The following is a 57,671-nucleotide window of genomic DNA, read 5'->3' as shown; positions in this document are numbered from 1 at the left end:
ATTATAGTTCTAACGCAAATACAACATATTTGTTAGATAAGCTTGGAATAGAAAGAGTAAATGAAAGTATAAAAGAGTTAGAGCTTACTAGTCATGATAAGTTCTCTTCGTATACAGCTTCACTATATATGAGAGGGTATGTAGAAAAAGAGCTTCATAAGCCAGAAAATCAATCATTAGAAATGATACGTAACATGTCAAAGGATGAGTATAATAAACATGTGTTACAAATTCATGAATGGATGAAAGATGAAGAAGAATGGAAAAAACGTGAAATTCCATTAAAGGTAGATATGGAATTTCAGCGAATTTGGTCAGATCGATTAGTGGGTGCAAACGCTAAAGATTATATGAGTATAATGGGAAAAATAAATAGTAGAAATTATTTTCCTAAATTAATGCAAGAAGAAATCGAGAATATTTTCAAAGGAACAGTTAATAATAGTAAGTTAGAATTTGCGGGGCAAAAAGGTGGTTCTACCGCATTCGTATTGACAAAAAGCTTGTATACTACAGATAAGAAAGGGAATAAAGTAGAAGTTGTAATTATGTTTAACGATATAGAAGATCAAGTTGTATATCAAAAGCTGAGAAATAATATAAATTATTTTATTCAAGATGCTATAACAGATGAAGAGTTTAGAAATAAATTATAATAAAATAATTTTATTATGTAAACAACATGCTATTAAAGGTAGGTATTGAGATGAGGTTGAATGAGTATATGCTTGAAACGTTTCCGAATTTAGAACTTAGACCACCTCTATTTTATAATTGGGATATTGGTATTCGTTTTAGATTAGGTGTGGACTATGATTGTAATAACATTTATGAAAATTGTCTATATTTAGAAGGCGTTTATAAAAGGACGATTACTTTATTTCAGTCTTTACATTCAACAAAAGATGATATTTATATTGTAGTGGATGTAAATGACTATGCAAATGGTGAAATTTTCAAACAGAAATTGAATATCTTTTCTAAGTATGTCAAAGAGAAGTCCGATTTGTTTAAGTTACAGAAAAATACAATCCCTTATGTTTTTCTAGAAGAAGATGAAGCATATAAAACACATAGATATACTTTGAAATGTAAAATCTCTGACTTTACATACATTCCTATGCTAAAAGCAATTTGTAATCAAGATATGGGAATAAAACCGAGTATTTTTCATAGGGTGTATTTTATAAATGTTAACAAGAATACTATATTTCACGTTTATGATGATAGAGGTTGTGATGTATTAGCTACCTCTCCTGATACAATTAGGGATATTTATAATACATATAATGATTGGATATTAGAATACGATAGAAATAAAATTGATAAAGTATTTAATTGAATGTAGTCTATTTTAAATGAGGGAAACACCATATGGGGTGTTTCCCTTTTATTAATATGAAAATCAACATTTAAATTTGAAAGCACTTATTATAAAGGTAAAGGGATTTGATGGTAATGTATTGAATTTGGGTAGAAACGGAAAAAAGGAGATGAATAAATGACAACAATCTATTTCGTTCGCCATGCCCATTCTACCTATACAAAAGAAGAACGGGAGCGATCTTTATCTGAAAAAGGGTACTTAGATGCAGAGAATGTAACACGCTTATTAAAAGATAAACATATTGATGTTGTGATTTCTAGCCCGTATAAAAGAGCAATCCAAACTGTACAAGGAATTGCGCATACATATAAATTATCAATACTAACAGAAGAAGATTTGCGTGAAAGATTATTGAGTACAGAGCCGGTATCAAATTTTAATGATGCTATGCAGAATGTGTGGGAAGATTGGAGTTTTGCATACGAAGGCGGAGAATCGAATGATGTCGCACAAAGGCGCGCTGTAATATGTATGCAAAATATATTAAAACAATATGAAGGTAAGAATATTGTAATAGGTACGCATGGAAATATTATGGTATTACTCATGAATTATTTTAATTCGAAATATGATTTAGAGTTTTGGAAAACACTTCATATGCCTGATGTGTATCAATTAAATTTTGATAAAAATCGTTTCATTTCTGCTGAAAGAATAGAGAAAACAGGTCATCGGTTAAATATTTTGTAAAAGTTTATCAAAAAAAGAGGAAAGAGAGAAGTTATTGTAGAAGTATGACTTTGTAACATAAAAAATATATGTTAAAGGAGGCTGTTTACATGTTTGAGAAAGAGAAAGAAGGGCTTATTGAAGTTCAAAACGTATATGAAATTGCACCAGAAGATGGAACAATTATTGGTATGGCAACGGAAGAAGAAATGGAAATTGCTGCTGAACTAGAGTTACAGTACTATGCCCATTCTCGTTTGTTAGAAGCAAATATTCAGTTAGACGGTTCCTCCTACAAAGAGTTACTTCAGGAGTTCCAGGAGTACGAAAGAAAATCAATGAGCTTTTGGCGAGCGATACATAAACGTTTAGCTGTGCCATGGGCGTGGGTACTACGTATTGATGTTGCGAATGGCCCTATATATGTAAGTAATGGAAGTTCATATTACGAAGAAATCGATGATGAAGAAGATTATGAATAGATAAGTAAGGAAGCAGCTTTAGTTGCTTCCTTTTTTTATTTGTAAGAAATGAATCGCCTCAATAATAATATCTGGTCGATCATTTTCTATACCGTGACTAGCATGTTCGGCAAGAATATATTGGTTGTTAGTTGAGAGGTGTAATTGTTCGTGAATTAGTTCTTGCCACATTGCTTCAAGTTGTATTGCTTCCTCTTTTGGCATGCCGCCATTAGTCAATTGAGTAATAGAATATTGAGGATCTCTACCGATAACGATTAATGGTATTTCTAATGTTTTACATAGCTCTTTTAGTGAGAGAGCACAGTTTTTCCACTCCGATAGTTCAGAAGCTGTCGCTTTATATAATGAAGACGAGGTAGAGAATTCAATTTGCTGTTTTGATTGATCGGTGAGCATAGGTTTTAGTTCATTATAAAGTGTGTCTACATCCATTTTGGAATATATATTATATTTTTGAAACCAAACATCATCAGAATCAGTTTGATCAGAAATTGGTAAATGAAGTTCATCTAAACGGTGTAAGTTCATCGAAGTAGAATCAACTAAAATAAGTGCTTGCAGCTTATCTTCATGTAACATCGCAAAATGTTGTGCACATAATCCTCCATAGGAATGACCGATTAGAATAAATGGTTCTTGAATAGCTAGTTTGTTTAGTAACATATGTAGCTCTTTTGTAACTTGCCTTATTGTACGCGGCTGATTGCCTAAATCACTTTTTCCGTAACCTGGGCGATGGTATGAAACAACTGTAAAGTGCTCTGAAAGCTTTTCTATAATAGGAAACCAATCATAAAATGAGCAAGTCATTCCAGTTTGAATGACTACAGTTTGTTTACCATCTCCTTTTATATGTACTTCTATATTTTGCCCCATTATTTCTACAAATTTATGAATGTTAATTCCTCCTAAGCTTGAAATAATTTTTGACAAGCAAAAACGATACACCAAACACCTATACCAAGTAGGACAGATGTACTAAGTGTAAATGAATTTTTTAAACCAATATAGACAATAAATAATAGTAGTGCTGATGCGGGGAATCCATATAATACCCCTAAAGCAAATTGACTCAATTCTTGTTTATTTCCGCCTTCGAATGAAATCCAAAATAAACTAAGTAAACTCACGAGAGGAAGGGCAGCAATAAAGCCACCTATCGTACTGTAATGTTTAGCGACTTCAGTGATAACGCCGATAATAAGTGCCGAAACGATTACTTTAACGAGGAAATGCATATTTTGCCTCCTTCGCTAATAACGAAAATGCTTTTTCAATTAATTGTTGTTCTTCTTTTGATAACTGTAATTCTAATATTTTTATCTTTTCTTTATCTAGTAAAGTATGTTTTTCTAATACTTCAATTCCTTCAATTGTTAATGTAAGGTTTACCACTCTTTCATCTTTTTTATTTCTCTCTTTAACGATGAAACCCTTTTGAATAAGGCGTTTTATATGTTCAGACGCTGTGTTATGAGAAAGACTAAGTTCAGTAGCGACTTTTCCAATTGTTATATCTTTCTCACGAGAAACGATTTGTAAAATACGAATTGCTTGGTGGGAAAGGTTGTCCTCGTATTCGTATCGTAAGTGATAATAAATGCTCTCCCAATGTTGATTAATGTTGTTCATAATAATAAATCTCCTTTTTTATATCGTATAGTAAGATATATTCGTTGTTTTAGAAATAAAATCCTTTTATTTGGATAAAAAATGTTGAAAAAGTTTATTTTTATTGAAATATAAGGTAATCTATGTGTAAAGGTATACATTTAGCAAGAGAGAGGATGATAGCTGTGAATACATTCAAATGGATTAGTCATGAACAGATGTATGTAGATGAAATACATGTTGAAAAATGTGGTCCTCTTTCAGTCGGCGTATATGGGGGAAATCAAGAGAGTGATGCATATGAACGAGGAGATGCGGTGCTGGCTTGGTGGGATCCTGAATTACAATTTGAATTTGTTATGATTTTTGATACACATCACAAAACAAAAAATATAGATTATATAATAGAAGCGATTTCGGAAAGAAAAGAAAAACTAAAAGAGTTATTCTCATATCCAATACATTTAGCTTTCCATCATACACATATGTACTTATTAGCGTTATTTACAGATGAGTTATTTATTAAAAAGTGTGATCAAGATGATGAGGAACTCGCTTGCTTAATTTGTTTACGAAAAGGGGAATTTTTATATTGGTTATCAGTTGGTGATTGTTTCGCGTATTTATTCCATTCTGAGAAAACGAAAAATGGAAAAGGACGATTAAATAAACGGAAGAATTACGAATATATTGGCAGGAAAAATATTTTTGCAGCAAATACACCTTGCTTTACGTCAGGTGTAAGAGGATTAGAAAAAGGAATGAATCACATTGTAATGGCAACGGACGGTATTTTAGAGTGTGACAAACGAAGGTTTGATGATGATCAATCTTTAGTAGAAATATTGCACGACGGAAATAGCTTGCAGATTGAGCCCGTATTAACAAATGTACTGCAGTGGAAAGGTAGAGACTGTGCCACGATTATTGGATGGTCTATTGATACTGATAATAAACAATGTGCTAATTAATATAAAAGGAGTTCAAGGTTTTTATCCTTGAACTCCTTTTTGTTAAGCAATATGGATGTGATATGTTTTCAACCATTCATTTACTTGTAGCATATACTCCATGGCACTTCTTGCCTCAAAATTGTTAATCTCTTTATTACTTTGATCAGCAATTGAAAGTAAGACGGAATGGTTAATAAGTGAGAAAATAGGATTGTTTTTATTGTTACACATATCAAGTGTTAAATTACGGATTGTTTGTAAGTAGAGTGGATCTTGTGAAGTTGGATAAGCGCTTTTTCTTCTATTGCGTACATCGTCAGGTAAAGCTGGTTGTAGTGCTCTACGTAAAATGCCTTTTTCAATATTATCAATACTTTTTATGTTGAAAGGAACATTCCATAAATATTCAACTAATCTATAATCACAAAACGGTACACGAACTTCAAATCCAACAGCCATACTCATGCGATCTTTACGGTCAAGTAAGAAAGGAAGGAATCGTGTTAAAAATAAATAAAACATTTGACGTTGTTTCGCGGATTTTTTACTTTCGCCTTCAAGAGTAGGTACTTCAAGTATCGCCTCTTGGAATCGTGTATCAATATAGTCTTCTAGATTACATTGGTTACTTACTTCATTTAGTAGAAGAGGAGATGTATTTTTCCAATTTGTTAGCCAAGGAAACTTATCTACATATAGTAGTTCTTCTTGATGAAACCAAGGATATCCACCGAATACTTCATCAGCCGATTCGCCGGATAAAGCTACGGTCGCATCTTTTTTCATTTCGCAAAATAGTAAATATAGTGAAGTTTCCATTTCACCAGCACTCGGTAAATCTTTTGCATGAAGGGGAACGAATAATTGATTTGCTAATTCTTCAGCATTCACAATAATATCATGATGCGCTGTCCCGACATGTTCAGAAACGCGTTTTACCCAAGGTGCATCTAAACCAGTGCGAGCAAATGTCAGTTCGAAGTCTTTTGCGCTATTTACAAAGTCAACAGAATACGTATGAAGTGTTTTATTTTCAGCAGCAAATTCTTTACCCGCAAGTGCAGTAATACCGCTAGAGTCTAATCCGCCTGATAACATACAAACGAGAGGAACATCGGCAATTAATTGTCTTTTTACTGTATCTTGTAAAATAGATAAAATATGCGAAGATGTATCTTCTATAGAGTCTGTATGGAACTTACTTTCTAAATTCCAATACTTCGTAACTACTTTTTTATGACGTGTAAATGTTATAGAATGTCCAGCACGTACTTCTTGAATATTTTTAAAGACGCCACATCCTGGAGTGCGAAATAAGCCTAATCCAAATATTTCATTAATTCCATCCGCATCAATTTCAGCAGGGACAGATGGATGCGCTAATAATGCTTTAATTTCAGAGCCGAAAATAATACTGCCATTTCTTTCTGTAAAAAAGAGTGGTTTTACACCTAAATGATCTCGTGCTAAAAACAATTGTTGCTTCTGATCATCCCATAAGGCAAAAGCGAAAATTCCGTTTAAATGTCGTACGCAGTCTTCTTTCCATTCTAAATAAGCATGTAGTAATACTTCTGTATCTGAATGGGTTTCAAATGCATGCCCACATTTTTGAAGCTGCTCTCTAAGTTCACGGAAATTATAAATTTCTCCATTATAAGTAAGAGCATAAGTATAATCACCAGCACGAAATGTTTTTGGCTGCGTTCCTCCTTTAGGATCTATTACGATTAATCGGCGGTGTGCAAAAGCTGCGCGAGGTGAAAACCAAAATCCTTCAGCATCCGGACCACGATGCTGAATACTATTTGCCATCTTTTTTAAAATAACATGTTGATTTGAAAGGTCTTCTTTCCAATCTACCCAACCTGTAATTCCACACATACATATCTCATCTCCTAATTTAAAATAGTAGATTAACGAAATAAAATGTACACTAAGTTAAAGAATGACTATATAAATAGTGTACTACATGAACCAAATTGTAGACTTGAGAAAATTTTCTTTGAACGCATAGTTATGTGAGACAATGGCTAAGGAAAAGTATTCCATTACATACAAAAAATAAAAAAGATGAGAGAAAAAATTTTCTCAGACGTTATATAGGGTGTAAAAGCTTTTACAAAACAATAAGGGGAATCGCTACATGAAATCAAATGAGAAAAATTTTATAAAAAGATTACAGCGGCAAAAAGAAGACGCGTTAGAATTTGTTGTCGATACATACTTACCACTCATAAAGGGGATCACGCATAAAGTTCTACTTCCAATTCAAAATGATGGACTCATAGAGGAATGTATAAACGATATATTTCTTTCCATTTGGAATAACGCAAATAAATTTCATGGAGAGCCGAGCGATTTTAAAAAGTGGATTGCAGCGATTGCGAAGTTTAAAGCAATTGATTATTACCGGAAATCGACTAAAACAGTAGAAATCATTTCAGATGAGTTTCATATCAGTACAGAAAAATCAGCAGAAGACGAATTAATCGTTATGGAAGATAGGGAAGAATTATTGAAGCTCATTAATCAATTAGAGCCGCTAGATCAAAAGGTGTTCATTATGAAATATTTACTTGGTATGAAGACAGAGGAAATAGGTGACAAGTTAGGATTAACTCGGGCAGCAATTGATAATCGAGTGTACCGGGGGAAAAAGAAACTACAACAAAATGCTACGAATATTAGTTTTGGAGGTAGTGCGATATGAAAGACATTTATGAACTATTAAATGATATTGATATAGACGAAAAAGAACTAGAAGAAATTGAGGCTTCTGAAATTGAAAAGGAAAAAGTAAAACGAAATGTAAAACAATCGATACGTACGAAGAAAAAGATGAAAAGTTGGAAAAAAGGTGTCGCTGCTGCATCTATTTTAGTAGGGTTATCGGTTGCAACTCTTGGTATCGGTTTTCCTACATATGCAGGGGGATTGCCAATTGTAGGTGACATATTCCGATTTTTAGATAATGGTAGAACGGGGTTATATGAAAATTATAAAGAGTTTTCGACCGAGTTGAATATGACGAGGGAGAGTAATGGAGTTAAGGTTACAATTAATGATGTAATTTCTGATGGCAGAACATTATCTATAACGTATTCACTGGAAAGTGAGCAGGACTTAGGGGAGGATCCTATCATATTAGGTGGATTGGATATAATGGACGCTCATGGTAGTTCAGGCAGTGGTAAAATGACTAAAGTTAATGAAAAAAAGTATGTAGGTATGGTAACAACGACGCATCATGATAGCAATAAAAAGGACAAAGTAAACTTTAGATGGAATATAGAGAGAATAGAGATGCCAGATAGGAAAAAATCAATACAAGGTAATTGGAATTTCGCCTTAACTGTAAAATCAGTGGATAGTAAAGAGAGAACAATTGGTGGGAGTTCGGAAAAAGAAGGTATAAAAGCAAATATGGAAAAGGTCGCAATATCGCCAGTTTCATTTATTCTTTATTACAATCAAGAGGTTTCTAAGGGCGCGAGGAAAGAATGGGATAGTGTAGATGTTGAATTGACGGTTAAGGATGATTTAGGGAATATTTATTCGGGTGAAGGAAATGGGGGAAGTGGCAACGATCCTTACAATATCCATTGGAGTGCCACCTTCCAAAAACTAAACGAAAATGCAACAAAGCTTATCGTTACACCTCGCGTGCACTTGCGAGTACATACACCTGAAAATCATGGTGGAGTAGAGTATGTGAATGGGAAAGAGAAGAAAATAGAAGTGCCGAAAAAAGAAGCGAAGAGTAAAGATATTGTGTTAGATGATATTGTCATTGATTTAAAGAAATAAAAGAGAGACTGCCTAAAACCATTTAGGCAGTCTTTTTTTCGTTAAGAACTAGTAACGAGCAATGCATGCGGATGCTGCGTTTTATATTCATCTTTCCACGGAATATTTAGTTGTTCCCACGATTCGCCGCTATCATTGGATTGAAAGACGCCATTGTTATTTAACGTGTAAAACGTATGTGGTTCAGCCTTGTTTGTCGCAAACATCGAAATGACTGTACCGATTGCAGATGGTAGTCCTTGTTGTACTTGCTGGAAAGGAGTATCTTTCGTTTTTCGATAAATATAAGACTCATAAGGGATACGATGATGAGCCAGATCAGCACTTGGCGCGGCAGAAACTAGAATCGTATTACAATCAGCTGGATCAATTGCCATGCTGTATAAATAATGATGTTCAAGTCCTTCACTACATGAGATCCAGCTGTTTCCATTGTTATAACTTTCAAGATAAGCACGATCAGGTCCGCCCATAAATCCGTCACCACATGATGCATAAAGGCGATTTGGTGCTTCAGGGTGCATAAGTAATTGATGAGCATCGATAGGAGCACCGAATTTTTTATCAATCCATGTATGCCCTTTATCGTTACTTTGAATAACAGCACCAGCTTCGATTGAAACGTGTATTGTATTAGGGTTGTTTGGATCAACTGTAATCCAGCGTACGTGATGGGTAAAAGGTCTAGGCGGGAAAGCCCACGTATAAGAAGATAATAATGATTTCATATTTTTAAGTTCAGTCCACGTTTCACCACCATTTTCAGAGCGAAATAAAGCGCTCGGTTCTGTGCCGACATAAACGACCCCATATCCGTTCACTTGTTCATTTGAGCTTATTGTTATGGAAGTGATAGAGGAGTGTAAAATACCATCTTCTTTAGGGAAATCAAAGTAACGATAAGAATCTCCAATTGGTCTCCATGAATCCCCGCTATCGTCACTTAACCATAGACCTCGTCCAAATGTTCCGCAATATACACGGTTTGGGTGGAACGGATCAACAGCGATACAGGTAGGTTGCATATTTTGTAAGTGGTAAGTCGTTTCATAGTTATCATATTGTTCTTTCACTACAACAAGTTCACGTTCCATACAGAGAAATAAACGTTTCATTTAAGTAACCTCCTTAAAATTCTTTCATTAGTAAACAATATGAAAATAAAAAAGAAGTAGTCTTGTTTTATTTGAGAAAAAGGGATTGTCTAAAAAATAGCGAAGTGTGTATACAGAGGAAGCGGGCGTTTACAATCAGTCGATTCGGGATAAAGATGGGGAGTTTGTTTCATACTAACATACAGATATTGTACTTAAAGGAGTATAAGTATGGGACATTCGCATGATCATGGTCATTCAAAAAATAAAAAGGCGTTACTAATTGCCTTCCTACTAACAACAAGTTTTATGATTGCAGAAGTTATTGGTGGATTTGTAACAAATAGCTTAGCACTACTATCTGACGCGGGGCATATGCTAAGTGATGCAGTATCTTTAGCTTTAAGTTTACTTGCGTTTAAGCTCGGAGAAAAAACAGCAACAACTGTGAAAACATATGGATATAAGCGAGTCGAAATGTTAGCAGCATTATGTAACGGTGTCGTTCTTATTGTCATTTCGGTATACATTTTTATTGAAGCAATCCGTCGTTTTAAAGAACCAGTTGAGATTGCTAGTAATGGGATGCTCATTATTGCAGTCCTTGGTCTGCTTATTAATATTTTATCAGCTTGGATATTAATGAGAGGCGGAGATGTGAAAGGTAATTTGAATTTAAGAAGTGCTTTCTTACACGTACTAGGCGATCTATTGGGTTCCGTCGGAGCGATCATTGCTGCGTTACTTATTAAATTTTTCGGATGGACTGCTGCAGATGCGATTGCTAGTATTCTTGTGTCTATTTTAGTCATTATTAGTGGATGGCGTGTAACACGTGATACGGTTCATATATTAATGGAAGGTGCACCACAGCACATAAATGTTGAAGAGGTAAAAAGTACGTTATTAAATATTCCGATTGTCAAAGAAGTTCATGATTTGCACATATGGTCTGTCACATCGGATTTTCAAGTATTAACTTGCCACTTGATTATTAAAGGTAATGAAACGCAAAGTGTTTTAAAAGAGGCTACGGATGTATTAAAGGAGAAGTTTCATGTAGAACATGTCACCATTCAAGTAGAAATAGATGGTGAATTTCACCATGATGAGACAACTTGCAAAGTATGAAAGAAAAAGGATAAGAAAAAGTGTCATAACATTTTTCGCACGGCATACATATATATAATGTGGCCACAAATACTTTGCAAGGTAAATATTTCATGAAATTACTTTACTTATAAAGAGTCATCTTTTATAATCAAAAGTGGTAATTGATAGAGATTATCATTTTCAATGATTGTAGAAAGGAGTTTTTTAAAAGATGAGTAGTCAACTCCGTTTTGCTGTTGAAAATCGTAAGAGGCATTTAATTGATGAGTTAATTGGAGCAGGTGTGTTTAAGATTCGCGACCGACAATTATACGAGCTGTCTTTAGAGGAATTGGAAAAAGAGTACGAAGATATGGAAGATTATGCGAATATTCAGGCGTAGCTATATAGATTAGTAAAAGGAGAGCTGGTTACGATTTTGTGTAACCAGCTCTTTTTTTACTTCGTAGAAATTATTTTTTGTATTTCTTTCATGGGACGGAGCCAGTTTTGGGTCATTATTTGTTCCATTTGTTTTTCGTCCTGCTTCTGTAATGCTTGAATGATAGAGTGATGTTCTTCAATAGATTGACTTGCTGGAACAAAGTTTTGGAAAAACAAATATTCAAGACGTAAAACGTGAAGTTGCATATTTTCTAGAAAGGGTTCAATATATTGATTTTTAGCAATAGAAGAAATTGTATTGTGGAATTGTATATCTAATTCTAAAGCTTGTTTTGTGTTTTTTTTCTCTATAGAGTGCTGAAAATGATCATTTATTTCAGAAAGTAGTTGAATATCAGCGTCTGTAATGTTTTGAAGAGCTTGCTTTCCTATAATAGAGTGAAGACCAGCCATCGTTTCATAAATGATAGATACGTCGTCTAACTTAATAGGAGCAATTTTCGTTTTTTGCCCTGGTACCATTTCCACTAATCCAGAAAGCTCTAATATTTGAAGTGCTTCCCTTACAGGTGTTCTGCTTACTCCTAGTGCCTCAGCCAATTCCCCATCATTAATTTTTTCATTGGGCTTCAGTACACCTTCAATAATCCAATTTTGTAGTTGATTTAAAACGAGTGATTTTGCTGAAATTCTTCCTGGTTTTTTATAATTTTGAGGGACAGGCATAGTGAATTCAATCCTTTCATTGTATATTTTCCTTTTTTGCATGAACAAGCTTTAATTTTTGTTTCCCTTCATCCGGTTTTTGGCTTAAGATGAGCACCATTACAATGACACAAAAAGCGCCTAATAACTGAAAAGATTGAAATGGCACGTGCAATATAAGTACAGAAGAAATAATAGCTGCGAGTGGTTCTGTGCAACCAAATAATGTTGTTTCTTTCGGAGTCAGGTATCGTATGCTGTCTAAGTATAAATAAAAGGCAATAAGTGTCCCGAAAATGACGACAAATGTGATGAGCGGTAGGGTACTTAGTTTTACATATTTCATAGTTGATAATAAAATGAATTCGTTTGTAGAAATAAAGTGTACAATCGTTACACCAATACCCCCAATAATCATGCCCCATCCAACGATAACGGAGGAAGACCATTTTTCTAACAATTCCTTTGAATATAAACTATAAAAAGCGAGAGATAATCCAGATAAAATACCCCAAATAATAGCTGGTGTAGAAACAGCCAAGTTATGAACAGACCCGTTTGTTAGTAAGAGAAAAGTGCCTACTAATGAAAGGGTAATTGAAATGAAATCAATTTTTGATGGACGAACGTTCCATTTGAAAAGTAAGTATACAGTGATGAATATAGGAGCTAAATATTGTAATAATGTTGCCACGGCAGCATTTCCTTCTTTAATTGAAGCGAAATACGTATACTGTACAGCAAGCATACCGAATAGACCAAACAAAATCATTTTAATAGCATCAGATTTTTGTTTCCAAATGCCAAATATCTCTTTTTTTCTCGTTCCGAATGAGGAAATAATGAGCAAAATAATTCCAGATATAAGTAAACGGATCGTAACTAACCATTCGGTTGAAACATTGTCATATTGAAAAAGTTGTTGTGCAGCTGTACCAGACAAGCCCCATAAACAAGCGCCGATTATGACCATTATAATTCCTTTTAATCGATTTGAATCCATATGATCTAAAATTCTCCTTTCTAAAAATATAAATTGAATACAATATGCAATATATCACAGAATGACTCATTAATAAACTGAAATTTCTAATTTGTTTTTTGTGTATAGTAAAATATTGTAGAGGAGGGGGAGTATATGTTAGCTGGATTTTTAGTTTGTTTATTTGTTGGGTTACTTATCATTTTTTTAGTGTATCAAATACATGTGAAAAAGAGGTTGTTTTTGTTAGCAGGATATCAAGAAGAAACGTTTGTTGGAGATAAAAATAAATTAGCGAAGCTTTCAGGAGCATTTTCTTATATAGTCGGAGTTGCTACTATAATATTACCGCTTGGCTTAGAAAAAATAGGTAATGTAGTTGGTATCGTATATGCTATATTAATTGTTTTAGGTACAATTGTATTTATAATTAAAGCAAACCTATTAAGTAAGAGTGCTATAAAGTAAAAAGGCTTCATTCTACTGAAGCCTTTTATTAATTATTATGAAGTATAAGTAAAAGCCGGTATAGGATCAATAAATGTATTCCAATCTTGTCTCATTTCTTTTTCTGTTAATAGACAACTATCTAATGATTGTTCAATTAAAGAACAGTTCATATCAATTCCGATAAATACGAGTTCGGTTATTCGATCTCCATATTGTTTATCCCAGTTTTTCAATACTTCTGGTTCTTCTGTAATCATTTGATTTCTTTCAGTTTCAGGTAATGCCGCTATCCACTCACCGGCTCCTTGAATTGTAATAGAGGAACCTGCTTGAGATAGAAGCCCTATCATATTATTACGAGATGCCAGCCAGAAGAATCCTTTCGCTCTTACAACATCTAAAGGCCATTTTTCTAACCAATTCATAAGGCGCTTGGGATGGAAAGGATATTTGCGGCGGTAAACAAAGGACTTGATACCGTATTCTTCCGTTTCAGGTGTATGATGATCACTATTTAATTCTTGTATCCAGCCGGCCGATTGACTGGCTTCTTCATAATTGAATAGATTTGTGTTTAAAATTTCTTGTAATGGTACTTTGCTAAACGAAGATTCAAGAACTTTTGCCTTAGGATTTAATTTTTTTAGTAAATGATGAAGCTCTATCACATCTTCTTTTTCTAGCAAATCTATCTTATTAAGAATAATTACGTTTGCAAACTCAATTTGATCTATTAATAAATCAATAACTTCCCGGGTATCATTCTCATCGATTGCTTGTTTTCGGTCTAATAAACTTTCCCCGTCTGCAAAATCATCCCAAAATCTATTTGCATCTACAACTGTAACCATCGTATCGAGGCGGCAATTTTTCGTTAAATCAATGTTAAGAACTTCGTCTGTATAAGTAAACGTTTGAGCAACTGGAATAGGCTCACTTATACCAGAAGATTCAATAATAATATAGTCAATATCACCATTTTCAACAAGACGATTCACTTCTATCATTAAATCTTCCCGTAGTGTACAACAAATACAGCCATTTTGAATTTCTACTAGTTTTTCCTCCGTACGTGAAAAACCACCCTTTTTTATAAGAGATGCATCAATGTTTACTTCGCTCATATCATTAACGATAACAGCTACTTTTAAGTTATTCTTATTAGTCAAAATGTGATGTAGTAAGGTAGTTTTTCCAGATCCTAAAAAACCACTTAATACAGTGATAGGTACTTTTTTCATGAAACGATCTCTCCTTTAAATCGTAATGATTACGTTTTATATTAAACGATAGGAAAAGAAAAATCAATAATAAATCATAATGATTACGATTTAAGAATAGAAATAGACTATAAAATTTGTGCTGTAGTATGAAGCATTTGGACAAGCACATGTTTACATGTAAATAAAATGGAGGCGAGAAGCTTGGTCTTTAATAGAGTTTCAAAAGAATTAGCAGGCATAGCTCTTATCGCTATGTTTCTCTTTTTATTATTTTTTGTAGATTTTACAAGTCTAGTAAATTTGCACAAAAATATGCCACAGGAATGGTTGAATGTGAATACAGTATTTTTAAGTATCATTTTTGAAGCAATACCCTTTATTTTATTAGGGGTAATTGTTTCTTCATGTATTCAAGTGTTTGTGACGGAAGATATGATTCAAAAAGTAATGCCGAAATCTCCGATTGTTGCAATGATTCCGGCAGTATTTGTGGGAGTTCTTTTTCCAATGTGTGAATGTGTCATTATACCAATTGTAAGAAGGCTCATTCAAAAGGGGTTACCACTTCATGTAGGCATTGTTATTTTACTGAGTGCACCCATTATGAATCCAGTTGTTCTTTTATCTACTGTATATGCGTTTCAAAAAAATGATTACGTTGTATATGCACGCTTTGGGATAACAATTTTAGTTGCTCTATTCATAGGTCTAATTGTGTATTATTGCTATCGCGAAAGAAATGTTTTAAAAGACGTAGAGGTTTCAGTTCAAACAAGCAATAAAAAGAGTTGGAAAGATGTTATGAATCATATTGTAGATGAGTTTTTTGATACTGGTAAGTATTTATTGATTGGTGCTTTTTTAGCAAGTGTATTTCAAACGTTTTTTGATCGGAATGTACTGGATGCAATAGCACATAACGAAGTAATTGCCCCCTTTATTATGATGGGATTTGGTTATGTTTTATCAATTTGCTCTGCAGCCGATGCTTTTATAGCGGCATCTTTTGGACATGTTTTCTCGGTAAAGGCACTTCTCGCATTTCTTGTATTTGGGCCTATGCTTGATATGAAAAATACGTTAATGCTATTTGCATATTTTCAAAAGAGATTTGTATTCTTTTTGATAGGAATTGTCATTGCATCTGTGTATACCATCCTGCAAATCATAATGTTATAGGAGGTGAGAAAGAATGGAGAAAGAGGAGCAGAAGGCATATCATCGCTATATTCGTGGCATTATTTTAATTGGTTTAGCAATGCTCTTATTTAAACTACTTGTAACAGGTAATATTTATAATTTTATCGCTCCAAAAATGATCAAATTTACGTATATAGCTTTTGTAGTAATTTTAATTTTTGGTACTGTACAAGTTTGGGGAGATGGAAGAGAGAAACAGCATGATTGTAATTGTTGTAAACATCATACAACATCAAAATCAGGGATAAAAAGTTTCTTTGTATATGTTTTATTTGTCGTTCCGATAGTTAGTGCTTTTCTCTTTGGAAGTGTAACAATTGATGGAAGTTTAGCAGGAAAAAGGGGTATGAATCAAAGTGTACAGTCGAGAAGTCTGGAAAGGAATGAAAAAGAGGGGGAACAGGTTAATTTTGATGGGCGAGAAGTATCCGTTGATCCAGAAGAAACATCAAATTTATCAACGACTTATAAAACGGAAGAGCAAGTAGTAAAAAGTATGTTAGGACAGCGTAAACTACAAGTAAAGGATAAGGACTATGTTCAAACAATGAATGTAATTGGTCAAAATGTTAATTGGTTTAAAGGGAAAGAAATTACATTCTTAGGTTTTATATATAAGGATAAAGATGTGACGGGTAATAAAACAGTAGTGGCTCGATATGGTATAACTTGTTGTATTGCGGATGCATCAGTCTGGGGGATGATTGTTACCGGGAAAAATATTGAAAAAACTCCAGAAGAAACATGGGTGAAAATAACAGGATTATTAGATGAAACGACATATAAAGGAACAGTCTTTCCACTTGTAAAAGTAAACAAAATCGAGAAAATTAATAAGCCAACTGACCCATATGTATATGATGCTTTACCTCAATAGAAAAGAATAAATTCTTCATATTTTCATGAAATAGAATCATAATCAAGGCGATAAAAAAATAAAGATAAGAGTAATTTGGTTTGTTAAAAATATGTGCAGAAGGAGTTATGCGATGAACTGGGTTACTCATAAACCATCATTTGAATTTGAAACATTTAGTCCTATTATTCGGTCACAATCTGCGTGGAGTGGACATTTAGATTTTGCATATGACTTAGTACGATTTGAAAAACCAGAAACTTTAGTTGAGTTAGGTACACATCTAGGTGCTTCTTTCTTCAGTTTTTGTCAGGGAGTAAAAGATGGAGGGTTATCGACTAAATGCTTTGCAGTAGATACTTGGGCTGGAGATGGGCATACAGGTCCATATGGAGAAGGGGTTTTTCAAATAGTAGAAAAAGTAGTGAGTGATAACTACCTTAATATAGGAAATTTAATTCGATCTACTTTTGATGATGCTGTAGAGCGGTTTCAAGATGAAACGATAAATCTTTTGCATATTGATGGCTATCATACGTATGAAGCTGTTTCTCACGATTATAACACATGGCTACCGAAAGTCGCGAAAAACGGTATTGTATTATTTCATGATATTGAAGTTAGAAGTAGTGATTTCGGCGTGTATAAGTTTTGGGATGAGGTAAAAGCGAAGTACCCTCATTTTCAATTTGCGCATTCATATGGACTGGGAGTGTTATTTCCGAAGGGTTGTAGTGATAAGTTTGAGGAAATACTTAAAAATAAAGAAGAAATACAAAATATGTATAAATAAAGATAGGGCATGCATCATTTTTATGATGTGTGCCCTATTTTTTTATGTAGAACATAATGGTGTGAATTAAAAAGTGAAGATAGTTGTAAAAAGTTTTGTTGCAGCAAATATTAAAAAAGTTAGTATGGGATTGTTCCTTGTAAATAAAGTAAAGCTTTAATACGTTCATATCAATTCGGAATTTTACAGTAGTTAATTTCTTACCTAAGTGCTTTGCACTTACTGAATTTTAAGGCGGAGGTCTTATTGGCTGAAAATATCGGGATAAATAAAAATACAACATTTTTTATATTTTTCATTGCGAAAAACGTAATCTACTTTTACAATAGAAAGGGTTGTGAATATATTATACCGGAAAAATAAATCGAAATAATATGAAAATTTTGTTTTGTCTTCGCTAATTGTATATTACATACATGTAAGACGACATACGTCATGTTATCGACTTGTAAGGAGAGAAAAAAATGAAAAGTGTAAGATTACCATCGATGCTAGAAATCATAGTTCTTTTATTACTATTTCTTGCTGTTGTCTTTTCCTTCCAAACGATTTTTGATCTCCCAATTCAATTAGCGCTATTTATTTCATGGTTTTTAGTAATTGCGCTTGGATTAAGATTAGGATTTCGTTATCAAGAATTGCAAGATGCAATTACGAAAGGGATTTCTAACGGATTAGAAGCAATACTGATTTTAGTTGCAGTAGGTGCTTTAATTGGAACATGGATTGCTGGTGGGGTAGTACCAACATTAATCTATTATGGATTAGAATTTATTCACCCTAGCATATTCCTATTAGCAACATTAATTATTTGTTCTATAACTTCTATCGCAACAGGAACGTCTTGGGGAACAGTGGGAACAGCAGGTATTGCTATGATGGCGATTGGTGAAGGACTTGGTTTACCACTTCCGCTTGTTGCTGGTGCAGTTCTTTCAGGAGCTTATTTCGGCGACAAATTATCACCACTTTCTGATAGCACAGTTCTTGCAGCTTCTATGGCGAAAGTAGATGTTATCGCTCACGTTCGAGCTATGCTCGTATTAGATGTTCCGGCTTATATTATTACTAGTATTATGTTTACTGTAGCTGGTTGGATGTATGGCGGCGATAATGTAGATTTGAATCGAGTAGAATTTTTAAAAGAAGCTTTATTAAAGCAATTTGATATTAAAATATGGATGCTTGTTCCGGCGGTCATTGTTATCGTTCTATTAGCGATGAAGAAACCGTCTATGCCAACAATTGCAATGGGAGCTTTAATTGGTGCAATTTGGGCAACTCTTTTCCAAGGGATGAACTTTGGAGAGGCGATTGGAACAGCTTATAACGGATTCTCAATTCAATCTGGTGTTGAGTTTGTTGACAAGTTATTAAACCGTGGTGGAATTAACGGCATGCTTGGCTCAGTAGCCGTTATTATTTTCGGTTTAGGATTTGGTGGATTACTTGAAAAATTAGGTGTTTTAAAAGTAATCGTATCAAAATTCGAGAAGAAATTAAATTCTGCAGGTAATGTAACATTGTCTACATTAATCGTGGCATTCTTAGCTAATATATTTGGTTGTGCGATGTATGTATCACTAATTTTAACACCAAAAATTATGGAAGATAGCTATGATAAATTAAAAATAGACCGTCGTGTATTAGCGCGTAACTCAGAAGTAGGTGGAACGTTAACTTCAGGTATGGTTCCATGGTCTGATAATGGTATTTTTATGGCTGGTATTTTAGGTGTAGCAACGTTCTCATACGTTCCGTTTATGTGGTTAAGCTTCGTATCGTTAATTTTAGCAGTTATTTACGGATATACAGGCAAATTCATCTGGTATGTAGATGATGCAGATAAAGGAAAGCAAGCATCATAAAATAAAAATCACCTTCTACAACATGTAGAAGGTGATTTTTTTATTTTTTAATAGCATTTGCTGAAGTTATTTCAATCTCATATTTAGCAATTTTTTGTTGTATCTTTTTTAAGTTTTTTTCAGTGTCTTGAATGAGCTGTAAGACATTGGTCTCCTGTTGTTTCATTAATTCTAACCTTTGAAGGATGGTAGATTCTCCTTCCATAGACCAGTCGATAAATTGTTTTATTTTTTGAATTGGCATACCAGTGTTTTTTAAACACAAAATCATCTCTAAATATTTCAGTGCTTCTTCATCAAAAACTCGATCTCCTTTTTCGTTTCTTTGCAGAAAAGGAAACAGTCCTTGTTTATCGTAATAACGTATTTGAGAAATAGTTAAATGTTGCATTTTGGCGACTTGCCCAATTGTATAATACATATCATTCATCCTTTTATTACCAAGGTATAATGCCATCTTTGTTAAATATTTTACCATTATAGTTTGTTTCACTTAATGCATATTTAATAATAATTTTAGCACTTTCAGTGGTTGTATGGCCACCGGGGGAATTTCCATTAAGATCCGTAGTTGTAAAACCAGGAGTTACTCCAAATACTTCTGGACCGTTAGTGGAAAATTCTTTACTAAAAGCTAATGTTAAAGCATTAATAGCTGTTTTGGAAGAATTATATCCTAGTGTATTAATTGGATGTGTTTCACCATTAGCAAACATTGTTAGTGAGGCCATGTCAGTTGTTACATTTATGATTTTACTGTTGCTTGATTTCTTTAATAATGGTAAAAAGGCTTGCATCATTTGGAAAGTTCCAAAAAAGTTAACTTCAAATCCTTGGCGTAAAGTTTCAATATTTAATTCACTAGGTAGCGTATTGAAGTCTAGCGCTATGCCTGCGTTATTAATTAATAAATGTAAGTGGTCAGTCGTTTCGTAAATTTTCTTTGTTGCTTCTTGAATGGATTGTGAATTTGAAATATCTACTTGAATATAGGAAACGTTTGAAACATTTAAAGATTCTACGGCTTGTTGTCCAAGTTGTTCATTACGAGCACCTAAAAATACGTGATAATCTTTTTCTGCTAATTGACGAACAAGTTCATATCCAATTCCTTTATTCGCACCTGTTATAAAAGCATATTTTTTCATATTGAATTCCTCCAGTAGTGTTATAGTAGGTTACAATGGAAAGGATACAGCCTAAACTTAAGTTTAGGTCAAGAGGAATTTTTAAAAATAAATATAGAATATCTATATATAAGAGTGAGAATTCTTATCATTTAAGAGGAAGTCTGTTATTATAAGAGATGTAGGTATTATATTTTCAAGGGGATGAAAACATGGAGTACAGAATTGAAAGAGATACATTAGGAGAAATAAAAGTTCCAGCTGATAAATTATGGGCAGCACAAACACAACGTAGTAAAGAAAACTTTCCAATTGGAACAGAGCAAATGCCGCTTGAAATTGTAAAAGCATTTGCAATTTTAAAGAAGAGTGCAGCGCTTAGCAATCAAAAATTAGGAAAGCTATCAGAAGAAAAAGCAGAAGCAATTGTAGAAGCTGCGGATGAAGTGATTGCAGGGAAATGGAATGAACATTTTCCGCTTGTCGTATGGCAAACAGGTAGTGGTACACAGTCAAACATGAATGTGAATGAAGTAATTGCAAATCGTGGGAATCAAATTTTGAAAGAGAAGGGATCTGACGTACACATTCATCCGAATGATGATGTGAACATGTCACAAAGTTCAAATGATACATTTCCAACGGCTCTTCATGTAGCTTGTGTAATCGCAGTAGAAAATCACGTATTACCAGCAATTACGAAATTAAAAGAAACTTTAGCAGAAAAAGTAACTGCATTTGAACATATTATAAAAATTGGTCGTACACATTTACAAGATGCAACGCCGTTAACTTTAGGGCAAGAAATTAGCGGATGGCACCGTATGCTTGAAAAAACAGAGCGTATGATTGCAGAGAGCAATACATATATGAAAGAGTTAGCAATTGGTGGAACTGCGGTTGGAACAGGTATCAATGCTCATCCTAAATTTGGTGAGATGGTATCAGAGGAAATTAGTCAATTTACAGGTAAACAATTTGTTTCTGCACCAAATAAGTTCCATGCATTAACGAGCCATGATGAAGTTGTATATACTCACGGTGCATTAAAAGCATTAGCTGCAGATCTAATGAAGATCGCTAACGATGTACGTTGGCTTGCAAGTGGTCCACGTAGTGGTCTCGGAGAAATTATTATTCCAGCAAATGAACCGGGAAGCTCTATTATGCCAGGTAAAGTAAATCCAACGCAAAGTGAAGCGTTAACGATGGTTGTAGCGCAAGTAATGGGGAATGATGCAACAATCGGATTTGCTGCGAGCCAAGGTAACTTTGAGTTAAATGTATTTAAACCTGTTATTGCTTATAACTTCTTACAATCAGCTCACTTATTAGCGGATGCAATTGTTTCGTTTAATGACAATTGTGCAGTTGGTATTGAAGCAGATGAAGAAGTAATTAATGAAAATGTGAATCGTTCACTAATGCTTGTAACAGCGCTAAACCCACATATCGGATATGAAAATGCAGCGAAAATTGCGAAGCATGCTCATAAAGAAGGATTAACTTTAAAAGAAGCAGCATTGCAATCTGGACTACTAACAGAAGAGCAATTTGATGAAATTGTAGATCCAAAGAAAATGATTGCTCCAAAAGAGTAATAGAAAAAGCCAGGGTTCTGAGTATAGAATCTTGGCTTTTTTGATGTTCATTTTTATGTTTCATCTACTTGCAATACTGCAAGCTTCAAAATATATTATTTGTTAGCGGGCGTATTCATTACTTTCATCTGTGGGCAGTTCTCTTTTAAGAGTGAAATGAATTTTTCTTCTTCTTGTGGTACGAAAGTGGTCACTGAGTCAAATAAATTATAATTAATTTCTAATTGTTGCCTCGTCCATTTTTTTGAACGAAGTTTTTTGCCAGAGTACTTAATATGGCGAATGTCTTTAAATGGGATTTCAGTACGAAGTATGAAACCGTGTTTTACAACAAGAGATGATTCCGTTACGTTGTAGTGAGAGAAATAGAATGAAGAAAGATTCACGATATTTAATAGCATCATGAGAGTGAAAAAAATAGAATTTTCATTTTGGAAGAATAACGAAACGAAAAAAATAATTATAAATAATGTAATGAAAATGACGTGGAATGGATTTTTTTTCGCTTTAAACTTCAAGTTAGTCACCTCGGTATACTTGTTCTTTAACTAAATTAAATCATAACATTGTGATAAAACGTGTGAATATGCATAATTGCATATTCACACGTTTTATTATTCATGTAAAATTTCTTGATGGGATAAATTCAAAAGAAGTTTTGTAATAGTGGAGTGGCATGAAGTGACTTACAAGAATAGAAAGATAGCGTTAGTCATAATTAGTTGTATGATGATTATGAGTAGTTGTGCTAATAAATTTGTTGAAGATAGAAATCGAAAGCATACATTTGTACAAGTAAGTAAGGTTTTAGTAGAGACTGTAAATAGAATATATAAAAAGTAAAGGATGTTTTCTTATACGAAAACATCTTTTTTGTAGTTAAAATTGAATACTGAAGTTTTGGAATGAGTGAATACCAGTTCCATATTCACTAATCGCATATGTATTCTGTGCAATTTGTTTAACGGTAAACTAAGGGTCTTGAAGAATATTTATGTTCTATTTCACATCCTATAAAATGAATTTGTATAAACATATTCGCTTTTCGTTGTATTAAACCCTTTTGTTAGATGTTTTTATAAAAGTTTATAAAATGGGTAAACGAAACATTGAAATGTTTGTTTGCGTTGTGATAAGATGATGAAGTGATAATAAACGTTATGCTGATTTGTTTAGTTTTAAATAAACATTTTAAAGGAGTGTTTAGTATGAGTGATATTTCAGAGAAGTTTTGGGATGCGTCAATAGAGGAATTAAAGAAAGGGTATGTGTTTGATGAAGAAAAAGAGGAGTACATTTGCTTAGCTTGTGGTGAAACATTTATTAAAGGTGTTATTTATCAAGATAATCAAATTTTGTATGAAGCAGAGAAGTTCGTCCAATTGCATATTCAAAATGAGCATACGTCTATGTTTGATTATTTGTTAAATATGGATAAGAAATTTACTGGTTTAACGGATTTACAAAAGAAAATGGTTCAGTTTTTCCATATGGGACTGAATGATAAAGAAATTGTAAAAGAAATGGATGGCGGAAGTACATCAACAATTCGTAATCATCGATTTACACTGCGAGAGAAAATGAAGCAAGCAAAAGTATTTTTAGCGCTAATGGAATTATCAGAAGAAAAATCAAAAGTACAAACGAAATTTGTGCCAATTCATAGAACAGCAACGATGGTGGATGATCGATACAATATTACGGAAGAAGAAAATAATGAAGTATTAAAAGCTCATTTTACAGAAGGGTTAGATGGACCTCTCTCTAAATTTCCGAAGAAACAAAAGCGTAAATTAATTATATTGCGCCATTTAGTGAAGAAGTTTGATAGTAATAAAAAGTATACTGAAAAAGAAGTAAATACAGTGATAGAAAATGTATACCCTGATTTTGTAACATTAAGAAGATATTTAATCGAATATGGATTTTTAGATCGAACAGCCGATGGAAGTCAATATTGGGTGAAGTTATAATTATACGAAAAGAAAATGAATAGAAGCACAGTATTATAACAACTATACAAAGAGATAGAGATTGAAAATAGATGTTTAATAAAAGGAGAAATGAAATTTGAAACCACCTGCAGATAACAATAAAGAAGGTGCGGAGTCACATAAGTTGGAAAGTGAGAGTAAACCGATTTGGAAATCGATGTCGATGTTTTTAGTACCGTTATTATTAAGTAATGTACTACAATCAGTTGGACAATTATTTGGTATGGTAGTAGTAGGAAGATGGCTTGGAGTTAATGATTTAGCGGCTATATCAGCATTCTTCCCATTATTTTTCTTGCTCGTTTCATTTGTAATTGGTATCGGTTCAGGAAGCTCTATTTTAATTGGTCAGGCGTTTGGTGCTAAAAACGAAGATCGTTTAAAAGCTATCGTTGGTACGACGTTGACGTTTACCTTTATTATTGGAGTTGTGTTGGCGATAATAGGCAGTATTTTTGCGATGGATATTATGCGTCTAATGGGAACGCCAGAAAATATTATTGAAATAAGTGTACATTATGCACGGATTTTATTTATATCGATGCCAGTATTATTTTTATATTTCGCATATACAACATTTATGAGAGGTACAGGAGATTCTAAAACGCCATTTTACTTTTTAATTGTAAGTACAGCGCTAAATATGATCTTATTACCGATTCTTATTTTTGGATGGTTAGGAGCTCCGAAATTAGATGTGTATGGAGCGGCCTATGCATCTGTTATATCTACAGTTATTACGTTTATTGTCATGCTTGTGTATTTAAAGAAGAAAAATCACCCATTACAACTAGATGGCACGGTTAGAAAATACCTTCGAATGGATGGGGAGTTATTAAAGCTATTGCTAAGGCTCGGTATACCAGCAAGTATAAATATGATATTAGTATCATTATCTGAGATTGCCGTAATCGCATTTGTAAATCGTTACGGTTCGGATGCAACAGCTGCTTACGGCGTTGTGAATCAAGTTGCAAGTTATGTACAAATGCCAGCAGTTAGCCTTGGTATTACAGTTTCCATTTTTGCGGCACAATCGATTGGTGCGAATCAATTTGATCGATTGCAGAAAGTTGTGAAGGCTGGAATTATTATGAACTACGTCATCGGTGGTTTGTTAATATCTCTTATTTACTTATTCTCAAGAGACATCTTATCACTATTTTTAACGAGTCAAACTACAATTGAAATTGCTCATAGCTTAGTTATGATTACGTTATGGAGTTATTTAATTTTCGGTCATGCACAAATTATTAGTGCGACAATGCGAGCGAGCGGTACAGTACTTTGGCCAACTGTTATTGGAGTTGTTTCAATTTGGCTTGTAGAAGTACCCGTAGCATATTATCTTTCTTACCATACAAGTCTTGGAATAGAAGGCATTTGGATCGGGTATCCAGCAGCATTTATTGTCAGCTTAATATTACAGTATGCATATTATAAGCTTTCATGGCAAAAGAAACGAATTACACGATTAGTTAGTTAAATAGAAAAATGTCCCTAAGTTATTAGACTTAGAGACATTTTTTCGTAAGTGCAGGTTTACAAATAGCTTTTTAAAGTGATATCAAAATGTTGTCTAATGAGTGTTTTATCACTCATATAAAACTCCCACGCTTTTTCCGGTTCACCGATAATCTCAAAGGATTCCTCTGTAATATATAAAGCGCAATTATCCTCGAGTGCAATTCCTTCTATATTCCCTTGATGATTTTGTAAAAAGGAATGGAAGGCGTTCATTCTGTTTAATTGATTATAATGTGGACAAAATCTTTTATTAACAATACCCCATCCGTTACTCTCTATATAACCAGAACCTTCATAATCTGATCGGATACTAGACGTGAACCAACACATAGCACCAGCGCTATAACCAGCAATAAGTGTTCCTTGCTGCAGAGCCAATAATAATTTTTCATCGAGTCTATGTTCTTTCCATTGCGTAAGCATGTGAATATAGTTCCCGCCACCTAAATAAATTAAATCGGCTGAATGAATCATCTCGTCTATTTCATACTTAGAAGGTAAATCTGTTGTAGTACGTAAAATTTGTACTTCACAATGTAATTGTTTTTCAAACGTGTCTAAAAATAATTTTATATAGCTTTCATCATCATGACTAGCCGTTGGAATAAACAATATTTTTGGGTACTGTTTATTTGTTAATTCTATAAGGCGTTCATTAATAGGCAAGTGATTTGAATCTTGTAAATCACCGCCACCAATGACAGCTAATTTCATAGTAAAGCACCACCTAATCATTTTTGTTATATAAAAATTCGATAGAAGAGAGTTACATTCCTTCCGTAATGTAATCAATAATTAGAAAATATAGCTTAAGTATATCGGAATAGTAAAGAAACTACTGACTATATATACCAATGCATTAGAAACCATTCATTGATATATAATATTTCATACTAATGTTTCAAAATATGGAAAAAATATGTTTAAATAGATATAATGACGCATTCATTCATATTGAATTTATACTTATATTTTAAAAGGGTATCGGAAATAATAGCGATTTTCTAAAACAGTTTTTACTTTTAATAGGAAGTTTTATTACAATATGGTAAAATTATTTCAATATATTTATTTAATATGAAATACAAAGAAGGAGCGTGAAAAAAGTGGATTTTCGATTTGAATTTACAACGAAGCTGAAAGAATACTTAGACGATGAGAAGGATGAAAAAATAATAAAAGATGGACATAGAGATGTAATTTTTCACTATTTATATGCGTTAGAGACTGAAATTGGCGTTGTTAAAAATCCTAATTTTACTTTTTTTGCATCAGGAAGACGTTCACATATAGTGTTAGAAAACGTTGAATTTAAAACAGAAGTAAATGTAAAAAGTAATATAATTGAAATTACAAAAATCGTGGATAATGTAGCTATTCCATTAGATACTATCGTAGCGAAAGATCGGGAATTATTTGCCCTTGGGCGTAATGAGAAGTTTAGTGTACAAATATTAGAGCAGTACCTTTTTGATACATTTGGAGAAAAATTAGGTTTAAAATGAATGGAATAGCCTATGTATTTATAGGTAGTTAATTTTCGTATATATCATTTACGTTTGACCTTTCATTTAATTTATACTACAATTCGTAGTGTGAAAGGAGTTGTACAATGTTTACTCAAAACTATAAGTTAAATGAGCACGGGTTAAATCATTTCTTTGGACCGCTTGAAGCAAAAATTATGGAGATTGTTTGGTCTAGCGATGGTATTACGATTAAAGAAGTGCAGCAGAAATTAAGTGAAGAATCACCTGTGAATTTTAACACTGTTATGACAGTTATGAACAGGTTAGTAGAGAAATTACACTTAGAAAAACAGACTGTGAAAAGAAGTGGCATATATCGTGCTGTACAAACGAAAGAAGAATTCTTATCCAATCAAACGAAGAAAATGACACAGGAATTGATGGGGGAATTTGGAGATTTAGTTGTAAATCATATGTTAGATGAGTTAGAGCAGGCTGATCCGACTTTAATAAAAAAGTTAGAAGACAAATTGAGTCAGTTAAAAAAAGAGGATTAATGAAATGAAATGGCAAATGCGTAAAATCGTATTGTTAGCAGTAATTGTTAGTACCCTCTTTTTCAGCTTGTTACTGTATTACGTTACATATCCATTTCTGTTTCAAAATAAGATGTTCCTTCTTTCAAAATTTTGCTTGTTCCAGTTAGAAAAACATATGAAAGAATTATCGCTGATTCGTATAATAATCGCTGAATTATTATTACTTACTGTATTAATCGTGTGCAAAAGAATTTGGCGACAATTTTTCTATAGTAAAAAATTACAAAAAGTACTTATCCCTTTCATCCGAAAAGGAAAACAAATATATATATTGCCGACTACGGAAGTTGCGGCATTTACAATTGGGCTATTTCGTCCGAAAGTTGTCATGTCAGAAGGGATGCTTCAAACATTTTCAGATGAAGAAATGGATGCAATTATTTTCCATGAAGAATATCATCAAAAGAATTGGGATCCGCTAAAATTATTTTGTTTTACGCTATTAGCAGAAGGAATGATGTACATACCAATATTAAAAGGGTTGTTACAGCGATATCATACGTATCAGGAACTAGCTGCTGATAAATATGCGATGCAAAAAATGGAATCCTCACTTGAGTTAGGTAGCGCGTTATTAAAATTAATTAAAATAAAGACAATGGAAAATCGATGTGTTACAGCTTCATTTGCAAAAACAGCAATAAATTTACGAATCGAGCAAGTGTTAAATGAAAAGGTTGTTAAGCTTACTATTCCGTTACATACGAATTCGGTATATGTAACAGTAGGTTTATTCTGTATGTCGGTTGTACTTATTGTCGGAGAGTGCATATAGCCTCTTTTTTTTAGAATAAACACTACTCATTGTAGTGTTTCAGGGGGAATAAAATGAATGCAGCAGATTTAACAATTTGGCTTGTGGCTGGGGCGGGAGTATTGTCATTTATATCACCGTGCTCTTTACCGCTATATCCATCTTATTTATCTTATATTACAGGTGTGTCTATTCAAGATTTAAAAGAAAATCGTGGGATTATGCAAAAATCAGCGATTATACATACAGTATTTTTTATGATCGGATTTTCGGTTATATTTTACGCGTTAGGTTTATCGGTAAGTTGGATTGGAATAACATTTTCATCTAACCAAAAATTGATTCAACAAATTGGTGGGATTTTTATTGTTTTAATGGGGCTATTTATGACGGGCTTGTTTCAGCCTAAGTGGCTTATGGCAGAGAAAAAGGTGCAGTATAGAAGTAAATCGACTGGATTTATTCGCTCGATTTTAGTCGGTATGACATATGCAGCGGGTTGGACGCCATGTGTTGGACCGATATTTTCAGCTGTACTCATGCTTGGCGCGACGAATCCTGAAGGGGCACTTCTTTATATTACAGCGTATACTCTTGGGTTTGCGGTTCCATTTTTCGTGATGGCATTCTTTATTGGGAAGGTAAAATGGATTGTTACATATGCCAATGTCATGATGAAAATTGGCGGTGGAATGATGATTGTAACGGGTATTTTATTGTATACAAATCAAATGACGAAAATTACAGCATTCTTTATTCGACTATTCGGTGGATTTACAGGTTTTTAAAAATGAGGAGGAAGAAAAGTGAAGAAACTAATTGCTATTATACTAGTAGGTGCTCTCGTTTGGGCGGGGGTTAACTTTTATAATTCAAAGAAAGAAGAAAAGGAAAGAAAAGCAAAGCAAGCAGAGTTACAGGAGAAAGAAGTATTACCACAAGTCGGTTTTAAAGCACCTAGCATCACATTAAAAGGATTAGACGGAAAGTTGCAGTCGTTAAATGATGCTAAGGGAAAACCATATATTATTAATTTTTGGGCATCATGGTGTGGGCCGTGTGAAATGGAGGCACCTGATTTAGTTCATATGTATGATAAATATAAAAAGGATGTTGAAATTTTTGCGGTGAATGCAACTGTTAGTGACCCAGTACAAGAAGCAAGCGCATTTGCTAATCGCTATGGGTTTGAGTTTCCTGTTCTATTAGATATGGACGGAGTAGCTGGACTAGATTATAAAGTATTCTCTTTACCGACGACATTTTTTGTTAATAAAGATGGAATTATAGTAGATCATGTACGAGGTGTATTACCACCAGATCAATTAGAAAAGAAATTTAAGAAATTGATTGAGAATTAAAAGGAGATTTCGTGACGATGGAGTGGATCGTGAGGTTACAACCCATATCTCTTATAATTGGAAGTCTATTTGGATTTGTGTTGATGAAACGAAAGATGAGGCATCAAAATGTATCATATGAAAAAATGATGGATGCCGTAACAAATGCTTTTCTTATCATCGTATTTGTATGGAAGTTTGCACCATCAATTTTAAATCCTGTATGGGCCTTTGGGGCGCCAGTGCAAGCAATATTAGCTGTTGGAAGTATGCAACATATTGTAGTAGGATGCGTGATTGCGAGTGTATACATTGTTTGGAAAAGTAAAAAGGAGCAATTTTCGCTTCGTATTTTACTTGATGCATTGCCTTTGGGTCTGTGTGTGAGTATTATCTTTTATTTTCTATTACATCATGAAGTAGGTGCACAAACGACACTACCATGGGGAATGAAAATATATGAATCTAAACTTTTATATCACCCTATTTTCGTATATGAGATCAGCCTTGCTCTTTGTATAATGGGCTTGTTATGGATGAAAAATGAAAGGCTCGGAAATGGAAAGAATATAAGTGTTTTTCTAATTATTGAGGGGTTTGCTCATATTATTATTTCGCTTGTTAGTGAACAAAATTCGGTTCTGTTTGGTCTATCAGCAGAGCAAATAATGAGCTTTTGTATTATTAGTTTAGGGATTTTGTTGGTGTCGAAAAAATAAAAGATAGCCATGTACAGAGAGTATATGGCTATCTTTTATAAGCATATTTCTTCATCATATGCTAAATCATTATATTGTAGAAATCTAAAAACCCCTTTATTAGGGGTTTTTAGGTTTCTATAGGTCTGCATGTGTTTCTTGTTTATCTGTATCCCATTTTGGAAGTTGTTTTGCTTGTTGACTTTCAGTAAAATTATTAAATCCAAAAGCAAGTATGCATGTAAAGGTTAAAATAGCTAAACTAATCTTTTTCATTATCTTAGTGCCTCCTTAGTTAATAATTTTTGTTTTGCTTCGTAAGTATTGAAAAAATATTTTTGAGATTTCTCTATTTTATTCACTTTATGAAATTCTACTGCTAATAATTCGTAATATTCTTGTACATAATCGTATAATTCTTTACTGTTAAAATATGTAGTGCCTGCAATGATTGCGTTTTCTAAGTCGTCTAGAATACCAGTGTGTTGTGTTTTTAAGATAGTGAAATGGTGTTTATATTCTTGATTATTTAATTCATTACAAATTTCTAAGCCTTTTTGAACCCAATCGTTTGCAATTTCTTTTTCATTTAAACTAAAATGTTCTTTGGCTTGTAGAAAATTGGCTTTTAGGTGTTTAGGTAATTTGTTTGTAACTATTGTAAGATGTCTAATAGCAAGGGTTGATAGATTTTGAGAAGAGTAGAGCCAACCTAAGTTATTTCGAACTTTTAAGATTAGTGTATCGTCTTTCAGCTTTTGTAAAATATTGATTGCTGAATTATAGTTCTCTTCGGCTTGTTCGAATTGTTTTAAATAAACAGAACATGAGCCTAAAATGTTTTCGCATAGAGCTATTTTAATTTCATAACGTGGATATTTTGAGAAAATCTCTTTAGCTTGATTTGCATAATTGATTGCTGTAAGTGGTTTGTTTGTATGGTGATTAAATATAGCGAATTTATATTTATATTCAGCTTCTTCTAGTTCGCCTGGTACATGTTTTAAAAGGGATTCAGCTTTTTCGTATTCTTTTTTTGCTTCATCATAATTTCCAATAATGGTAGCATGTTCAGCTTTAAAAAAGTGATAATAATAAGTAATAAAGTCTTCAGTTATTGGATTGTCTAAACGAACAATTTGACTAAAAGTATCATATTTAATGTTTGTCCAATCGGTTAGGACCTTATATTTAAAGTTTAGTAGGGAGTAGTAAAGCGATAGATTTTGATCAGCTTCAATTTTATTAATCTGTTTCTCTATTTTTTCTTTTAATTGTTTCGCTTCAATTAATTGCTCCGCTACCATTACTTGATATAAAATGTTTAATTCGTTGACAATCTGTTCATGCCCTTTTAATAACACACTCATTATATATTCCCCCATTCGATAAAAGTATCCTAATTTAATTATTTCTATAATAGCAAAATAGAAGAAGTATAAGAGTGATTTTACCATATTTTTCAACAAAATTCTGAAAAATTAATTAATTTTTACATATTTCTTATTTTTATGTGAATATTACAAGTGCCTCTGGTAGTGGTGGGATGAATCTGACTCATGATACGTTAGCATCAATGGGAGGGATAGTTTTACTTGTAAATATGTTTTTAGGAGGATTGTTCGGATTGGGTCCAACTGTTAAGTTTTTAACAAAAATTTCACTTTCTTATTTAATAAAAACAGGATAATCCTCATTTTATAAGAATCATCCTGTTTTTATTGATATATTAAAAAATCGGCGGAGTAACAGAAAATAAGACTATCGCGTTTTTTTCAAAATGATTCACCCATTTATGCTTTAAATAAGCAGGTATTTTTACACTGTCGCCAGTTTCTAATACGTATTCTTCCTCATTTAAATATAATGTGATTTTCCCATCTAAGACAAATGCTAATTCTTCTCCTTTATGTTCTAGCACATTTTCTGATGAAGCTGTATTAGGCGGGACGGTCATAATTGCTGTTGCTAAATTTCCAGTGAAATCAGGTGAAAGCATTTCATATGATAAATTATCAATAATCATTTTCTTTCGTTTATGGGAACGTACAATTAAATCGTCTGTATTTGTATCTTCAAGTAAAAAGCTAAATGTTGGCACATCAAGAGCTTTAGCAAGCACTTTTAATGTTTGGATAGAAGGGTTAGCGGACCCGCGCTCAATTTGACTTAACATTGATGGTGTAATATCGGCCATCTTTGCTAGTTCTTTACTAGTTAAACCTTTTTCTTTTCTTTGTTTTTCAATTTTTTTACCAATATCTATATTTTCCATAATGAAAATCTCCTTAATAATTATTAAATTATATTTAAATAAATTAAATTAAAATTAACTAAATTGGATTATTTGTGTTAAACTATATTAAAATTAATTTAATTATAATTTATTGTATGGTGAGCTACAAGGATATAAGGAGGAAACAAAATGAAAGAAATAGGGGCATTACAAGCAGAATATCCATTAGTGAATAAGCTTATTGCAACAGAAGAAGTATTTTGGATAAATCCAAACATACAAATGTATGAAACAGCAATAAAAGATTCACCACTTAATGAAGAGAATGTAAAAGATGCGGAAGAGAGATTAAAGCGTTTTGCACCATATATTGCGAAAGTTTTTCCTGAAACGAAAGGGGCGAACGGCATAATCGAATCACCTTTAGTGAAAATACCTTCTATGAAAGAAGCTTTAGAGAGAAAATATGAGCAACCTATTTTAGGAGAATTATTATTAAAATGTGATAGTCATCTTCCAATATCAGGATCAATTAAAGCTAGGGGCGGCATTTATGAAGTGTTGAAACATGCTGAGCAACTAGCATTGCAGCACGGAATGGTAACAGAAGAAGATAATTATTCCGTTTTAGATAGTGATACATGTAGAGAGTTTTTCTCGAAATATTCAATTGCAGTAGGTTCTACAGGGAATTTAGGACTTAGCATAGGGATTATGAGTGCGAATCTAGGTTTTAATGTAACTGTTCATATGTCAGCAGACGCAAAAGAATGGAAGAAAGATTTATTAAGAAGTAAAGGTGTAAACGTTATTGAATATGAAGATGATTATAGCAAAGCAGTAGAAGAAGGAAGAAGACAAGCGGATGCGGATCCTAGCTGTTATTTTGTAGACGATGAAAACTCACATGATTTATTTTTAGGATACGCAGTAGCCGCATCACGATTACAAAAGCAATTAGAAGAGTTAGAGGTTGTAGTAGATGAAGATCATCCTTTATTTGTTTACCTTCCGTGCGGAGTAGGAGGAGGACCTGGCGGAGTAGCATTCGGTTTAAAGTTATTGTATAAAGATAATGTTCATTGTTTCTTTGCAGAGCCAACACATTCTCCTTGTATGTTACTCGGCTTAATGACAGGCCTTCATGACAAAATTTCCGTTCAAGATATCGGAATTGATAATGTAACAGATGCGGATGGACTTGCGGTAGGAAGGCCATCTGGATTTGTCGGTAAAACGATGGAACCATTTTTGAGTGGGAATTACACAGTAAGCGATGAAGAGTTATATAGATTGTTAAAAGAACTAGCTGATACGGAAAATATTTATTTAGAGCCTTCTGCACTAGCAGGTATGATAGGGCCAGTGAAAGTATGCAAAGAAGGTGAGTATTTACAAAAGCAACAGGTAACAGAGAAGGTGAAAAAAGGTACTCATATTGTGTGGGGAACGGGTGGAAGTATGGTTCCAAAAGATGTAATGAATGAGTATTATAGGAAAGGTTTGGATTTAACGGTATAAGAAAAATGAGGCTAGTTGTAGCCTCATTTTTTCATGTACATAAAAATCTTTGTTATTTTCACAATAGTTCTTTATAGTATATATAAAGGATAACTAATATTGAATAAATACAACAAAAAAGCTTTATTTTACATAATAAGAGGATGTGTATACGATGTCATTACAGACTAAATATATAGCGGGTATTTCGCTTGGGGTTATGGGTGTCGGCTTTGCGGCTTCTATCCCTTTTCAAGGAACGGTAGCTGGAGAGATTATACAAGGTGGATTTGAAGCTGGATTGGTTGGTGGACTTGCGGATTGGTTCGCGGTTACAGCTTTATTCCGTCATCCGATGGGAATACCAATTCCGCATACAGCTTTGTTACCTAAAAACCGTAAACGGGTAACGAAAGGACTCATTCATACGTTAGAAAATGAATGGCTGACGAAAGAAAGTATTACGAATAAAGTAAAAGAGATGCAGTTAGTACAAATGGTACTGCAAATTGCTGAGAGAGAAATGCAGTCTGATGCTGTGAAAAAGGGGATTGTAACGATTGCAGAGAAAGCAATTGTTACAATAGATACAGAAAAGTTAGCTGTTATTATTGAAAAAGAATTAAAAACATATTTGCATACAATTAATACAAGTAACATTTTACAAGTGCTTGTTGATCAATTAGTTGTGCAAGAATATGATGAAAAGACACTTGATTACATATTAGTGAAGGTAAAAGATTGGACAGCGCAAGATGAAGCTCGTTACCAGCTCGGTAGCTTAGGTATGAAGGCGATGGAAAATATAAAAGTAGATGGATTCTTGCAGTTTACTTTGAAATCATTTATGAATATTGTAGATGAAGATAAAATTGGCGGCATTTTGCAGAAGTTTATCATTAGTAATATTAACAGCTTACAAGAGGCTGATAATAGCACAAGACAACTTATATTAGCGAAGATTCGTCAAGAAATTATCAATGTAAAAGAAAATGAAGCCTTATTACAGGAATTAGAAAATTGGAAAGAAAAGTGGATTGCGAATTGGAATGCTACTGACAAAATAAAAGAGATGCTAGAGCAAGTACAACAAAGAGCAGTTGCTTTTGTAAATAATGAAGAATTTGCTGATAAATATGTTATTCCATTTTTACAAAAACAAATGAACAAAATAAAAGAAGATGAACAAACTGTTCAAAAAATAGAGGAGTGGTTACAAAAGCAAGTTGTTACACTTGTGGAAAAAAACCATTCGAAAATCGGTAAGCTTGTACAAGAAAATCTTGATAAGTTAGATGATAAAACGTTAATCGAAATGATTGAAAATAATGTCGGTAAAGATTTGCAGTGGATCCGAGTGAACGGGGCGGTTTGCGGATTTATGATTGGATTAGTGTTAGAAGGAATTAAAGCGATTATATGAGAAAAACCTTCCGCAATTGCGGAAGGTTTTTTATTTTTCGAGAACACTCATATTCAAATTATAAGCTTTCTCAATATTTAACTTGTACGTGCCATTTCCAGTTTTAATCGAATTTTTATACCAATGTTCTTGGTTGTTTAATTCTGGATGTTCTTCTGGAGAAGTATTTTCTTTTTTCGTTAAATCTTCTACTTGTTCCCAAGGTGTGCTTCCATGTGTTTCTTTTTGATTTGTTACTGCTGTTAAAGATACATCACTCTCTTTTGCAAGATGGACAGATACTCTTGAGCTTTCCTGTACAAACCAATTAGTTTGTAATTGACCTGGATAAAGAGATAGTTCGTTATTTGAAGCACGGATTTCCACATTTTTATTTTGCGGAAGAACAAGCGTTGGTTTCACCTGTGGTGCTGAATTAAATAACGTATGCTGAACAGGTAATGATTTTAAAGTGATATACATCGTTTCTCCAGCCGTTTGAACTGAAAGGAAATCATCTCGTTTTAAATTGAGTTTTTCATTTGCTTTCGTCGTCATTTCATAAGTTCCCAAAAGGTGAATTTGATTTGTATTATTTCCCTCTATAGTTAGAGGCTGATGACCTGCATCTACTACGATTTTTTTGATAGATTCAGGTATATCAAATTGTCCGTCTGGAATATTACTCGTTTGCCTCGTTGTGTTAATAGAGTGACGAACTTCTTCTAGTAATCCAGTTGATAATAAACAGTAAAAAGCAATTCCGACGCTTCCTAAAACACCGATAAAGAAAATACTAAAAATATCATATTTAATAAATGATTGTTCCTTCTTAGAAAATAGAAGGTATAGTAAAACTTCAGCTCCAAGTATGATAAGTAAAACTGGCCACCATGCAGTTAGTGTATCTAATACTTGAATTCCTTTTACGACTGAAAATAGTAAAAAGCATCCTAACGATATAATAGAAAGCCCCATTGAGAATGTTCCAACACGCCAAGTCCTCATTCGCTTGTCCCACCTTTGTTTTCTTTATTTCCAAGTAACAATTTAAAGCCGCCGCCAATTAAAAGGAGCGCAACGATAGATGTCTGGAAATAGCGATAATATAGTTCACTAAGATGAATATTAAATATAGTTACAAAATAATCATTCAAAATAGGAAGGACTGTTTGATTTAATAAATAATAACCACCGAGTGTAATTAATCCGATACCGATCCATCTTTGATGATTTATAAAATAATCGATAATGGGTTCGTCTTGTACTCGTTCTTTTCCGTATTTTGCTGTTTGCTGTAACGCATCAAAAAAGCTATAGAACCAAATGATTGGTACTAAAAATAAAAACGCAGAAAGTCTTAATAAGTCGAGTAAATAAATAGATAGTAAAAAGGCTGCCATAAGCTGAAGACCACGGCGTTGTAAACCTAAATACATATGACCTGCTCCAGGGAACATCGCTAAAATAGAAGCAAATGTTTTACTTTTCTTTCCTTGCTCTCGATGTTCTTCAAAATCTTCGAAAATAGTACGGTCATCTAGTTGCTCGCCACGTTCTTTTTTCTGGAGTTGCTGAACAACATCGAAGAAATTGTAAATCCATAAAACAGGTAATGTAATAAGGAAGATAAGAAAACTTTCTTGCGATGTTAAAAGTGCAACGAAAATAATCATACTTCCGATTCCTGTGCAAGCTACTAAAAATGTAAGTCCACGTTGCATAAGTCCTAATTGGAAATGGCCAAGTCCAGGGATGATGGATAGGAGAATGATATAAAATCGTTCGCTCTCTTTAGAGGAATTTATCAATTCTCCAGCTTCTTGTTTTTTCGTTTGTTTTATAATGGTGATAACTAAATCTAGTAAGTTAATTACCCATAGAACAGCTAGTAAAAATAGAGAAAGAAAAGCAATATCACGTCCTCTTACTACTATGGTACAAAATACTGCAAAGGAGAATAGAAATAAAGATCCTCCGCTATATAGAATAAACCGTCCTAGCTTTTTTAAGTATAAATGTCCAAGCCCAGGAATTAGCCCTAATACAAGTGCTAAAAAGGGGTTTTTATTCATGCTTTAAACCTCCGTCCTTTTTTGATGTATCTACCGATTTGTTTACAATTTGTTGTGAGATAGAAGACTCGTTATGTTTTGAAGATTTCTCGAAATTTGATGTCGCTGTAAAAATATATTGGAATAAACCACTTACCATAAAAATAATTGTAGCTGCAGTCGCAATTATGTAGTGAATAATTGTGCGTTTTAGTGAGTTTGTTTTTATATTTTCATTAGGTTGTAGCGTTTCAAAATTAATTTGCGTCATAACTTCGTTCGTAAATGAATCATCATTTATCATTGGAAGGTTTTCATGTTGTTCATCAATACTTTCCATATAAAGTGCTAAACAATGATCACATTCATAAAGGTGTTCTTCCATAGATTTACGTTCATTGTTTTCTATAAAATCTAATGTATAATTGCGCCAATCTTCTTTTGAATAATGCATCATAGAAACTCTTCCTCCTTCCAATGTTTTTTTATCCATTTTCTTGCCCGATACAGTTTCATTTCTACTGTTTTCACTTCGATGTTTTCTTGGAAAGCAATTTCTTGATAGCTTTTTTCCTCTAAGTAATGCGCGAGAACAACGTCACGGTAATTTTCCGGAAGTTCTCTCAGTTTTTGAGCAATAAGTAATTTTTGCTCTTTCGTCAATAGTAAAGCTTCAATGTTATGAGAGGATTTTATATTTTCCTCTGTTTCTTTACATAAGGAGAGTTCTTCGTGTTCTCTAGCTTTCTTTCTCTTATAATCAATAGCGTGATTGGTGGCAATACGTGCCATCCACGTTTTTAATCCGCGAAATTGATAATTTGGGAGAGAGGTATGAATTTTTACGAATACTTCTTGTGTAACATCTTTAGCATCTTCTTCATGTCTTAAAATAGAAAAGATAACTTGAAAAATATAATGACGATATGTTTGTACAAGGATACGAAAAGCATGCTCGCTTCCTTGCTGTGCTTTTTCAATTAATTGTTTTTCCTCAATCGGTCTCTCCCTCCTTTTTGACGCATTCTATTATATAGACGTAAAGAATGATAAGTCACCCTACACATTTTGTAAAAAAAGAATAATATATTTTTTGCAGGAGTGCTAGATGAAAAAAGGTGTGAAAAAATGGTAAAGAGAAGTATATAATGAGCAAGTAGGAAATGTTACGGGAAGAAAGGATGTGAATGTTAGTAGGGGAAGGGCCATACTAACAAACATGAAAATTAAAATATTAATAGCGGATGATAACTCTTTTATTAGAGAAGGCATGAAAATTATTTTAAATACATATGAAGAGTTTGAAGTTGTAGATACAGTAAATGATGGAAAAGAAGCAGTGGAGTATTGCAAAAAGAACGATGTTGATATCGCTCTATTAGATGTTCGCATGCCAAATATGAACGGGGTAGAGGCGACGAAGTTCATTTGTGAAGAGACGAAAACAAAACCGCTTATTTTAACGACGTTTGATGATGATGAATATATTTTGGATGCAGTAAAAAACGGAGCGAAAGGTTATTTATTAAAAAATAACGATCCGGAGCGTATTCGTGATGCGATAAAAGGGGTTTATAACGGTCAAACTGTTATGCAAGATGTTGTTCTTGATAAAATTAAGTCTAATTTAATGGAAAGTAAAGAGGAAGAATGTAAAATTGATAAGAGCCTTTTCACAGAAAGGGAGCTTAGTATTATCGCATTAATTGCAAAAGGTTTCTCAAATAAAGAAATTTCGAAACAGCTTTTTATATCTGAGGGAACAATTGCAAATTATATTACGTCAGTTTTAGGGAAAACTGAACTTGAACATCGCACACAAATTGCGATTTATTACTTAACAGGGAAAGTAGATTAATGATATGGAATTTTGGTTAACTGTAAGTAAATTAATTGTCTTTTTATATATTGTGTTTAGTTATATTTACGCAAATGTAGCAAATTTACCATGGGTTATATTTACTTTACTTATTTACCTCTCTGTAAACGTAATGATTTCTATATTTAAAAAAGATACGTATAAAAAAATATTAATCTGTATGTCCATTGGCGTAGTTATGTTATTTACATGGAGGGTTCATCCATTTTTTATTTTGTTTTTACCTTTGAACTTATACGAAATTACATTCCATTACATAGAAAAGAATTGGCCACGCTTTGTCATTATGATGCTCCCAATTACGATTGCAGATGAAAGTATTCGAATGACTTATGGATTAATTGTTGCATTTACTTTTCTCGTTTTAACTATGGCAGATCGATATATATCGCGTGTAGTAAAGCTTGAATCGCAAAATGATAAAATGCGAAAAGATATGCAACGACTTACGAAAAGTTTACATGAAAATAAAGAGTACATAAGACAATCTGAATACACATTTAAGCTAGAAGAGAGAAATCGGTTATCGCAAGAAATTCATGATAAAATTGGTCACTCGATGACGGGTGCACTTATTCAAATGGAAGCAGCAAAAAGGTTAATGGAAATAGATAAAGAAAAATCTGCGGAGTTATTACAAAATGCAATTCACATTTCAAAAGATGGAATTGAAAGTATTCGCATTACATTAAAAAATATGAAGCCACCAACTGAGCAAATTGGTATTCATCGTATGAAATTATTCATAGAGGAATTTGCCGGTAAGAATGATGTGAATATTCCTTTTGTATACAAGGGGAACTTAGATATGATTTCTCCCATTCAGTGGAAAATTATCGGTGAGAATGTTACAGAAGCACTAACAAATGCAATGAAATATGCTGATGCGACAGTTATTTCTATAGATATTCATGTGCTTAACAAGATGGTTAAGGTGCAAGTGAAGGATAACGGGAAAGGCGCAGCTCTTGTTAAGAAAGGTCTCGGTATTATGGGGATGGAGGAGCGAACAGCATCAGTAAACGGCAAAATTATTGTAGATGGAACAAGTGGTTTTTCAGTGACAATGTTGTTTCCGATATAAGAGAATGGGACGAAGATGAATCATCTCATATGAAAAAAGTGAATATTCTCATGTGAAAAGAATGAACTTCTGCACTGAGCAGGTTCATTCTTTTTGTTTATAATAACAGCAGAGAAACCGAAATAGGGGTGAAATGATGAATACATTAGAAATTAAAAATTTAACGAAAAAATTTGGTGATTTCATCGCAGTTGATAATATGTCTTTATCTATTAAAGAAGGAGAAATATTTGGCTTTTTAGGATCGAATGGTGCTGGTAAGAGTACGACAATTAATATGATTGCTGGTTTGTTAAGAAGTAATGAAGGCGAAATTAGCATACTAGGAAAAAATATAAAGAAACATAATCGATTTGCAAAGATGAATATTGGTATTGTTCCGCAAGATATTGCGATTTATGAAGAGTTAACTGCTTATGAAAATGTGAAGTTCTTTGCTGGATTGTACGGATTAAGAGGGGCCGAACTAAGAGTGAGAGTAGAGGAAGCACTTCAATTTGTAGGACTTAGTGATAAACAGAAAAGTTATCCGAAAAACTTTTCTGGCGGGATGAAGCGAAGATTGAATATCGCTTGTGCAATTGCACATAGACCGAAGTTAATTATTATGGATGAACCGACAGTTGGAATTGATCCGCAGTCAAGAAACTATATTCTTCAGTCTGTCCGGAAGTTAAATGAAATGGGAAGCACTATTATTTACACGAGCCACTACATGGAAGAAGTAGAAGAGATTTGTACGAAAATCGCAATTGTCGACCACGGTAAAGTGATTGCAGAAGGTACGAAAGAACAGTTAAAAGCGATTATTACAGATACGAAAGATATTTGGATTGAAGTGAAGTCAGTAGAAAATTTAGATGTAGAAAAGTTAAAAGAGATCAACGGTGTGAAAGCAGTTCAAATTGAAGAAAACGTAATTAAAGTGAATTCTGATGCGGGATTAAATAATTTAAATAAAATCATTCAACACTGTATCAATCATGATATTGAAATTCGTTCATTAGAGGAGCAGGCTCCCAACTTAGAAACAGTATTCCTTACATTGACGGGAAGAAACTTACGAGATAAATAAAAAGTAAATGAAGAAAAGGTAAAGGGAGGTTCATCAATTGAACATCTTCAATATTGCAATTATGCATATTAAAAGAGATTTCAGAGACGTAAGAACTTTAGTTTTTATGTTAGCATTTCCGATTGTGCTTATGCTTGTGTTAGGAACAGCGTTAACCAACGCATTTAATAGTGATAGTCATTCGATTAAAGATATACAAGTGCTATATAAAGATGAAGCGAGTAGCACGTTTTCTCAATCATTTGAAGCATTTACGAAAGAAGTGGATAAATCAGGTATTCATTTTAAAAAAGCTTCCGGCAGTATAGATGGGAAAGAAGAAGTGAAGCAAAATAAATATGCCGCTTATGTAGAGTTAAATAAAGATGGTGCAAAATTTTATGGAAGTGACAAAAGTAGTATTGAGGGAAGTATTGTGGAAGGAATGCTTACAACATTTGTTGATAAGTACAATGTAGCGGTCGAAGTTGCAAAAGTAGATCCTACTAAGGTTAGTACGGTTATTTCAAACGGAAATCATAATGATTATATAAAAGAAACATCTTTACAAGCTGCGAAAAAACCAGGTTCTATGGATTACTATGCGGTTGTAATGACAACGATGATTGCACTATATGCTGCGATGGGAGCGAGTTCTTTAATTCGAGGAGAACGAATACGTAAAACAGGAGATCGTCTCATTGCTGCACCTATAAGTAAAGCTGAAATATTCATTGGAAAAGTACTTGGTAGCCTAGTAGCAAATGCCCTGTGCATATTACTCGTCATGTTATTTAGTAAATTTGTTTTTCAAGCGAATTGGGGCGACCATCTTGGAATCATATTTCTTATTTTATTAACACAAGTCTTTCTAGCAATTAGCTTCGGTTTAGGAATCGGATATATTACGAAAACAGCTGAAGCGTCTAGGGCAATTATTATGGTTGTTGTGCAATTAGCTTCTATTTTTGGAGGTGCATATTTCGTAGTAGAAGAAAATTTCGTTACGAACTTATCACCATTAACTTGGGCAAATACAGCTGTTATGAAAATTATTTATGCAAATGATGTAGGTGCAGCACTACCAGTCATTTCTTTAAACATTGGAATTTCAGCACTCTTTTTATTAATTGCAATTATTGCATTACGTAGACGGGAGGGGCTATAGTATGAAGGATATTTTATGGCTCATACAAAAAACGTTATCTGTGCTTTTGAAAAATAAAAAAAGTTTACTCATTATAATTAGCTTGCCGATAATAGGGACGCTCATTTCCTTCTCGATATACGGAAATGCAGGGCAAGGAACGTTAAATATCGGGATTGTAAATAAAGAAAATGAGCCAATAGCAAATGATACGATAAAGTTTTTAGAAGGATTAAATCATGTGAATGTGAGTAAGGTTAAGGAGTCTGAAGTAGAAGATAAACTCACTTCCAAAAAACTTGATGGAGTTATTACATTAGATTCTGGTTTTTCAAAAAGTGTTCGAGAAGGGAAACCAGAGCATATTGAAATTTCATCGATTAAAGGTGATCAAGTAACAGGATTTATAAAATCATATTTATATAATTATATTGATAATATAGCAGCTATTAGTAAAGTAGCAGGAACAGATCAAAGTACATTCGACAATATGTACGCAGGGTATCAAAAAAGTTCATTTAAAATGAAAACGGAGACGCTAGAAGATACTTCGAAAAATAAAGATATGACAAATCAAACGATGGGTTACCTTATTATGTTTATGCTGTTTTCAGCAGCGAACCTATCAGGTCATATTTTAAAAGAAAAAGAGAATAGAACGTACTTTAGACTATTATCAACGCCGATAGATGGGAAGAAGTTTATATTATCTAATGTCGGAGTAAATATGATAATACTAACAGTACAAATTTTGATTACAATCCTATTCCTAACGAATGTTTTTCATACGAATATCAATATGCCTTTTATAGTGATGATGGGCGTACTAATGCTATTTGCATTAATCGCAATTGGAATATCATTAGTCCTTGTAGCTTTTTCGAAAAACTCAGCATCGGCAAATGCGATGCAAAATATGGTCATTGTACCAACATGCTTACTTGCTGGATGTTATTTCCCATATGACATTATGCCAAGTGCAGTACAAAAAGTAGCTAATTTTCTTCCGCAGCGCTGGTTGTTAGACACAGTATCGAAACTACAGCAAGGAATTCCATTCTCTGAGTTGTATTTAAATATTTTAATTTTATTCGCTTTCGCGATTGCATTCTTCTTAATTGCGATTTATAAGTTTGGAAGAAATAATGATGCGAGGAATTTTGTTTAATGTGAAAAGGATGTGACGTTAAGTCACATCCTTTTTTGTATGAAGCATGAAATCTAAACTTGAATGACAAAATAGAAAGGTGGAAAGAAAATGATCGGAAGGAAATCAAAATGATTAAAAAAATATTGCGAGTTACTTCTATTGTTATTGCTATTTTCGTTTTTATTTTAATATGGATGCATATCGATGTTACCTTAGGTAGGAAAATGGAAGCTGGGAAAAACATGCCGACAGAGTATGCGCCTCATTATAGTGACTTTCAATTATATGTAGAAGGGAAGCCTTTTTATAAACAATTATTTACTGATATAAGAGAAGCGAAAAGCTCCATCTACACTTATTTCTTCATTTTGTCGGATGATAAAAGTAGCCATACTTTTTTAAACTTATTAAAAGAGAAGGCAAAAGAAGGATTAAACGTCTATTTATCAGTTGATCGCATTAATGATTTATCATTTGAAAGAAAGGTGATAAATGAATTGCGGGAAAGTGGTGTACATTTTACATATAGTAGAAAACCTACATTACCATTCGGATTTTATTCACTTCACCATCGTAATCATCGCCGTATTACGACGATTGATGGAGAAATTGGCTATACAGGCGGATTTAATATAGGAGATGAGTACTTAGGGAAAGATAAGCGATTTGGATATTGGCGTGATTATCATGTGCGGCTTAAAGGAGAAGGAGCAAAAGATTTAGAACAGCAATTCGCTTTAGATTGGAAACGAGATACGAAAGAAGAGATAAAGAGAAGTACGAATAAAGCTAGTAAAGGGACTACATTACATACTATGACTAGTTACAATGGGCATTACGTTGCTGAAAAATATATAGAGCTCATAAAACAAGCTCAGCACTCCATTGTAATTGCAACACCGTATTTTATAGCGAAAAATAAAGAATCTATGAATGCTTTAATCGCGGCGCAAAAGCGTGGTGTTACAGTAAAAATACTTTGGTCATATAAACCGGATCTACCTCTTATAAAAGAAGCGGCGTATCCATACATACGTCAAGCTGTTAATAATGGGATTACTGTATATGGTTATAAAAAAGGAATGTTCCATGGTAAATTAATGCTTATTGATAATGAATTAACCGTTATTGGTACAACAAACTTTACTTCGCGTAGCTTCAATATAAATGATGAAATGAATTTTTATATTTATGGTGGTCCTATTGTAGGACAAGTTAATAAGGCGTTAACAGAGGATTTTCATGATTCGAAAGAAATGACGAAAGAGTTTTTTGAAAAGTTATCTTTTTGGGAGCGTTGTAAGGAGAAAGTGGCGGGATTGGTTGACTTCTATTTGTGATGATGAATTAGGAAAGGGTGCCTACAAAAGGCACCCTTTTTGGTGGGGAATTATTATTTTTCATGCACCAGCATCGTAACATCATCATTGATCAACGTCCCCACATGTTCGCCTAAACATATTTTCTTCATGACACCAGGCTCATCAAAGTTAAAGACGTGTGCTGGTAAATTGTAGTCCCGGGCAAGCAGTAATGCCGCTTGATCCATGACTTGTATATTTTGTCTAACGACATCATTATAGTTTAGTTTGCTGTACATTTTTGCTGATTTATTATGCTTTGGATCACTTGTAAAGACGCCATCGACCCCTTGTTTTGCGACTAATATGGCATCACTATTCATCTCGATGGCTCTTTGTACACTTGGATAATCTGTTGTCACGAACGGTTGGCCGTTTCCGCCTCCAAAGATAACGATATAACCGTTATCTAAATGGTGGACTGCACGCAAGCGAATGTATGGTTCAGCTACTGCATTAAATGGAATGGAAGTCATAACGCGTACTTCTCTATTTGTTTTACTTGTTAAAACACCGCGAAGCATTAAGCTGTTAATGATTGTACCTAGTGTACCGATATTATCAGCTTCTACGCGATCGATTCCCCATTCTTCAGCTAGATGCCCCCTAAAAATGTTACCGCCACCGATGACGATGGATACTTCGATACCTAAATCAACAATGGATAAAATTTCGTTTGCGATATGTTCTAATCGTTTGGAGTTAAAGCTATTTCCAGTTTGATCGGCAAGTGCACCGCCGCTTAATTTAATTAAGACACGTTTATATGGTCTCATAACAATTCCCCCTATATAGATCGCAATAAAAAAGGAACAAAGGCGAATGCCTTTGTTCCTTTTTAAGAAAATGAAAAAGAAAAGAAGAAGATAGGACGAATTGCTTTGTATAGTTTTTCATAACATCCACTCCTTTTCCTTTTGATTTGTTGTAAGTATATATCTTTTTGATTATACGAAATAATCTGATTGCTTATCAAGTTTATTTTATCGTTTTTTAACAAAATGGTGTCAATGAAAAAAAGAAGAAAAATATTTGAATTTTTTGTGACGAACTTGTAGGTTTTTGTATGATTTTGTAGGTTCGCTTATAAGATGTGTGAGTAGCTTTTATAAATTCAAATTGAAAGCGTTCGCATGAAGGGGATGAACATAAATGAAAAAATTCGGATTGGCAACACAAATTTTTGTCGCGCTTGTTTTAGGGATTGTAGTAGGGGCAGTCTTTTATGGCAATAAAATGGCGATTTCTTATATCACACCAATTGGGGATATATTTATTCACTTAATTAAGATGATTGTAGTACCAATTGTTATTTCAGCATTAATTGTTGCGGTAGCTGGTGTAGGAGATATGAAAAAGCTTGGGAAACTGGGCGGTAAGACAATTCTTTATTTCGAAATTATTACGACGATTGCTATTTTAATGGGATTACTTGCAGCGAATATATTCCAACCAGGTACTGGTGTTGATATGAGTAATTTACAGCAAAGTGATATTTCTTCTTATAAACAAACAGCAGATGCAACGGAGAAGAAAGGTTTTGCTGAGACAATTGTTCACATTGTACCAAAAAACGTATTTGAATCGATTGCACAAGGTGACCTATTACCGATTATATTCTTCTCAGTATTATTCGGCTTAGGAGTTGCGGCAATTGGGGAAAAAGGAAAGCCTGTTTTTAACTTCTTTGAAGGCGTACTCGAAGCAATGTTTTGGGTTACAAATCAAGTTATGAAATTTGCACCATTTGGTGTATTCGCATTAATTGCCGTTACAGTTGCAAAATTTGGTGTAGCAACATTACTTCCGCTAGGAAAACTAGTGCTAGCTGTATACGTAACTGTTATACTATTCGTTGTGATTGTATTAGGTATTAATGCACGAATGGTTGGAGTAAACATTTTTACATTAATAAAAATTTTAAAAGAAGAACTGATTCTTTCGTTTACGACAGCAAGTTCAGAAGCTGTTTTACCTAATATAATGAGAAAAATGGAAGAGTTCGGTTGTCCAAAGGCAGTTGCCTCTTTCGTAATTCCGACAGGTTATACATTTAACTTGACTGGATCGGCTATTTATCAAGCGTTAGCGGCATTGTTTGTTGCCCAAATGTACGGTGTGCACATGTCACTAACGGAGCAAATAACGTTATTATTCGTTCTCATGTTAACATCCAAAGGTATGGCGGGAGTTCCAGGTGCATCGTTCGTTGTTGTATTAGCAACGTTAGGTTCAATGGGGCTACCACTAGAAGGTATCGCGTTAATTGCGGGAATTGACCGCATTTTAGATATGATTCGCTCATCTGTCAATGTATTAGGAAATGCATTAGCGGCCATTGTTATGTCGAAGTGGGAAGGCGAATTCGATAATGAGAAAGCAAAACAATATGTAGAAACAGTCAAAGAAACAAAAGCAGCATAAGAAATCGTTAAGGAGTGAATAATCATGGCAACATTAACTGAAGTTAAAAATGGTGTTCGAATTGAAAAAGATTTTTTAGGTGAAAAAGAAGTACCAAACTATGCATACTATGGCGTACAAACAATGCGTGCAGTTGAAAACTTCCCAATTACAGGATACAAAATCCATGAAGGTTTAATTAGAGCATTCGCAATTGTAAAAAAAGCAGCAGCACTTGCGAATACAGATGTAGGAAGATTGGAATTGAACAAGGGTGGCGTGATCGCAGAAGCTGCTCAAGAAATTCTTGATGGAAAATGGCATGATCATTTCATCGTAGATCCAATTCAAGGCGGAGCAGGTACTTCAATGAACATGAATGCAAATGAAGTCATTGCCAATCGTGCTCTTGAATTATTAGGAATGGAAAAGGGAGACTATCACTATATTAGTCCAAATAGTCATGTAAATATGGCGCAATCAACAAACGATGCATTCCCAACGGCGATTCATATCGCAACATTAAATGCATTAGAAGGCTTATTACAAACGATGGGTTATATGCATGATGTATTTGAATTAAAAGCAGAACAGTTCGACCATGTTATTAAAATGGGTCGTACACATTTACAAGACGCTGTGCCAATTCGCCTTGGACAAGAATTTAAAGCGTATTCTCGCGTACTTGAACGTGATATGAAACGTATTAAGCAATCACGTCAACATTTATATGAAGTAAATATGGGAGCGACTGCAGTTGGTACAGGCTTAAATGCAGATCCAGAATATATTGAAGCAGTTGTAAAACATTTAGCTGCAATCAGTGAATTACCGCTTGTTGGTGCAGAAGATTTAGTAGATGCGACGCAAAATACGGATGCTTATACTGAAGTATCTGCAGCACTTAAAGTATGTATGATGAATATGTCTAAAGTTGCGAATGACCTTCGTCTAATGGCATCAGGTCCACGTGTTGGTTTAGCTGAAATTATGTTACCAGCTCGTCAACCAGGTTCTTCTATTATGCCAGGGAAAGTAAACCCTGTTATGCCAGAAGTTATTAACCAAATTGCGTTCCAAGTAATTGGTAATGACCATACGATTTGCCTTGCTTCAGAAGCAGGACAATTAGAATTAAATGTTATGGAACCAGTACTTGTTTTCAACTTACTGCAATCAATTAGCATTATGAATAACGGTTTCCGTGCCTTTACAGATAATTGCTTAAAAGGAATTGAAGCGAATGAAGATCGCTTAAAAGAGTATGTTGAGAAAAGTGTAGGAATTATTACAGCCGTGAACCCTCATATCGGTTATGAAGCTGCAGCTCGTGTTGCGAAAGAAGCAATTGCGACAGGGCAATCCGTTCGAGAACTTTGTGTGAAAAATGGTGTACTGTCACAAGAAGACTTAGAGTTAATTCTAGATCCATTCGAAATGACACATCCAGGGATTGCAGGAGCAACTCTTTTAAAGAAAAATTAAAAGAAGAGGGGGGACAAGCCCCTCTTTTTTGTTTACAATATAGAAATGCTATATATGAATAGAGGTAGGGATGTTATGAGCAAGTTTACAGTAGCTTCTAATGGTGCATTAGAAACAACATTAAGAGGAGCAGAAGTATTATCAACACCACTTTTAAATAAAGGGGTAGCTTTCACACAAAATGAAAGAGAAGAGTTAGGTTTAAAAGGGTTATTACCGCCAGCGGTTTTAACGTTAGAAGAACAGGCACGCCGAGCATACGAACAATTTAGTTCGCAGCCGGATGATTTATTAAAGAATGTATACTTAACTGCGTTACATGATCGAAATGAAGTATTATTTTATCGTATATTAACAGATCATTTACGTGAAATGTTACCGATTGTATATACACCAACTGTCGGTGTAGCAATTCAAAGGTATAGCCATGAATATCGTAAACCACGTGGTATTTACTTATCAATTAACGACCCATCAGGTATTGAAGAAGCGTTTGCCAATATCGGTGCAACAGCTGAAAATATTGATTTAGTCGTTGTAACAGATGGAGAAGGTATATTAGGAATTGGTGATTGGGGTGTTGGCGGTATTAATATCGCAATCGGAAAATTAGCTGTTTACACTGCCGCAGTTGGAATCGATCCTAGCCGCGTATTACCGGTAATTTTAGATGTAGGTACAAACCGTGAGGAACTATTAAACAATCCATTTTATATTGGAAATCGTCACCCTCGTATAACAGGTGAAGCTTACGATGAATTTATTGATACGTTTGTACAAGCGGTAAATAAACAATTCCCGAAAGCACTTTTACATTGGGAAGACTTTAGCTCTCGTAACGCACGAAAAATTTTAGATAAATACCGTCATGACGTTTGTACGTTTAATGATGATATTCAAGGTACAGGTGCAGTTTCACTTGCGGCAGTATTATCGGCAGTGAAAGCTTCTGGTGTACCGCTAAGTGAACACCGCGTTGTTGTATTTGGTGCTGGTACGGCTGGAATCGGTATCGCAGATCAAGTTAGAGATGCGATGGTCCGCGTAGGTGTATCTGAAGAAGAATCATATAAGCGTTTCTGGTGTATTGATCGTAACGGGTTAGTTACAGATAATATGGAAGATCTTCTTGATTTCCAAATTCCGTACGCAAGAAAAGAAGCAGAAGTAAGTGAGTGGAAAGAAAATGATGTGATCGGACTTGCTGAAGTTGTGAAACATGTAAAACCGACAATTTTAATTGGTACATCTACTGTTGCAGGTGCATTTAAAGAAGAGATTATTAAAGAAATGGCTTCTCACGTAGAAAGACCAATCATTTTACCAATGTCGAATCCGACGCCACTTGCTGAAGCAAAACCAGCAGATTTAATCGAGTGGACAGAAGGAAGAGCGTTAGTTGCAACAGGAAGTCCATTTGAACCAGTTACATATAACGGTGTAACGTATGTGATTGGACAATCAAATAATGCACTTATTTTCCCAGGGCTTGGTCTTGGAACAATTGTAGTACGAGCAAGCGTCATGACGGATGGAATGTTCGCAGCGGCTGCTGAAGCAGTTGCAAGTATGGTAGATACAAGTCAGCCAGGAGCACCTATTTTACCAGAGGTCGAAGAATTACGTAATATCTCAGAAATGGTTGCAATTGAAGTAGCGAAAGTTGCAGTTGCAGAAGGTGTTGCAAGAGTGAACTTAAGTGATAACGATATCAAGATGGCAGTGCAAGAAGCAATGTGGAAGCCAGAGTATCGCCAAATAAAAGCGGTAGAAAAGGTTAGAATATAGAAAGAAAGCCCGTTTATAACAATAAGCGGGCTTTCACTTTTACTACTGAAAAAAGTATAGGAAGTGTCACCTTTGAATTGGAATCAATTATGGAAGAAAGATATGTCCCTTTTAATTATATTAATGGTCGTTGTTCCGATTGCTGGGGAGCTGAACTTTCATCCCTTTAATGATACGTTTCGAGTTAGCTTCGGTACACCGCTATTCTTCTTTTTATTATTATTTTTAAGAAGAGTACCAGCAGGAGTTGCAGGTATTCTTGTTGGTATATCTGTAGTCTTATTCCGAGTATGTCTTGACTGGATCATGCAAGGTTCATTTCATATGACAGAATCATTTTATTTGCGTTATCCTGTGTTCTTCTATTATTTTATTTATGGCAGTTTTTTTTCGCTTTGTAGGGTAAATAAGTTCCATCAGAAACCAATCATTATTGGATGCCTTGGAATTTCAATTGAAATTGTTGCAAGTATGTCAGAACTTGCGTTTTATCACATGTTAGTACTAGGTACAACAATAACGATTTCTGAAGTGAATAAACTTATTATTATTGCTATTTTTCGTAGTTTCTTTGCACTTGGTTTTTTAAATATGATGAATTTATATGAAACGAAATTAAAAGAATCGCAAGTTCGAAAAGAAAATGAAAATATGTTAATGCATCTTTCTAATTTATATGTGGAATCTGTTCATTTGAAAAAGACGTTACAAAATGCGGAGTTAATTACACAAGAAGCATATCAACTATATCGAAATTTACAAGTAAGCGCTGATTCAAGTAGTAAAACAGCATTGAAAATAGCGGGGGAAGTGCATGAAATAAAAAAGGATAATCAAAGGATATTTGCAGGGTTATCTAAACTGTTATTAGATAAAAATGTGGCTGAATATGTAGAAGGACATGAGTTAGCAGAAATGATTGTTAGAATAAACGAGAAGTATGCTGAAATGCTAGAAAAGGATATACGTTTTTCTAAACATATAGAAGGTGAGCATGCTGCATACCACGTGTATACAGTTCTATCAATTTTTAATAACCTCGCTGCAAATGCAGTTGAAGCAATTGAAGATAAAGGTGTCGTTATTATTAAGCTATATAAAAGAGATCAACATATATTTTTTGAAGTAATTGACGATGGACCTGGTATTGCACAAAAGTATAAGAAATTAGTATTTAAGCCAGGATTTACTTCCAAGTATGATCAAACGGGAACACCGTCAACTGGTATTGGGCTTTCTTACATAAATGAAATGGTAACAGAGCTAGGCGGAGAAGTGAGATTAGAAGGCCGAGAAAATAAAAGAGGATGTAAGTTTATCGTTTGTTTACCAGAGGGTAGTTTAAAGCGGGAAGGGGAATAGATTTGTTTTATTATATCGTAGACGATGATGAAGTTTTCCGTTCGATGCTTTCGCAAATTATTGAAGATGGAGATCTTGGAGAAGTAATTGGTGAGGCGGATGACGGAGCTTTTATTGAAGCGGATCAACTAAATTTTAAAAAAGTAGATATTTTATTTATTGATTTGTTGATGCCGATGAGGGACGGAATTGAAACAGTTCGTCACATTGCGTCAACTTTCACGGGGAAAATCATTATGATTTCTCAAGTGGAATCGAAGCAGCTTATAGGTGAGGCATATACACTTGGTGTAGAATATTATATTACAAAACCATTAAATAAAATCGAAGTTGTATCTGTTGTACGCAAAGTGATGGAGCGTATTAGATTGGAGCGTTCTATACATGATATTCAAAAATCATTGAATAACGTGTTTCAGTGGGAAAAACCGCAATTGCGTACTGAACCAGTGCAAGAAGGAAAAAAGATAGGGGATTTAGGACGCTTTTTACTATCAGAACTCGGTATTGCGGGAGAGAATGGAAGTAAAGATTTACTTAGTATGCTGGAATATTTATATGGTCAAGAAAAGGCACAGACATTTGAGTTTGGCTTTCCTGCGTTAAAAGAAATTTTTCATCATATTACGATAAGGAAATTAGGGGATCTAGCTTTAGGTGCGGATATTGATAAAGAGAAAAAAGCGTCTGAACAAAGAGTACGTCGAGCTATTTATCAGTCGTTAAATCATTTGGCTTCTTTAGGACTAACAGACTTTTCAAATCCAAAATTTGAAAGCTATGCTCCAAAATTTTTCGATTTCACCATAGTTAGAAAACGGATGACAGAAATGACGAAAGATGAACTCGCATCTTCTGGTCATACGCGAATTAATACGAAGAAGTTTATTCAAGTGTTGTATTTTGAGGCGAAGAGGTTGATGGAGATAGAGTGAAGAAGATGCTTATAAATAAGCATCTTTTTTTGTTAAATCAACATTTTATATTTTCTCGTGGAGCATGTAAAATGTTAAGTAAGAGAAAATGGTTTTATATTAAGGAAGTGTCAAAGCGATGAGTTTCACATTGAATAAATCGATTATTAAAGAAGTGTGCGGAGAGACCTCATATAAAAGAGGTGAAACCTATTATAAATCAAATAAAGTGATAATAGATCATTACGATGAAAATAAAGAAATTTGTGAGGCGACAGTAAAAGGGAACGAGGATTTCCATGTTACAGTAGCAAAAGCCAAAAAGGGTGATGTTGTTGCAAAATGTAGTTGTCCTTCATTAGCGTCTTTTCAAACGTACTGTCAACATGTTGCAGCAGTATTAATACAAATAAACTATAATCAACAAACAGGTGGAATGAGCTCCACTAGTAACAGAAATGATCAATTGACAAGTGGTATGTTTCAGCTGTTTGCAGACAAACCACTGAGGCCAAAAAGTAAACAACACCGTTTTGATACACGTGAAATATTAGATGTTGAGTTTATATGTACACCAGTAGCTACGAGAAGTGGTGGTGCTCTTCTTGGAATTCAATTGAAACTTGCCAAGGTGTATTTCATAAATCATATTAGAGAATTTCTTTCTAAGGTGGAGAAAAGAGAGTCTTTTCATTGTTCAAATGAATTTACATATACACCAGATGTACATAGTTTTAAACAAGAAACGGATGCAATTATTCAGCAGCTCATTAAAATGTATCATAACGAAAAAATGTATGAGGATGCGCTAGAAGTACATGCGAAACAAGATGAAAGTATGATATTTATACCACCAGCTTCATGGAAAGATATGCTCTCTTCACTTTCTAAAGTTGAATATGTACAGCTGAAACAAAATAAACAACTGTTTCAGGGATTACAAGTTTCAAAAGGTTTGTTGCCGTTACACTTTGAATTTACGAAGGGAAATAATGGCGGATTTACACTTCATATAGATGGTCTAAATCGTGTACAAGTTATGGATATGTATAACAATGCACTTTATGGTGGGAAATTATATCACTTACACATTGAAGATTGTATGCGACTTATTGAATTACAAAAGATGATGAGTCGCTCAAATAGTAATCAGTTTTATATTCCAGAAAGTAAGATGGAACATTTCGTCGCGAAAGTTGTACCAGGATTAATGAAGCTCGGAACTGTACACATTGATGAAGTAATATCGGATCGTGTTGAAACACCTTCGCTAAAAGCGAAATTGTATTTAGACCGCGTGAAAAATCGCTTATTAGCAGGTCTTGAATTTCACTATGGGAACGTCATGATTAATCCGCTAGAAGAGGATGGACAGCCGTCTGTTTTTAATCGTGATGAGAAAAAAGAAAAAGAGATTTTAGACATTATGAGTGAAAGTGCCTTTGCAAAAACAGAAGGCGGTTACTTTATGCATAATGAAGAAGCTGAGTATAACTTTTTATATCACGTCGTGCCAACATTAAAAGGTTTAGTTGATATTTATGCGACGACAGCAATCAAATTGCGAATTAGTAAAGGGGATGCAGTTCCTCTTATTAGAGTGAGAAGAAAAGAAAGAATTGATTGGTTGTCATTTCGTTTTGATATAAAAGGAATACCAGAAGCAGAAATTAAAGGTGTATTAGTGGCCCTTGAAGAGAAACGTAAATATTATCGATTGACGAACGGTTCGTTTTTGTCGCTAGAGAGTAAAGAGTTTAATGAAATTAATCAGTTTATAAAAGAATCAGGTATTCGGAAAGAATTTTTACATGGAGAAGAGGTAAATGTTCCGCTTATTCGGAGTGTAAAATGGATGAACGGACTTCACGAAGGCAATGTTTTAAGTTTGGATGATTCAGTTCAAGAGTTAGTAGAAAACATTCAAAATCCGAAAAAATTAAAGTTTGCTGTGCCAAATACTTTAAATGCAGAAATGAGAAAGTATCAAGTATATGGGTTCGAATGGATGAAAACACTTGCTCATTACCGTTTTGGCGGTATTTTAGCAGATGATATGGGACTTGGAAAAACGTTGCAAAGCATTGCTTTTATAGATTCTGTTTTGACTGAGATTCGAGAAAAGAAACTGCCAATATTAGTCGTTTCACCATCATCTCTTGTTTATAATTGGTTTAGTGAATTGAAAAAATTCGCCCCGCATATTAGAGCAGTTATTGCAGATGGAAACCAAGCAGAGCGCCGGAAAATTTTGAAAGATATAACGGAATTTGATGTCGTAATCACGTCATATCCATTACTGAGAAGAGATATAAGATTATATGCAAGGCCATTTCATACACTATTTCTTGATGAAGCACAGGCGTTTAAAAACCCTACAACGCAAACGGCAAGAGCTGTGAAAACAATTCAAGCTGAATACCGTTTCGGACTAACTGGTACACCTGTAGAAAATTCATTAGAAGAGCTATGGTCTATCTTCCATGTCGTCTTCCCGGAATTATTACCAGGAAGAAAAGAGTTCGGTGATTTAAGGCGTGAAGATATAGCGAAGCGAGTGAAACCATTCGTATTAAGACGATTAAAAGGAGACGTATTAAATGAGTTGCCAGAGAAAATAGAGCACTTACAATCATCGGAGTTATTACCCGATCAAAAGAGTCTCTATGCTGCTTATTTAGCGAAGTTAAGGGAAGAAACGTTAAAGCATTTAGACAAAGACACGTTACGTAAAAATAAAATTAGAATTTTAGCTGGTTTAACGAGATTGCGACAAATTTGTTGTCATCCCGCTTTATTTGTTGATGATTACAAAGGAAGTTCAGCTAAATTTGAACAACTGTTAGAGATTTTAGAGGAATGTAGAAGTACAGGGAAGAGAATATTAATTTTTTCTCAATTTACGAAGATGCTTTCCATTATTGGTCGTGAGTTAAATCGACAAGCAATTCCATACTTTTATTTAGACGGGAGTACACCAGCGCAGGATCGTGTAGAGCTGTGCGATCGGTTTAACGAAGGAGAAGGAGATCTATTTCTCATTTCTTTAAAAGCTGGTGGTACCGGACTTAATTTAACTGGTGCAGATACAGTAATATTATATGATTTATGGTGGAATCCAGCTGTTGAACAACAAGCGGCCGATAGGGCGTATCGAATGGGACAAAAAAATACAGTGCAAGTTATAAAGCTAGTAGCTCAGGGAACAATTGAGGAGAAAATGCATGAACTGCAAGAAAGTAAGAAAAATTTAATCGCTGAAGTGATTGAGCCGGGAGAAGAGAAATTGTCCTCAATCACAGAGGAAGAAATTCGAGATATTTTAATGATTTAATATAAAAAAGCTATGTCTTCAAATGTATGAGGGCATAGCTTTTTTGTTGTAATAATTATATTTTGTTTTGTACAAAGTAAAGAAATCAAATGTTATTTAAATTACTTCTTTGTACCTTTACTTTTGTATGGTTTGGCAGCTGCCTTTTTCTTTGCACTTGATTGCCAACGGTTCCATCCTTTACTTCCTGTACCTTGTCCTACACCTTTTTTCGGTTTTGCTTTCGTTTTACTCATATGATCACTCCGTTATATAAAAATCTTATTTGATAATAGTCAATGATTTAGAAAATACTCTTTATAAATGACTATGATTGCTTTAAGTAAAAATAAACTGCTTGAATGCTATAGTATAACATGAATTTGCAAGTAAACTGAAAGGAATTATAAAGAAAATGAAAATAATAAGAAATACTGCAGATTCTATATTCCGAACGATCACATTAATTGTTGTGTATACGTTAGTTTCGGTCAGTGAAACATTTTTTGGATTGAAGAGGCAGAAAAAGTAAAGATGTTAAATTAACAACAATCAATAAAGCCGTAAAATAAAGAATTGAAAAACATTTTAAAACTTTTTGTTGACTTTCTTTATTTTTTGTATAGAATAATCATTAATAAAATGTTTCAGAGATGTGACAACAAAACGACTATGAAAGGACGAGTAGTAGTAGGACGTAGTTTAAGCGAGTCAGGGGTGGTGTGAGCCTGATACGAAGCCTATTATGAAGAACCTCCTGGAGTTGCTAACCGAAATCCTTTATAGGAAAGTAGACTTAGCCGGGAACTTCGCCGTTACAAGAAGAACAGTATCGAGATATTTCATC

Annotated in this window: 60 protein-coding genes and 1 other annotated feature (2 of these 61 cut by a window edge); of the genes, 39 read left to right on the top strand and 21 right to left on the bottom strand. The window is 33.9% G+C overall.

Annotation, left to right across the window (positions count from 1 at the left end; translation table 11 throughout):
• From CQ064_RS00890 to CQ064_RS00875, 4 genes are all read left to right on the top strand, one after another.
• Positions 1 to 656, top strand: the 3' portion of a protein-coding gene (locus CQ064_RS00890; protein WP_001023310.1) for a serine hydrolase. It extends 436 nt beyond the left edge of the window; the window shows 656 of its 1,092 coding nt (coding positions 437-1,092); its start codon lies beyond the left edge, outside the window; the stop codon is at positions 654 to 656.
• A gap of 68 nt (positions 657 to 724) precedes the next feature.
• Positions 725 to 1,342 (top strand): DUF3885 domain-containing protein, encoded by a 618-nt coding sequence (locus CQ064_RS00885; protein ID WP_000894373.1) that lies wholly within the window; start codon positions 725 to 727, stop codon positions 1,340 to 1,342.
• Positions 1,343 to 1,501: 159 nt separating this feature from the next.
• A complete protein-coding gene (locus CQ064_RS00880) occupies positions 1,502 to 2,077 on the top strand; it encodes a histidine phosphatase family protein (RefSeq protein ID WP_000208301.1) in 576 nt (191 codons plus the stop codon).
• 89 nt (positions 2,078 to 2,166) lie between these two features.
• Positions 2,167 to 2,538 carry a hypothetical protein gene (locus CQ064_RS00875; RefSeq protein ID WP_000461779.1) on the top strand — a complete coding sequence of 124 codons (372 nt, stop codon included), beginning with the start codon at positions 2,167 to 2,169 and terminating at the stop codon, positions 2,536 to 2,538.
• An 18-nt stretch (positions 2,539 to 2,556) separates the two neighbouring features.
• Here the strand turns inward: CQ064_RS00875 and CQ064_RS00870 are convergent, their stop codons facing one another.
• The 3 genes from CQ064_RS00870 to CQ064_RS00860 are packed head-to-tail and all read right to left on the bottom strand — an operon-like array spanning position 2,557 to position 4,173.
• Complete coding sequence (locus tag CQ064_RS00870; RefSeq protein WP_014481994.1) at positions 2,557 to 3,489, bottom strand: alpha/beta fold hydrolase; 933 nt, start codon at positions 3,487 to 3,489, stop codon at positions 2,557 to 2,559.
• Positions 3,450 to 3,779, bottom strand: coding sequence for a DUF3147 family protein (locus CQ064_RS00865; RefSeq protein ID WP_000545640.1), 330 nt, complete (start codon positions 3,777 to 3,779; stop codon positions 3,450 to 3,452). The genes CQ064_RS00870 and CQ064_RS00865 overlap by 40 nt, the downstream gene beginning before the upstream one ends.
• Positions 3,763 to 4,173: a MarR family winged helix-turn-helix transcriptional regulator gene (locus CQ064_RS00860; RefSeq protein WP_001059783.1), complete on the bottom strand. Its 411-nt coding sequence runs from the start codon at positions 4,171 to 4,173 to the stop codon at positions 3,763 to 3,765. Before CQ064_RS00860 ends, CQ064_RS00865 begins: the two co-directional genes overlap by 17 nt.
• A 122-nt stretch (positions 4,174 to 4,295) precedes the next feature.
• Here CQ064_RS00860 and CQ064_RS00855 point away from each other — a divergent pair, with 122 nt between their 5' ends.
• Complete coding sequence (locus tag CQ064_RS00855; protein WP_002040904.1) at positions 4,296 to 5,123, top strand: PP2C family serine/threonine-protein phosphatase; 828 nt, start codon at positions 4,296 to 4,298, stop codon at positions 5,121 to 5,123.
• A 42-nt stretch (positions 5,124 to 5,165) separates the two neighbouring features.
• Here the strand turns inward: CQ064_RS00855 and asnB are convergent, their stop codons facing one another.
• Positions 5,166 to 6,989, bottom strand: a complete 1,824-nt coding sequence (gene asnB, locus CQ064_RS00850; protein ID WP_000333945.1) for an asparagine synthase (glutamine-hydrolyzing) — start codon at positions 6,987 to 6,989, stop codon at positions 5,166 to 5,168.
• Positions 6,990 to 7,251: 262 nt separating this feature from the next.
• On the opposite strand from asnB, the gene CQ064_RS00845 reads away from it, so the two are divergent.
• Together CQ064_RS00845 and CQ064_RS00840 are read left to right on the top strand one after the other, a co-directional pair.
• Entirely contained in the window at positions 7,252 to 7,818 is a 567-nt protein-coding gene (locus CQ064_RS00845; protein ID WP_000840007.1) for a sigma-70 family RNA polymerase sigma factor, read from the top strand.
• Positions 7,815 to 8,915: a DUF4179 domain-containing protein gene (locus tag CQ064_RS00840; RefSeq protein ID WP_000653129.1), complete on the top strand. Its 1,101-nt coding sequence runs from the start codon at positions 7,815 to 7,817 to the stop codon at positions 8,913 to 8,915. The genes CQ064_RS00845 and CQ064_RS00840 overlap by 4 nt, the downstream gene beginning before the upstream one ends.
• A gap of 41 nt (positions 8,916 to 8,956) precedes the next feature.
• Here the strand turns inward: CQ064_RS00840 and CQ064_RS00835 are convergent, their stop codons facing one another.
• A complete protein-coding gene (locus CQ064_RS00835) occupies positions 8,957 to 10,030 on the bottom strand; it encodes a WD40/YVTN/BNR-like repeat-containing protein (RefSeq protein ID WP_000825318.1) in 1,074 nt (357 codons plus the stop codon).
• A gap of 210 nt (positions 10,031 to 10,240) precedes the next feature.
• Here CQ064_RS00835 and CQ064_RS00830 point away from each other — a divergent pair, with 210 nt between their 5' ends.
• Complete coding sequence (locus tag CQ064_RS00830) at positions 10,241 to 11,140, top strand: cation diffusion facilitator family transporter (RefSeq protein ID WP_000510023.1); 900 nt, start codon at positions 10,241 to 10,243, stop codon at positions 11,138 to 11,140.
• A gap of 193 nt (positions 11,141 to 11,333) precedes the next feature.
• The gene (gene fbpA / locus CQ064_RS00825; protein ID WP_000098302.1) at positions 11,334 to 11,504 is read left to right on the top strand and encodes a Fur-regulated basic protein FbpA; all 171 of its coding nucleotides are present in this window, start codon (positions 11,334 to 11,336) and stop codon (positions 11,502 to 11,504) included.
• Between the two features lie 56 nt (positions 11,505 to 11,560).
• On the opposite strand, the gene CQ064_RS00820 is transcribed toward fbpA, so the two are convergent.
• Together CQ064_RS00820 and CQ064_RS00815 are read right to left on the bottom strand one after the other, a co-directional pair.
• The gene (locus CQ064_RS00820; RefSeq protein WP_003270099.1) at positions 11,561 to 12,232 is read right to left on the bottom strand and encodes a GntR family transcriptional regulator; all 672 of its coding nucleotides are present in this window, start codon (positions 12,230 to 12,232) and stop codon (positions 11,561 to 11,563) included.
• A 16-nt stretch (positions 12,233 to 12,248) separates the two neighbouring features.
• Positions 12,249 to 13,214, bottom strand: coding sequence for a DMT family transporter (locus tag CQ064_RS00815; RefSeq protein WP_000378080.1), 966 nt, complete (start codon positions 13,212 to 13,214; stop codon positions 12,249 to 12,251).
• Positions 13,215 to 13,349: 135 nt separating this feature from the next.
• Between CQ064_RS00815 and CQ064_RS00810 the strand changes: the two genes are divergently transcribed.
• Positions 13,350 to 13,661, top strand: coding sequence for a DUF3784 domain-containing protein (locus CQ064_RS00810; RefSeq protein WP_000879383.1), 312 nt, complete (start codon positions 13,350 to 13,352; stop codon positions 13,659 to 13,661).
• Between the two features lie 35 nt (positions 13,662 to 13,696).
• Here the strand turns inward: CQ064_RS00810 and CQ064_RS00805 are convergent, their stop codons facing one another.
• Entirely contained in the window at positions 13,697 to 14,884 is a 1,188-nt protein-coding gene (locus CQ064_RS00805; protein WP_000757666.1) for a GTP-binding protein, read from the bottom strand.
• Positions 14,885 to 15,052: 168 nt separating this feature from the next.
• Between CQ064_RS00805 and CQ064_RS00795 the strand changes: the two genes are divergently transcribed.
• From CQ064_RS00795 to nhaC, 4 genes are all read left to right on the top strand, one after another.
• Entirely contained in the window at positions 15,053 to 16,045 is a 993-nt protein-coding gene (locus CQ064_RS00795) for a permease (RefSeq protein WP_003270098.1), read from the top strand.
• 13 nt (positions 16,046 to 16,058) lie between these two features.
• A complete protein-coding gene (locus CQ064_RS00790) occupies positions 16,059 to 16,943 on the top strand; it encodes a TIGR03943 family putative permease subunit (RefSeq protein WP_000409940.1) in 885 nt (294 codons plus the stop codon).
• 112 nt (positions 16,944 to 17,055) lie between these two features.
• Entirely contained in the window at positions 17,056 to 17,715 is a 660-nt protein-coding gene (locus tag CQ064_RS00785; RefSeq protein ID WP_001104676.1) for a class I SAM-dependent methyltransferase, read from the top strand.
• A 464-nt stretch (positions 17,716 to 18,179) separates the two neighbouring features.
• Positions 18,180 to 19,583 carry a Na+/H+ antiporter NhaC gene (gene nhaC / locus CQ064_RS00780; RefSeq protein ID WP_000843992.1) on the top strand — a complete coding sequence of 468 codons (1,404 nt, stop codon included), beginning with the start codon at positions 18,180 to 18,182 and terminating at the stop codon, positions 19,581 to 19,583.
• A gap of 40 nt (positions 19,584 to 19,623) precedes the next feature.
• On the opposite strand, the gene CQ064_RS00775 is transcribed toward nhaC, so the two are convergent.
• Together CQ064_RS00775 and CQ064_RS00770 are read right to left on the bottom strand one after the other, a co-directional pair.
• Entirely contained in the window at positions 19,624 to 20,004 is a 381-nt protein-coding gene (locus tag CQ064_RS00775; protein WP_014481997.1) for a MerR family transcriptional regulator, read from the bottom strand.
• Positions 20,005 to 20,020: 16 nt separating this feature from the next.
• The gene (locus CQ064_RS00770) at positions 20,021 to 20,731 is read right to left on the bottom strand and encodes an SDR family NAD(P)-dependent oxidoreductase (protein WP_000759553.1); all 711 of its coding nucleotides are present in this window, start codon (positions 20,729 to 20,731) and stop codon (positions 20,021 to 20,023) included.
• 191 nt (positions 20,732 to 20,922) lie between these two features.
• Here CQ064_RS00770 and fumC point away from each other — a divergent pair, with 191 nt between their 5' ends.
• Positions 20,923 to 22,311: a class II fumarate hydratase gene (gene fumC / locus CQ064_RS00765; protein ID WP_000456608.1), complete on the top strand. Its 1,389-nt coding sequence runs from the start codon at positions 20,923 to 20,925 to the stop codon at positions 22,309 to 22,311.
• A 95-nt stretch (positions 22,312 to 22,406) separates the two neighbouring features.
• Here fumC and CQ064_RS00760 read toward each other — a convergent pair whose 3' ends face one another.
• Entirely contained in the window at positions 22,407 to 22,829 is a 423-nt protein-coding gene (locus tag CQ064_RS00760; RefSeq protein WP_000669072.1) for a PH domain-containing protein, read from the bottom strand.
• Between the two features lie 163 nt (positions 22,830 to 22,992).
• Between CQ064_RS00760 and CQ064_RS33275 the strand changes: the two genes are divergently transcribed.
• The 3 genes from CQ064_RS33275 (at position 22,993) to CQ064_RS00745 (ending at position 25,791) form a co-directional block, all read left to right on the top strand.
• A complete protein-coding gene (locus CQ064_RS33275; protein WP_000221434.1) occupies positions 22,993 to 23,154 on the top strand; it encodes a hypothetical protein in 162 nt (53 codons plus the stop codon).
• Positions 23,155 to 23,519: 365 nt separating this feature from the next.
• Positions 23,520 to 24,284 (top strand): DUF2087 domain-containing protein, encoded by a 765-nt coding sequence (locus tag CQ064_RS00750; protein WP_001280273.1) that lies wholly within the window; start codon positions 23,520 to 23,522, stop codon positions 24,282 to 24,284.
• Positions 24,285 to 24,381: 97 nt separating this feature from the next.
• A complete protein-coding gene (locus tag CQ064_RS00745) occupies positions 24,382 to 25,791 on the top strand; it encodes an MATE family efflux transporter (RefSeq protein WP_000804123.1) in 1,410 nt (469 codons plus the stop codon).
• Between the two features lie 56 nt (positions 25,792 to 25,847).
• On the opposite strand, the gene CQ064_RS00740 is transcribed toward CQ064_RS00745, so the two are convergent.
• Positions 25,848 to 26,546, bottom strand: coding sequence for a peptidase E (locus tag CQ064_RS00740; protein ID WP_000762115.1), 699 nt, complete (start codon positions 26,544 to 26,546; stop codon positions 25,848 to 25,850).
• Positions 26,547 to 26,938: 392 nt separating this feature from the next.
• Here CQ064_RS00740 and CQ064_RS00735 point away from each other — a divergent pair, with 392 nt between their 5' ends.
• The 6 genes from CQ064_RS00735 (at position 26,939) to CQ064_RS00710 (ending at position 30,713) form a co-directional block, all read left to right on the top strand.
• A complete protein-coding gene (locus CQ064_RS00735) occupies positions 26,939 to 27,337 on the top strand; it encodes a DUF3942 family protein (protein WP_000347525.1) in 399 nt (132 codons plus the stop codon).
• Between the two features lie 107 nt (positions 27,338 to 27,444).
• On the top strand, positions 27,445 to 27,858 hold the full coding sequence (locus tag CQ064_RS00730; protein WP_000495052.1) for a BlaI/MecI/CopY family transcriptional regulator: 414 nt from the start codon (positions 27,445 to 27,447) through the stop codon (positions 27,856 to 27,858).
• Between the two features lie 4 nt (positions 27,859 to 27,862).
• Positions 27,863 to 28,675, top strand: coding sequence for a M56 family metallopeptidase (locus CQ064_RS00725; protein WP_000871946.1), 813 nt, complete (start codon positions 27,863 to 27,865; stop codon positions 28,673 to 28,675).
• 53 nt (positions 28,676 to 28,728) lie between these two features.
• Positions 28,729 to 29,442 carry a cytochrome c-type biogenesis protein CcdA gene (ccdA, locus tag CQ064_RS00720; protein ID WP_000990439.1) on the top strand — a complete coding sequence of 238 codons (714 nt, stop codon included), beginning with the start codon at positions 28,729 to 28,731 and terminating at the stop codon, positions 29,440 to 29,442.
• 18 nt (positions 29,443 to 29,460) lie between these two features.
• Positions 29,461 to 30,015: a TlpA family protein disulfide reductase gene (locus tag CQ064_RS00715; RefSeq protein ID WP_000733187.1), complete on the top strand. Its 555-nt coding sequence runs from the start codon at positions 29,461 to 29,463 to the stop codon at positions 30,013 to 30,015.
• A gap of 17 nt (positions 30,016 to 30,032) precedes the next feature.
• Entirely contained in the window at positions 30,033 to 30,713 is a 681-nt protein-coding gene (locus CQ064_RS00710) for a prolipoprotein diacylglyceryl transferase family protein (RefSeq protein ID WP_000454853.1), read from the top strand.
• A 117-nt stretch (positions 30,714 to 30,830) separates the two neighbouring features.
• Here the strand turns inward: CQ064_RS00710 and CQ064_RS33270 are convergent, their stop codons facing one another.
• Positions 30,831 to 30,968, bottom strand: a complete 138-nt coding sequence (locus CQ064_RS33270) for a hypothetical protein (RefSeq protein WP_000724012.1) — start codon at positions 30,966 to 30,968, stop codon at positions 30,831 to 30,833.
• Positions 30,968 to 32,062 (bottom strand): response regulator aspartate phosphatase, encoded by a 1,095-nt coding sequence (locus CQ064_RS00705; protein ID WP_000114845.1) that lies wholly within the window; start codon positions 32,060 to 32,062, stop codon positions 30,968 to 30,970. The genes CQ064_RS33270 and CQ064_RS00705 overlap by 1 nt, the downstream gene beginning before the upstream one ends.
• Positions 32,063 to 32,205: 143 nt before the next feature.
• On the opposite strand from CQ064_RS00705, the gene CQ064_RS00700 reads away from it, so the two are divergent.
• Positions 32,206 to 32,382, top strand: a complete 177-nt coding sequence (locus CQ064_RS00700) for a hypothetical protein (RefSeq protein WP_002025592.1) — start codon at positions 32,206 to 32,208, stop codon at positions 32,380 to 32,382.
• Positions 32,383 to 32,421: 39 nt separating this feature from the next.
• On the opposite strand, the gene CQ064_RS00695 is transcribed toward CQ064_RS00700, so the two are convergent.
• Complete coding sequence (locus CQ064_RS00695) at positions 32,422 to 32,967, bottom strand: helix-turn-helix domain-containing protein (RefSeq protein WP_000427637.1); 546 nt, start codon at positions 32,965 to 32,967, stop codon at positions 32,422 to 32,424.
• Positions 32,968 to 33,117: 150 nt separating this feature from the next.
• Between CQ064_RS00695 and CQ064_RS00690 the strand changes: the two genes are divergently transcribed.
• Entirely contained in the window at positions 33,118 to 34,449 is a 1,332-nt protein-coding gene (locus CQ064_RS00690) for a D-serine ammonia-lyase (protein ID WP_000658544.1), read from the top strand.
• A gap of 154 nt (positions 34,450 to 34,603) precedes the next feature.
• The gene (locus tag CQ064_RS00685; RefSeq protein WP_000058311.1) at positions 34,604 to 35,851 is read left to right on the top strand and encodes a DUF445 domain-containing protein; all 1,248 of its coding nucleotides are present in this window, start codon (positions 34,604 to 34,606) and stop codon (positions 35,849 to 35,851) included.
• Positions 35,852 to 35,881: 30 nt separating this feature from the next.
• Here CQ064_RS00685 and exsE read toward each other — a convergent pair whose 3' ends face one another.
• The 4 genes from exsE to CQ064_RS00665 are packed head-to-tail and all read right to left on the bottom strand — an operon-like array spanning position 35,882 to position 38,826.
• Entirely contained in the window at positions 35,882 to 36,838 is a 957-nt protein-coding gene (gene exsE / locus CQ064_RS00680; RefSeq protein WP_001261430.1) for an exosporium protein ExsE, read from the bottom strand.
• Positions 36,835 to 37,905, bottom strand: a complete 1,071-nt coding sequence (locus tag CQ064_RS00675; RefSeq protein ID WP_001039125.1) for a hypothetical protein — start codon at positions 37,903 to 37,905, stop codon at positions 36,835 to 36,837. Before CQ064_RS00675 ends, exsE begins: the two co-directional genes overlap by 4 nt.
• Positions 37,898 to 38,341, bottom strand: coding sequence for a hypothetical protein (locus CQ064_RS00670; RefSeq protein ID WP_000972339.1), 444 nt, complete (start codon positions 38,339 to 38,341; stop codon positions 37,898 to 37,900). The genes CQ064_RS00675 and CQ064_RS00670 overlap by 8 nt, the downstream gene beginning before the upstream one ends.
• Complete coding sequence (locus tag CQ064_RS00665) at positions 38,338 to 38,826, bottom strand: RNA polymerase sigma factor (protein ID WP_071730900.1); 489 nt, start codon at positions 38,824 to 38,826, stop codon at positions 38,338 to 38,340. The genes CQ064_RS00670 and CQ064_RS00665 overlap by 4 nt, the downstream gene beginning before the upstream one ends.
• A 277-nt stretch (positions 38,827 to 39,103) precedes the next feature.
• Between CQ064_RS00665 and CQ064_RS00655 the strand changes: the two genes are divergently transcribed.
• The 6 genes from CQ064_RS00655 to cls all read left to right on the top strand — a co-directional run bounded on the left by CQ064_RS00655 (position 39,104) and on the right by cls (position 45,538).
• A complete protein-coding gene (locus tag CQ064_RS00655) occupies positions 39,104 to 39,742 on the top strand; it encodes a response regulator transcription factor (protein WP_000694105.1) in 639 nt (212 codons plus the stop codon).
• Positions 39,743 to 39,746: 4 nt separating this feature from the next.
• Positions 39,747 to 40,847, top strand: a complete 1,101-nt coding sequence (locus tag CQ064_RS00650; RefSeq protein WP_000397687.1) for a sensor histidine kinase — start codon at positions 39,747 to 39,749, stop codon at positions 40,845 to 40,847.
• Between the two features lie 136 nt (positions 40,848 to 40,983).
• Positions 40,984 to 41,922, top strand: a complete 939-nt coding sequence (locus CQ064_RS00645; RefSeq protein WP_001093826.1) for an ABC transporter ATP-binding protein — start codon at positions 40,984 to 40,986, stop codon at positions 41,920 to 41,922.
• A gap of 37 nt (positions 41,923 to 41,959) precedes the next feature.
• Entirely contained in the window at positions 41,960 to 43,069 is a 1,110-nt protein-coding gene (locus CQ064_RS00640; RefSeq protein ID WP_001020156.1) for an ABC transporter permease, read from the top strand.
• A gap of 1 nt (position 43,070) precedes the next feature.
• The gene (locus tag CQ064_RS00635) at positions 43,071 to 44,216 is read left to right on the top strand and encodes an ABC transporter permease (RefSeq protein WP_000651881.1); all 1,146 of its coding nucleotides are present in this window, start codon (positions 43,071 to 43,073) and stop codon (positions 44,214 to 44,216) included.
• 110 nt (positions 44,217 to 44,326) lie between these two features.
• Positions 44,327 to 45,538 carry a cardiolipin synthase gene (cls, locus tag CQ064_RS00630; RefSeq protein WP_000591938.1) on the top strand — a complete coding sequence of 404 codons (1,212 nt, stop codon included), beginning with the start codon at positions 44,327 to 44,329 and terminating at the stop codon, positions 45,536 to 45,538.
• A gap of 53 nt (positions 45,539 to 45,591) precedes the next feature.
• Here cls and pyrH read toward each other — a convergent pair whose 3' ends face one another.
• Positions 45,592 to 46,335, bottom strand: coding sequence for a UMP kinase (gene pyrH, locus CQ064_RS00625; RefSeq protein WP_001248059.1), 744 nt, complete (start codon positions 46,333 to 46,335; stop codon positions 45,592 to 45,594).
• 376 nt (positions 46,336 to 46,711) lie between these two features.
• Here pyrH and CQ064_RS00620 point away from each other — a divergent pair, with 376 nt between their 5' ends.
• The 6 genes from CQ064_RS00620 to CQ064_RS00595 all read left to right on the top strand — a co-directional run bounded on the left by CQ064_RS00620 (position 46,712) and on the right by CQ064_RS00595 (position 56,845).
• Positions 46,712 to 47,983 carry a cation:dicarboxylate symporter family transporter gene (locus CQ064_RS00620; RefSeq protein ID WP_000713287.1) on the top strand — a complete coding sequence of 424 codons (1,272 nt, stop codon included), beginning with the start codon at positions 46,712 to 46,714 and terminating at the stop codon, positions 47,981 to 47,983.
• A 24-nt stretch (positions 47,984 to 48,007) separates the two neighbouring features.
• A complete protein-coding gene (gene aspA / locus CQ064_RS00615) occupies positions 48,008 to 49,447 on the top strand; it encodes an aspartate ammonia-lyase (RefSeq protein WP_000224199.1) in 1,440 nt (479 codons plus the stop codon).
• A 75-nt stretch (positions 49,448 to 49,522) separates the two neighbouring features.
• Entirely contained in the window at positions 49,523 to 51,235 is a 1,713-nt protein-coding gene (gene malS / locus CQ064_RS00610) for an oxaloacetate-decarboxylating malate dehydrogenase (protein WP_003270074.1), read from the top strand.
• A gap of 63 nt (positions 51,236 to 51,298) precedes the next feature.
• Positions 51,299 to 52,597, top strand: coding sequence for a sensor histidine kinase (locus CQ064_RS00605; RefSeq protein ID WP_002195356.1), 1,299 nt, complete (start codon positions 51,299 to 51,301; stop codon positions 52,595 to 52,597).
• Positions 52,598 to 52,599: 2 nt separating this feature from the next.
• Complete coding sequence (locus CQ064_RS00600; RefSeq protein ID WP_000500304.1) at positions 52,600 to 53,532, top strand: response regulator; 933 nt, start codon at positions 52,600 to 52,602, stop codon at positions 53,530 to 53,532.
• A 118-nt stretch (positions 53,533 to 53,650) separates the two neighbouring features.
• A complete protein-coding gene (locus tag CQ064_RS00595; RefSeq protein ID WP_000011086.1) occupies positions 53,651 to 56,845 on the top strand; it encodes a DEAD/DEAH box helicase in 3,195 nt (1,064 codons plus the stop codon).
• A 101-nt stretch (positions 56,846 to 56,946) separates the two neighbouring features.
• On the opposite strand, the gene CQ064_RS00590 is transcribed toward CQ064_RS00595, so the two are convergent.
• Positions 56,947 to 57,081, bottom strand: a complete 135-nt coding sequence (locus CQ064_RS00590; protein ID WP_000047588.1) for a DUF3934 domain-containing protein — start codon at positions 57,079 to 57,081, stop codon at positions 56,947 to 56,949.
• A 406-nt stretch (positions 57,082 to 57,487) separates the two neighbouring features.
• Positions 57,488 to 57,671: a binding site (T-box leader), on the top strand; it runs 75 nt beyond the window's last position.

This window comes from Bacillus sp. MYb78 (assembly GCF_002975115.1).
In the GTDB taxonomy this organism is placed as follows: Bacteria; Bacillota; Bacilli; order Bacillales; family Bacillaceae_G; genus Bacillus_A; species Bacillus_A cereus.
This window is presented reverse-complemented; position numbering and strand designations above follow the sequence as displayed.

Excerpts from the sequence above, each read along its gene's own strand:
- CQ064_RS00810 (WP_000879383.1), top strand. The coding sequence starts at position 13,350 with ATGTTAGCTGGATTTTTAGTTTGTTTATTTGTTGGGTTACTTATCATT.
- CQ064_RS00855 (WP_002040904.1), top strand. The coding sequence starts at position 4,296 with ATGTGTAAAGGTATACATTTAGCAAGAGAGAGGATGATAGCTGTGAAT.
- CQ064_RS00805 (WP_000757666.1), bottom strand. The coding sequence starts at position 14,884 with ATGAAAAAAGTACCTATCACTGTATTAAGTGGTTTTTTAGGATCTGGA.
- CQ064_RS00595 (WP_000011086.1), top strand. The coding sequence starts at position 53,651 with ATGAGTTTCACATTGAATAAATCGATTATTAAAGAAGTGTGCGGAGAG.
- CQ064_RS00695 (WP_000427637.1), bottom strand. The coding sequence starts at position 32,967 with ATGGAAAATATAGATATTGGTAAAAAAATTGAAAAACAAAGAAAAGAA.
- CQ064_RS33270 (WP_000724012.1), bottom strand. The coding sequence starts at position 30,968 with ATGAAAAAGATTAGTTTAGCTATTTTAACCTTTACATGCATACTTGCT.
- CQ064_RS00795 (WP_003270098.1), top strand. The coding sequence starts at position 15,053 with ATGGAGGCGAGAAGCTTGGTCTTTAATAGAGTTTCAAAAGAATTAGCA.
- CQ064_RS00790 (WP_000409940.1), top strand. The coding sequence starts at position 16,059 with ATGGAGAAAGAGGAGCAGAAGGCATATCATCGCTATATTCGTGGCATT.
- CQ064_RS00645 (WP_001093826.1), top strand. The coding sequence starts at position 40,984 with ATGAATACATTAGAAATTAAAAATTTAACGAAAAAATTTGGTGATTTC.
- CQ064_RS00815 (WP_000378080.1), bottom strand. The coding sequence starts at position 13,214 with ATGGATTCAAATCGATTAAAAGGAATTATAATGGTCATAATCGGCGCT.
- CQ064_RS00620 (WP_000713287.1), top strand. The coding sequence starts at position 46,712 with ATGAAAAAATTCGGATTGGCAACACAAATTTTTGTCGCGCTTGTTTTA.
- nhaC (WP_000843992.1), top strand. The coding sequence starts at position 18,180 with ATGAAAAGTGTAAGATTACCATCGATGCTAGAAATCATAGTTCTTTTA.
- CQ064_RS00785 (WP_001104676.1), top strand. The coding sequence starts at position 17,056 with ATGAACTGGGTTACTCATAAACCATCATTTGAATTTGAAACATTTAGT.
- CQ064_RS00835 (WP_000825318.1), bottom strand. The coding sequence starts at position 10,030 with ATGAAACGTTTATTTCTCTGTATGGAACGTGAACTTGTTGTAGTGAAA.
- ccdA (WP_000990439.1), top strand. The coding sequence starts at position 28,729 with ATGAATGCAGCAGATTTAACAATTTGGCTTGTGGCTGGGGCGGGAGTA.
- CQ064_RS00690 (WP_000658544.1), top strand. The coding sequence starts at position 33,118 with ATGAAAGAAATAGGGGCATTACAAGCAGAATATCCATTAGTGAATAAG.
- cls (WP_000591938.1), top strand. The coding sequence starts at position 44,327 with ATGATTAAAAAAATATTGCGAGTTACTTCTATTGTTATTGCTATTTTC.
- CQ064_RS00860 (WP_001059783.1), bottom strand. The coding sequence starts at position 4,173 with ATGAACAACATTAATCAACATTGGGAGAGCATTTATTATCACTTACGA.
- asnB (WP_000333945.1), bottom strand. The coding sequence starts at position 6,989 with ATGTGTGGAATTACAGGTTGGGTAGATTGGAAAGAAGACCTTTCAAAT.
- CQ064_RS00710 (WP_000454853.1), top strand. The coding sequence starts at position 30,033 with ATGGAGTGGATCGTGAGGTTACAACCCATATCTCTTATAATTGGAAGT.
- CQ064_RS00655 (WP_000694105.1), top strand. The coding sequence starts at position 39,104 with ATGAAAATTAAAATATTAATAGCGGATGATAACTCTTTTATTAGAGAA.
- CQ064_RS00740 (WP_000762115.1), bottom strand. The coding sequence starts at position 26,546 with ATGAAATTAGCTGTCATTGGTGGCGGTGATTTACAAGATTCAAATCAC.
- fbpA (WP_000098302.1), top strand. The coding sequence starts at position 11,334 with ATGAGTAGTCAACTCCGTTTTGCTGTTGAAAATCGTAAGAGGCATTTA.
- CQ064_RS00875 (WP_000461779.1), top strand. The coding sequence starts at position 2,167 with ATGTTTGAGAAAGAGAAAGAAGGGCTTATTGAAGTTCAAAACGTATAT.
- CQ064_RS00675 (WP_001039125.1), bottom strand. The coding sequence starts at position 37,905 with ATGAATAAAAACCCCTTTTTAGCACTTGTATTAGGGCTAATTCCTGGG.
- pyrH (WP_001248059.1), bottom strand. The coding sequence starts at position 46,335 with ATGAGACCATATAAACGTGTCTTAATTAAATTAAGCGGCGGTGCACTT.
- CQ064_RS00590 (WP_000047588.1), bottom strand. The coding sequence starts at position 57,081 with ATGAGTAAAACGAAAGCAAAACCGAAAAAAGGTGTAGGACAAGGTACA.
- CQ064_RS00685 (WP_000058311.1), top strand. The coding sequence starts at position 34,604 with ATGTCATTACAGACTAAATATATAGCGGGTATTTCGCTTGGGGTTATG.
- CQ064_RS00840 (WP_000653129.1), top strand. The coding sequence starts at position 7,815 with ATGAAAGACATTTATGAACTATTAAATGATATTGATATAGACGAAAAA.
- exsE (WP_001261430.1), bottom strand. The coding sequence starts at position 36,838 with ATGAGGACTTGGCGTGTTGGAACATTCTCAATGGGGCTTTCTATTATA.
- CQ064_RS00830 (WP_000510023.1), top strand. The coding sequence starts at position 10,241 with ATGGGACATTCGCATGATCATGGTCATTCAAAAAATAAAAAGGCGTTA.
- fumC (WP_000456608.1), top strand. The coding sequence starts at position 20,923 with ATGGAGTACAGAATTGAAAGAGATACATTAGGAGAAATAAAAGTTCCA.
- CQ064_RS00730 (WP_000495052.1), top strand. The coding sequence starts at position 27,445 with ATGTTTACTCAAAACTATAAGTTAAATGAGCACGGGTTAAATCATTTC.
- CQ064_RS00820 (WP_003270099.1), bottom strand. The coding sequence starts at position 12,232 with ATGCCTGTCCCTCAAAATTATAAAAAACCAGGAAGAATTTCAGCAAAA.
- CQ064_RS00865 (WP_000545640.1), bottom strand. The coding sequence starts at position 3,779 with ATGCATTTCCTCGTTAAAGTAATCGTTTCGGCACTTATTATCGGCGTT.
- CQ064_RS00725 (WP_000871946.1), top strand. The coding sequence starts at position 27,863 with ATGAAATGGCAAATGCGTAAAATCGTATTGTTAGCAGTAATTGTTAGT.
- CQ064_RS00635 (WP_000651881.1), top strand. The coding sequence starts at position 43,071 with ATGAAGGATATTTTATGGCTCATACAAAAAACGTTATCTGTGCTTTTG.
- CQ064_RS00770 (WP_000759553.1), bottom strand. The coding sequence starts at position 20,731 with ATGAAAAAATATGCTTTTATAACAGGTGCGAATAAAGGAATTGGATAT.
- CQ064_RS00750 (WP_001280273.1), top strand. The coding sequence starts at position 23,520 with ATGAGTGATATTTCAGAGAAGTTTTGGGATGCGTCAATAGAGGAATTA.
- aspA (WP_000224199.1), top strand. The coding sequence starts at position 48,008 with ATGGCAACATTAACTGAAGTTAAAAATGGTGTTCGAATTGAAAAAGAT.
- CQ064_RS00650 (WP_000397687.1), top strand. The coding sequence starts at position 39,747 with ATGGAATTTTGGTTAACTGTAAGTAAATTAATTGTCTTTTTATATATT.
- CQ064_RS00885 (WP_000894373.1), top strand. The coding sequence starts at position 725 with ATGCTTGAAACGTTTCCGAATTTAGAACTTAGACCACCTCTATTTTAT.
- CQ064_RS00705 (WP_000114845.1), bottom strand. The coding sequence starts at position 32,062 with ATGAGTGTGTTATTAAAAGGGCATGAACAGATTGTCAACGAATTAAAC.
- CQ064_RS00880 (WP_000208301.1), top strand. The coding sequence starts at position 1,502 with ATGACAACAATCTATTTCGTTCGCCATGCCCATTCTACCTATACAAAA.
- CQ064_RS00775 (WP_014481997.1), bottom strand. The coding sequence starts at position 20,004 with ATGTATTATACAATTGGGCAAGTCGCCAAAATGCAACATTTAACTATT.
- malS (WP_003270074.1), top strand. The coding sequence starts at position 49,523 with ATGAGCAAGTTTACAGTAGCTTCTAATGGTGCATTAGAAACAACATTA.
- CQ064_RS00670 (WP_000972339.1), bottom strand. The coding sequence starts at position 38,341 with ATGATGCATTATTCAAAAGAAGATTGGCGCAATTATACATTAGATTTT.
- CQ064_RS00845 (WP_000840007.1), top strand. The coding sequence starts at position 7,252 with ATGAAATCAAATGAGAAAAATTTTATAAAAAGATTACAGCGGCAAAAA.